This is a genomic window from Rhodopseudomonas parapalustris (assembly GCF_053772255.1).
In genome coordinates, this window is the sequence record NZ_JAMKBZ010000020.1 from 1 (window position 1) to 56760 (window position 56760).

At 65.5% G+C, this 56760-nt stretch carries 50 protein-coding genes (1 of these 50 only partly in view); 29 read left to right on the plus strand and 21 right to left on the minus strand.

Annotation, left to right across the window (positions count from 1 at the left end):
* Positions 1-258 precede the first annotated feature (258 nt).
* The 5 genes from M9H71_RS17095 to M9H71_RS17115 all read left to right on the plus strand — a co-directional run bounded on the left by M9H71_RS17095 (position 259) and on the right by M9H71_RS17115 (position 5820).
* Positions 259-843, plus strand: coding sequence for a hypothetical protein (locus tag M9H71_RS17095; protein ID WP_455406155.1), 585 nt, complete (start codon positions 259-261; stop codon positions 841-843).
* Positions 844-1089: 246 nt separating this feature from the next.
* On the plus strand, positions 1090-3420 hold the full coding sequence (locus M9H71_RS17100) for a TonB-dependent siderophore receptor (protein WP_455406156.1): 2331 nt from the start codon (positions 1090-1092) through the stop codon (positions 3418-3420).
* A gap of 3 nt (positions 3421-3423) precedes the next feature.
* A complete protein-coding gene (locus M9H71_RS17105; RefSeq protein WP_455406157.1) occupies positions 3424-4563 on the plus strand; it encodes a PepSY-associated TM helix domain-containing protein in 1140 nt (379 codons plus the stop codon).
* A 113-nt stretch (positions 4564-4676) separates the two neighbouring features.
* Positions 4677-5225 carry a glucosyltransferase gene (locus M9H71_RS17110; protein ID WP_455406158.1) on the plus strand — a complete coding sequence of 183 codons (549 nt, stop codon included), beginning with the start codon at positions 4677-4679 and terminating at the stop codon, positions 5223-5225.
* Between the two features lie 52 nt (positions 5226-5277).
* Positions 5278-5820: a methylated-DNA--[protein]-cysteine S-methyltransferase gene (locus tag M9H71_RS17115; RefSeq protein ID WP_455406159.1), complete on the plus strand. Its 543-nt coding sequence runs from the start codon at positions 5278-5280 to the stop codon at positions 5818-5820.
* A gap of 12 nt (positions 5821-5832) precedes the next feature.
* On the opposite strand, the gene M9H71_RS17120 is transcribed toward M9H71_RS17115, so the two are convergent.
* The 3 genes from M9H71_RS17120 to M9H71_RS17130 form a co-directional block, all read right to left on the minus strand.
* Entirely contained in the window at positions 5833-6450 is a 618-nt protein-coding gene (locus M9H71_RS17120) for a glutathione S-transferase family protein (RefSeq protein ID WP_455406160.1), read from the minus strand.
* Between the two features lie 180 nt (positions 6451-6630).
* The gene (locus M9H71_RS17125; protein ID WP_455406161.1) at positions 6631-7473 is read right to left on the minus strand and encodes a fumarylacetoacetate hydrolase family protein; all 843 of its coding nucleotides are present in this window, start codon (positions 7471-7473) and stop codon (positions 6631-6633) included.
* 109 nt (positions 7474-7582) lie between these two features.
* Positions 7583-8431 (minus strand): MBL fold metallo-hydrolase, encoded by an 849-nt coding sequence (locus M9H71_RS17130; protein ID WP_455406162.1) that lies wholly within the window; start codon positions 8429-8431, stop codon positions 7583-7585.
* A gap of 137 nt (positions 8432-8568) precedes the next feature.
* Between M9H71_RS17130 and M9H71_RS17135 the strand changes: the two genes are divergently transcribed.
* The 4 genes from M9H71_RS17135 to M9H71_RS17150 all read left to right on the plus strand — a co-directional run bounded on the left by M9H71_RS17135 (position 8569) and on the right by M9H71_RS17150 (position 12219).
* On the plus strand, positions 8569-8982 hold the full coding sequence (locus M9H71_RS17135; RefSeq protein ID WP_455406163.1) for a DUF3775 domain-containing protein: 414 nt from the start codon (positions 8569-8571) through the stop codon (positions 8980-8982).
* 164 nt (positions 8983-9146) lie between these two features.
* On the plus strand, positions 9147-9812 hold the full coding sequence (locus tag M9H71_RS17140) for a Crp/Fnr family transcriptional regulator (protein ID WP_455406164.1): 666 nt from the start codon (positions 9147-9149) through the stop codon (positions 9810-9812).
* Positions 9813-9960: 148 nt separating this feature from the next.
* Positions 9961-10569 carry a nuclear transport factor 2 family protein gene (locus tag M9H71_RS17145; RefSeq protein WP_455406165.1) on the plus strand — a complete coding sequence of 203 codons (609 nt, stop codon included), beginning with the start codon at positions 9961-9963 and terminating at the stop codon, positions 10567-10569.
* Positions 10570-10680: 111 nt separating this feature from the next.
* Positions 10681-12219 (plus strand): class I adenylate-forming enzyme family protein, encoded by a 1539-nt coding sequence (locus M9H71_RS17150; RefSeq protein WP_455406166.1) that lies wholly within the window; start codon positions 10681-10683, stop codon positions 12217-12219.
* A 90-nt stretch (positions 12220-12309) separates the two neighbouring features.
* Here the strand turns inward: M9H71_RS17150 and M9H71_RS17155 are convergent, their stop codons facing one another.
* Positions 12310-12525 carry a SlyX family protein gene (locus M9H71_RS17155; protein WP_455406167.1) on the minus strand — a complete coding sequence of 72 codons (216 nt, stop codon included), beginning with the start codon at positions 12523-12525 and terminating at the stop codon, positions 12310-12312.
* A 247-nt stretch (positions 12526-12772) separates the two neighbouring features.
* On the opposite strand from M9H71_RS17155, the gene ggt reads away from it, so the two are divergent.
* On the plus strand, positions 12773-14359 hold the full coding sequence (gene ggt, locus M9H71_RS17160) for a gamma-glutamyltransferase (protein ID WP_455406168.1): 1587 nt from the start codon (positions 12773-12775) through the stop codon (positions 14357-14359).
* Positions 14360-14462: 103 nt separating this feature from the next.
* Here ggt and M9H71_RS17165 read toward each other — a convergent pair whose 3' ends face one another.
* Positions 14463-14678 (minus strand): CsbD family protein, encoded by a 216-nt coding sequence (locus M9H71_RS17165; RefSeq protein ID WP_455406169.1) that lies wholly within the window; start codon positions 14676-14678, stop codon positions 14463-14465.
* A gap of 386 nt (positions 14679-15064) precedes the next feature.
* Between M9H71_RS17165 and M9H71_RS17170 the strand changes: the two genes are divergently transcribed.
* On the plus strand, positions 15065-17686 hold the full coding sequence (locus M9H71_RS17170; RefSeq protein WP_455406170.1) for an ATP-binding protein: 2622 nt from the start codon (positions 15065-15067) through the stop codon (positions 17684-17686).
* Here the strand turns inward: M9H71_RS17170 and M9H71_RS17175 are convergent.
* Entirely contained in the window at positions 17670-17897 is a 228-nt protein-coding gene (locus tag M9H71_RS17175; RefSeq protein WP_455406171.1) for a hypothetical protein, read from the minus strand. The two genes, M9H71_RS17170 and M9H71_RS17175, sit on opposite strands and share 17 nt — an antisense overlap.
* A gap of 42 nt (positions 17898-17939) precedes the next feature.
* On the opposite strand from M9H71_RS17175, the gene M9H71_RS17180 reads away from it, so the two are divergent.
* The 12 genes from M9H71_RS17180 to M9H71_RS17235 all read left to right on the plus strand — a co-directional run bounded on the left by M9H71_RS17180 (position 17940) and on the right by M9H71_RS17235 (position 32338).
* Entirely contained in the window at positions 17940-19046 is a 1107-nt protein-coding gene (locus M9H71_RS17180) for an efflux RND transporter periplasmic adaptor subunit (RefSeq protein ID WP_455406172.1), read from the plus strand.
* Between the two features lie 21 nt (positions 19047-19067).
* Positions 19068-22202, plus strand: a complete 3135-nt coding sequence (locus M9H71_RS17185) for an efflux RND transporter permease subunit (RefSeq protein WP_455406173.1) — start codon at positions 19068-19070, stop codon at positions 22200-22202.
* A gap of 17 nt (positions 22203-22219) precedes the next feature.
* Complete coding sequence (locus M9H71_RS17190) at positions 22220-22834, plus strand: TetR/AcrR family transcriptional regulator (protein ID WP_455406174.1); 615 nt, start codon at positions 22220-22222, stop codon at positions 22832-22834.
* Between the two features lie 16 nt (positions 22835-22850).
* Positions 22851-23468, plus strand: a complete 618-nt coding sequence (locus tag M9H71_RS17195) for a flavin reductase family protein (protein WP_455406175.1) — start codon at positions 22851-22853, stop codon at positions 23466-23468.
* A 246-nt stretch (positions 23469-23714) separates the two neighbouring features.
* Complete coding sequence (locus M9H71_RS17200; protein WP_455406176.1) at positions 23715-24512, plus strand: DeoR/GlpR family DNA-binding transcription regulator; 798 nt, start codon at positions 23715-23717, stop codon at positions 24510-24512.
* A 188-nt stretch (positions 24513-24700) separates the two neighbouring features.
* Positions 24701-26242 carry a glycerol-3-phosphate dehydrogenase gene (gene glpD, locus M9H71_RS17205; RefSeq protein ID WP_455406177.1) on the plus strand — a complete coding sequence of 514 codons (1542 nt, stop codon included), beginning with the start codon at positions 24701-24703 and terminating at the stop codon, positions 26240-26242.
* Positions 26239-27318, plus strand: a complete 1080-nt coding sequence (locus M9H71_RS17210) for an ABC transporter ATP-binding protein (protein WP_455406178.1) — start codon at positions 26239-26241, stop codon at positions 27316-27318. The genes glpD and M9H71_RS17210 overlap by 4 nt, the downstream gene beginning before the upstream one ends.
* Before the next feature lie 12 nt (positions 27319-27330).
* A complete protein-coding gene (locus tag M9H71_RS17215; protein ID WP_455406179.1) occupies positions 27331-28431 on the plus strand; it encodes an ABC transporter ATP-binding protein in 1101 nt (366 codons plus the stop codon).
* Positions 28431-29333: a carbohydrate ABC transporter permease gene (locus tag M9H71_RS17220; RefSeq protein ID WP_455406180.1), complete on the plus strand. Its 903-nt coding sequence runs from the start codon at positions 28431-28433 to the stop codon at positions 29331-29333. Before M9H71_RS17215 ends, M9H71_RS17220 begins: the two co-directional genes overlap by 1 nt.
* Positions 29333-30139: a carbohydrate ABC transporter permease gene (locus M9H71_RS17225; RefSeq protein WP_011159940.1), complete on the plus strand. Its 807-nt coding sequence runs from the start codon at positions 29333-29335 to the stop codon at positions 30137-30139. Before M9H71_RS17220 ends, M9H71_RS17225 begins: the two co-directional genes overlap by 1 nt.
* Positions 30140-30148: 9 nt before the next feature.
* Entirely contained in the window at positions 30149-30475 is a 327-nt protein-coding gene (locus M9H71_RS17230) for a DUF2160 domain-containing protein (RefSeq protein WP_455406181.1), read from the plus strand.
* Between the two features lie 117 nt (positions 30476-30592).
* Entirely contained in the window at positions 30593-32338 is a 1746-nt protein-coding gene (locus M9H71_RS17235; protein WP_455406238.1) for an ABC transporter substrate-binding protein, read from the plus strand.
* A 397-nt stretch (positions 32339-32735) separates the two neighbouring features.
* Here the strand turns inward: M9H71_RS17235 and M9H71_RS17240 are convergent, their stop codons facing one another.
* From M9H71_RS17240 to M9H71_RS17280, 9 genes are all read right to left on the minus strand, one after another.
* A complete protein-coding gene (locus tag M9H71_RS17240; protein ID WP_455406182.1) occupies positions 32736-33836 on the minus strand; it encodes an alkene reductase in 1101 nt (366 codons plus the stop codon).
* Between the two features lie 232 nt (positions 33837-34068).
* The gene (gene pufW / locus M9H71_RS17245; RefSeq protein ID WP_455406183.1) at positions 34069-34377 is read right to left on the minus strand and encodes a reaction-center light-harvesting complex 1 protein PufW; all 309 of its coding nucleotides are present in this window, start codon (positions 34375-34377) and stop codon (positions 34069-34071) included.
* A gap of 342 nt (positions 34378-34719) precedes the next feature.
* Positions 34720-35787, minus strand: coding sequence for a branched-chain amino acid ABC transporter permease (locus tag M9H71_RS17250; RefSeq protein WP_455406184.1), 1068 nt, complete (start codon positions 35785-35787; stop codon positions 34720-34722).
* Complete coding sequence (locus M9H71_RS17255; protein ID WP_455406185.1) at positions 35784-36803, minus strand: branched-chain amino acid ABC transporter permease; 1020 nt, start codon at positions 36801-36803, stop codon at positions 35784-35786. Before M9H71_RS17255 ends, M9H71_RS17250 begins: the two co-directional genes overlap by 4 nt.
* A 286-nt stretch (positions 36804-37089) precedes the next feature.
* Complete coding sequence (locus tag M9H71_RS17260; protein WP_455406186.1) at positions 37090-37812, minus strand: ABC transporter ATP-binding protein; 723 nt, start codon at positions 37810-37812, stop codon at positions 37090-37092.
* 211 nt (positions 37813-38023) lie between these two features.
* The gene (locus M9H71_RS17265) at positions 38024-38788 is read right to left on the minus strand and encodes an ABC transporter ATP-binding protein (RefSeq protein ID WP_455406187.1); all 765 of its coding nucleotides are present in this window, start codon (positions 38786-38788) and stop codon (positions 38024-38026) included.
* Positions 38789-38949: 161 nt separating this feature from the next.
* Complete coding sequence (locus tag M9H71_RS17270) at positions 38950-40116, minus strand: substrate-binding domain-containing protein (RefSeq protein WP_455406239.1); 1167 nt, start codon at positions 40114-40116, stop codon at positions 38950-38952.
* A 99-nt stretch (positions 40117-40215) separates the two neighbouring features.
* Positions 40216-41505 carry a lytic murein transglycosylase gene (locus M9H71_RS17275; RefSeq protein WP_455406240.1) on the minus strand — a complete coding sequence of 430 codons (1290 nt, stop codon included), beginning with the start codon at positions 41503-41505 and terminating at the stop codon, positions 40216-40218.
* A 318-nt stretch (positions 41506-41823) separates the two neighbouring features.
* On the minus strand, positions 41824-43266 hold the full coding sequence (locus tag M9H71_RS17280; protein ID WP_455406188.1) for a helix-turn-helix domain-containing protein: 1443 nt from the start codon (positions 43264-43266) through the stop codon (positions 41824-41826).
* Between the two features lie 214 nt (positions 43267-43480).
* Here M9H71_RS17280 and M9H71_RS17285 point away from each other — a divergent pair, with 214 nt between their 5' ends.
* The 3 genes from M9H71_RS17285 to M9H71_RS17295 all read left to right on the plus strand — a co-directional run bounded on the left by M9H71_RS17285 (position 43481) and on the right by M9H71_RS17295 (position 46203).
* Complete coding sequence (locus M9H71_RS17285) at positions 43481-45121, plus strand: isocitrate lyase (RefSeq protein WP_455406189.1); 1641 nt, start codon at positions 43481-43483, stop codon at positions 45119-45121.
* A 24-nt stretch (positions 45122-45145) separates the two neighbouring features.
* A complete protein-coding gene (locus M9H71_RS17290) occupies positions 45146-45361 on the plus strand; it encodes a DUF4170 domain-containing protein (protein WP_013504258.1) in 216 nt (71 codons plus the stop codon).
* A 290-nt stretch (positions 45362-45651) separates the two neighbouring features.
* A complete protein-coding gene (locus tag M9H71_RS17295; protein ID WP_455406190.1) occupies positions 45652-46203 on the plus strand; it encodes a hypothetical protein in 552 nt (183 codons plus the stop codon).
* A 115-nt stretch (positions 46204-46318) separates the two neighbouring features.
* Here M9H71_RS17295 and M9H71_RS17300 read toward each other — a convergent pair whose 3' ends face one another.
* Positions 46319-47200: a metallophosphoesterase family protein gene (locus M9H71_RS17300; protein WP_455406191.1), complete on the minus strand. Its 882-nt coding sequence runs from the start codon at positions 47198-47200 to the stop codon at positions 46319-46321.
* A gap of 131 nt (positions 47201-47331) precedes the next feature.
* Between M9H71_RS17300 and M9H71_RS17305 the strand changes: the two genes are divergently transcribed.
* From M9H71_RS17305 to M9H71_RS17315, 3 genes are all read left to right on the plus strand, one after another.
* Positions 47332-47820, plus strand: coding sequence for an NUDIX domain-containing protein (locus M9H71_RS17305; RefSeq protein ID WP_455406192.1), 489 nt, complete (start codon positions 47332-47334; stop codon positions 47818-47820).
* 228 nt (positions 47821-48048) lie between these two features.
* Positions 48049-49761, plus strand: a complete 1713-nt coding sequence (locus M9H71_RS17310; RefSeq protein WP_455406193.1) for a mechanosensitive ion channel family protein — start codon at positions 48049-48051, stop codon at positions 49759-49761.
* 49 nt (positions 49762-49810) lie between these two features.
* Complete coding sequence (locus M9H71_RS17315; protein WP_415216895.1) at positions 49811-50323, plus strand: GNAT family N-acetyltransferase; 513 nt, start codon at positions 49811-49813, stop codon at positions 50321-50323.
* Between the two features lie 26 nt (positions 50324-50349).
* Here the strand turns inward: M9H71_RS17315 and M9H71_RS17320 are convergent, their stop codons facing one another.
* From M9H71_RS17320 to M9H71_RS17340, 5 genes are all read right to left on the minus strand, one after another.
* Positions 50350-52623 (minus strand): TonB-dependent receptor, encoded by a 2274-nt coding sequence (locus M9H71_RS17320; protein ID WP_455406194.1) that lies wholly within the window; start codon positions 52621-52623, stop codon positions 50350-50352.
* A gap of 159 nt (positions 52624-52782) precedes the next feature.
* Complete coding sequence (locus M9H71_RS17325) at positions 52783-53136, minus strand: hypothetical protein (RefSeq protein WP_455406195.1); 354 nt, start codon at positions 53134-53136, stop codon at positions 52783-52785.
* Positions 53137-53298: 162 nt separating this feature from the next.
* Positions 53299-55650, minus strand: a complete 2352-nt coding sequence (locus tag M9H71_RS17330) for a TonB-dependent receptor domain-containing protein (RefSeq protein ID WP_455406196.1) — start codon at positions 55648-55650, stop codon at positions 53299-53301.
* A 116-nt stretch (positions 55651-55766) separates the two neighbouring features.
* On the minus strand, positions 55767-56159 hold the full coding sequence (locus M9H71_RS17335) for a DUF2946 family protein (RefSeq protein WP_455406197.1): 393 nt from the start codon (positions 56157-56159) through the stop codon (positions 55767-55769).
* A 123-nt stretch (positions 56160-56282) separates the two neighbouring features.
* Positions 56283-56760: the 3' portion of a DUF3617 domain-containing protein gene (locus tag M9H71_RS17340; RefSeq protein ID WP_455406198.1), read on the minus strand. 62 nt of this gene lie beyond the right edge of the window; the window shows 478 of its 540 coding nt (coding positions 63-540); its start codon lies beyond the right edge, outside the window; it ends in the stop codon at positions 56283-56285.

Below are 56760 nucleotides of genomic sequence, written 5' to 3' on the forward strand. Positions count from 1 at the left end.
GAGATCCTCAAATCATCACGATGACAAACACAGACACCACAAAACGCCGCTTCCCAAAAGGAAGCGGCGTTTTCGCGTTCGGGGCACCCTCCGCTTTTTCCGTTCATTCAGCGCGGCATTTTGCAGCGGTTCATCTCGATCACCCTAGGCTCGCCCCCGTTCCGACTCGATCTGTCGTCAGATTGAGCGGGAACCGCGGCGCTCGCGTTCCGTTCACAACGGCCGCCTGCGAACCAGGTCCACTCGAGGAGATCGTTCATGCCTTTTGCCCTTCGTCCCGTCGTCGTCGCTCTCGGCGCTGGTGTCATCGCCGTCGCGCTCGCGTCGGCCTCGACCACTGCAGTGTTCGCTCAGGCGAACAAAGCTGCGCCGTCGGCCCCGGCCGCTGCCGAGCCGGCAATGAAGGAAATCACGCTCACCGAGAAACAGATTCAGGGTGTGCTCAGCGCACACAAGGACGTCGATGCGATTGCCGCGAAGCTGCCGGATGATCAGGACACCAAGCCCGATCCGAAGGTGTTGAAGCAGCTCGATGACGCAGCCAAGAAGCACGGCTTCGCGTCCTACGACGAGTACAGCGATGTGATCGAAGCGATCGGCATGGTCCTGGCCGGCACCGATCCCAAGACGAAGACTTATGTCGGTCCCGCCGCGGCGCTGAAGGATCAGATTGCAGCGGTCGAGGCCGACACCAAGATGTCGGCCGAGGACAAGAAGCAGGCGCTCGCCGACCTCAATGAGGCCGCGAAGAATCCCGGGCCAGCCGTGACCAACAAGACCAACATCGATCTGGTTCTGAAGAACTACGACGCGTTGTCCCAGGCGCTCGAGGACGACGAATAGTCGATCGCCTTATCTAACTCAGCTCGTTCAACGCCGCCTCTTAGCCGAGAGGCGGCGTTGTCGTGTCAGGCGGCTGGCCAGCGTTGACCGATGCCGGAGATGTCGCGGTGCGCGGGATGCGTGTCGGCTCGTCGGTCTGAACGTCGAGGCCGTTGCTATTAGACTGATTCCAGGCTCGGTCGCATTCTCTCGGTTGATTGCGTCTGCTAGGCGGTCGCATCTATTGCGATGCAGCAGAAGAGCCAGATGTCACACCGATCCACTGCCTGCCGCCGAGTCCATCGGGCTCTGCTGACCAGTTGCGGCGCTGTGTTCGTTCGTGTCGCGGTCGGCTCCGCCGTGTGCTGGGTGGCGATGCTGCCGCGAATTGCCGATGCTCAGGCGCAGTCTCAGCAATTGCCGAGCGTCACCGTTGAGGCACCGAATCGCTCGGTCGCGTCGCGGCCAGCGCCAGCGTCACAGCGAAACACGCGAGCCCCGATCAGAAGGCAGGCGCGGCGCACGCCGGTTGCCGCCCCGCCGAGTCCGTCCGAGCGGGCCGCGGCCGCGGCTGCGCCGCTGAACGAAGCCAAACTCGGCTACCGCGCGATGCCGAGTCCGACGACGCTTCGGACCGGCGCGTCGGCGCTGGACACCTCGCAGGCCGTCGCGGTCGTCCCCGAGCAGGTGCTCAAGGACCAACTGCCGCGCAATCTCGATGACGCGCTCGCCAATGTCAGTGGTGTCACCCAGACCAATACGCTCGCCGGCTCGTTCGATGCCGTGATCCGACGCGGTTTCGGCGAGAACCGCGACGGCTCGATCATGCGCAACGGTATGCCGCTGGTGCAGGGACGGAGCCTCGGCCCGACCGTCGAAAGCGTCGAAGTGCTGAAAGGTCCGGCGTCGTTGCTGTATGGGATTCAGTCGCCGGGCGGCGTCGTCAACACCATCAGCAAGCGGCCGGAGCTCTATCAGCACGGCTCGCTCACCGTGATCGGCTCGACCTTCGGCGGCGGCCACAATGGTGCGAATGCGATCTTCGACCTCACAGGGCCGATCGGTAGCAGCGGCCTCGCCTATCGGGTGATCGGGTCGGGTCTTGACGAGGACTATTGGCGCAACTTCGGCGCCAACCGCGAGCGGCTGCTGGCGCCGTCACTGGCGTGGTACGGCGAGTCCACCACGGTGCAGTTTTCCTATGAGCACCGCGATTTCAGCTATCCGTTCGACCGCGGCACCGCTTTCGTCAACGGCGCACCGCTCGCGATCCCGGCGGCGCGCCGCCTCGACGAGCCGTTCAACCGCACCTGGGGCCAGTCGGATCTGCTGCAGGCCTCGGTCGAGCAGCGCCTCGACGATACCTGGAAGCTGACCGCAGCCTACAGCTACAATCGCGAGATCTACGAAGCCAACCAGCTTCGGATCACCGCCGTCGATCCGGTCACCGGGATCGAGAAGCGCAGCAACGACGGCACCCATGGCGCGCTCGCTTATGTCGGCTACGGCACGTCCTATCTGCGGGGCGACCTCTGGCTCGGCGGCCTACGCCACGAAGTGCTGATCGGCGGCGAGGCTCAGCGACGGCTGATCTACCGGCAGGACCTGATTCGCCAGGCGACGCCGACGTTCAATTTCTACGATCCGGTCTACGGCCGTGTTGGCCCGGGCACCACGGTGTCGGCATCGGACAGCGACCAGACCGATCGGCTGGAGACCCGCGCGGTGTTTGCCCAGGACACGCTGCACCTCACCGACCGGTTTTCGCTGGTCGGCGGCCTGCGCTGGATGGACTACGAGCAGCTCGCCGGTCGCGGCCGGCCGTTCACCGCCAACACCGACCTGAGCGGCAACAAGCTGCTGCCGCTCGGCGGCGCCGTCTTCAAGCTCAACGATCAAATCTCGCTCTACGCCAGCTACACCCAGTCGCTGCAGCCAACCTCGACGATCGCGCCTCTGAGCGGCGGTTACGTGATCGGATCCAGCGTTGCGCCGGAGGAGGGCACGCAATACGAGGCCGGGGTCAAGTTCGATCTCGACAAACGCCTGTCCGGCACGCTCGCGTTCTACGACATCGAGAAGAAGAACGTGCTGGTGTCGCAGTTCAACGCCGCGACCGGCCTCAACGAATATCGCGCCGCCGGCAAGGTCCGCTCGCGCGGAGCCGAGTTCGACGTCACCGGCCGGCTGAACGAGCATTGGAGCACGATCGCCAGCTATGGCTACACCGATGCCATCGTCACCGACGATCCGGTGCTCACTGGCAAGCGCCTGCAAAACGTCGCGATGAACACGGCGTCGCTGTTCCTGGTCTACGATTTCGGCACCTCGCTGCCGGGACGCCTCCGGCTCGGCGGCGGCGCGCGCTACGTCGGCGACCGGCCGGGCGACAGCACCAATTCCTTCGTGTTGCCGTCCTACACGGTGGCCGACCTGTTCGCGACCTACGAGGTGAAATACGGGCGGACGCCGGTGCTCTACCAGTTCAACGTCAAGAACCTGTTCGACAAGGTGTACTACCCGTCGGCGGTGAACACCCTGAACGTCGCACTCGGCGACGCGAGGCGCTTCTCGCTGGCTGCCACCGTCAAGTTCTAGCCGATGCGCCCGCCGGCACTCAGGGCGATCCTGCTGCAGATTCACTCGGTCGCGGGATTGGTGCTCGCGGCGGTGTTGGTCGTGGTGGCCCTGTCCGGCGCGGTGATGAGTTTCGAGGACGAGATCCGCGGCGCGCTGGATGCCGGACGCGTCCAGGTCGCGCCGCGTGCCGAGCCCCGCATGCCGCCCGACGCCCTGATTGCGAAGCTGCAAGTCGCCGGAGATCCGGTCGCGTCGATCACGATACCGCGCGTCGCGACGTCCGCCGTCGAGGTTCGGTTCGCCCGCCGGCCGGATCACACCCGGCCGGCGCCGCTCTATCTCGATCCCTACACCGGCGACAGTCTCGGTCATCCGGCCGCCGAGGCGTTCTTCGCCACGGTCCGCAAGCTGCACCGCTGGCTGCTGTTGCCGGGCGATGGCAATGGCTACGGTCGGCCGATCACCGCCGTTGCTGCGCTCGGATTGTTGACCATGCTGCTCACCGGCCTGGTGCTGCGCTGGCCGCACCGCCCCGGCAGCATCAAGGTGTGGTTGAAGCCGCACTGGCAATTGCGCGGGCGCGGGCTGCACCGCTCGCTGCATGCCGTCATCGGAACCTGGGTGTTGCTGGTCTATCTGGTCATGACGACGACCGGGCTGTGGTGGTCGTTCGACTGGTACAAGGCCGCCGCGACCTGGCTCCTGGCGCGATCACCGACCGCGGCGCAGCGTCTGACCCGGTCTGCCGCTGCCGAGGCCTCGTCCGCCCCGGTGTCGCTGGATCGCGTTTGGGCGGCGTTCGTTGCCGATCGCGGGGACCGTTTCGAGGCCGTGCGCCTGACGCTGCCGTCCGGCCGAGACAGCGTCGTGCGGGTCCGCTCCTGGTTGACCGACGCCCGAGACGGCGTGCACGACGACTTCCGGATCGACGGCCGGACCGGCCGGATCGTGTCCGCCGAACTGTATGCCGACAAGACCGTCGGCGAAAAGACGCTTGCGCGCCTGCTCGACATCCACCGCGGCAGCGTTCTCGGCTGGCCCGGCAAGTTGCTGTTCATGCTGGCGGCGCTGACGATGCCGTTGTTCGGCATTACCGGGGTGCTGCTGTATCTGTCGCGCCGGCGTCACAAGCGGATGCAGCTCGCCGCCCGCGGCGGCTGACAGACGCCTCAAGGCAGCAGTTCGGCCGGTCGCAATGTTGCGCCGCTCCGATCGCCCGCGCTATAAGCCATCGGTCAAATCACTCCGACCCGTCGCGAACCAACCGCCGCGTCATGAAAATCCTGCTGGCGGTCTTCCAACTCGAAAAGCAGAGCGGCAAAGAACGCGATTGCATCGCCATCGCGCGCCATCTCGCGGGTCGCGGCCACGACGTCACCATTGTCACCACGGTTCCGTCCCCCGAACCGCTCGACCGCATCGCCACCGTGACGGTGCGCACCCGCGGTCTGACCAATCACCGCCGGGCGCGTAATTTTGCCCGTGCCGTCCGCGAGCATCGCCGCAACCATCAGCCCGATGCGCTGCTGTCGTTCGAACTGGTGCCGGGCGCGGATTTTCATTACGTCGCCGACGATGCCGCGATCCTGCGCGACCGGCTGTGGGCGTGGCCGCCGCGGCAGCGGATCCGGCTGGCGCTGGAGCGAGGCGTGTTCGCCGCAGCCTCCCGCACCGAGCTGTGGTTCCTGACGCAGGACCAGCACGACGCCTATCATATTGCCTATGATTTCGATCCGGCCCGCGCCCTGGTGCTGCCGGCCGAGCCGACGAAGCTGTTGGCGACCGTTGCCGAGCGGCTGGAGCAGCACGTTCCGGCTTCGTGAAATCGGGTGGCCGGATCGGCCCGGCCGCCGTACTCTCGGCGCCATCATGCCGATGAGCGAGCACCATCACGCCCTGTTCGACACGACGATCGGCCGCTGCGGCATCGTCTGGGGCCGGCGCGGCATCGTCGCCGTGCAATTGCCGCAGCCGAGCGAAGCCCAGACCCTGGCCCGGATCGCGCAGCGTCACGCCGACAGCTTCGCGGCGCTGCCACCTGCGGATGTGCAGCGCGCGATCGACGGCATCGTCGCGCTGCTCGAAGGTGCGGCGATCGATTTTGCCGATGTTGACCTCGATCTTGCTGGCACGTCGGCATTTCAGCGTGGGGTCTACGACATCGCGCGCCGCATTCCGGCCGGCCAGACGCTGACCTATGGCGACATCGCCAGGCAGCTCGGCGGAATCGAGCTGTCACGGGAAGTCGGGCAGGCTCTGGGGCGCAATCCATGCCCGATCATCGTGCCGTGCCACCGCGTTCTCGCCGCCGGGAATAAACCCGGCGGCTTTTCGGCCAATGGCGGCGTCGTCACCAAGCTGAAGCTGCTGGCGATCGAAGGCGCCTCGGTCAACTACACGCCGAGCCTGTTCGACTGAACAGACCTCGTTTCAGGCCGCCGGCGGCACCGACACCTTCACCGACTCCCGCTGCTGCATGCGCTGGTAGAACGCGTCGAGATTGGGATAGGCCGCGCGCCAGCCGCAGTCGGCGAAGCGGAAGTCGGCGTAACCCAGCACGCACACCAGCGCGATTTGCGCGATCGTCAGCGGTCCGTTCAGCATCGCAGTGTCGCGATCGAACCGCGCCATGCCGGCCCAGGCGCGCGCCCAGTGATCGTCGTACCAGCCCTGCCAGAACAGTTCCTTGGGCCGCACCAGCTTCTCGTAGCGGCACAGCAGCATCGAATCCAGCATGCCCTGCAGCAGCGAGTGGTCGCTCTTTACCCGCCAGCGCTCTGCGCCCGAGGCCGGGATCAGCTTGCCGCCGCCCGCGAGCTCGTCGAGATATTCGGCGATCACGTAGGAGTCGACGATCACCTCGCCATTGTCGAGGATCAGCGCCGGCAACTTCTTCAGCGGATTGACCTCGCGCATGTACTGCTCGTTGGCCTGCGCCGGGATCACGGTCGCGGTCACGAATTCAATCCGGTCGATCAGTCCGAGTTCGATCGCTGCGATCCGCACCTTGCGGGCGAACGGCGAGGCTTGGGAGAAGGAGAGTTTCATGGGATGCTCCTTAGAGGAACGAATTGGTCGCGAGCCTGCTCAATCTATCTTCTGTCATTCCGGGGCGCGGACGAAGTGAGCGAGCCCGGAATCCATAACCACCGCCGGGAATATGGATTCCGGGCCTGCGCCCAAAAGGGCGCATCCCGGAATGACGAACGAGAGGAGTGTCTGAGAGGCTTACGCCGCCACGATGGTTTGCTTCTGCTCGCCGAGCCCCTCGATGCCGAGGGTGACGACGTCACCGACATTGAGGAATTGCGGCGGCTTCTTGCCCATGCCGACGCCGGGCGGCGTGCCCGTGGTGATGATGTCGCCGGGCATCAGCGTCATCAGCTCCGACAGATGCGACACGATCTTCGGCACGTTGAAGATCATGGTCGTGGTCGAGCCGGTCTGGCAGCGCTGGCCGTTGACGTCGAGCCACATCCCGAGCTTGTGGACGTCGGCGATCTCGTCCTTGGTGACGACCCACGGACCGAGCGGGCCGAACGTGTCGTGCGACTTGCCTTTGGTCCACTGCCCGGACCGCTCGATCTGGAAGTGACGCTCGGAGACGTCGTTGCACACCGCGTAGCCGGCGACGTAGTTCAGCGCATCGGCCTCGGTGACATATTTGGCGCGAGTGCCGATGATCACAGCGAGCTCGACTTCCCAGTCGAGCTTGGTCGAGCCGCGCGGCTTCTCGACGTCGTCATTCGGTCCGCACAGCGAGTTGTTGGCCTTCATGAACACGATCGGCTCGGCCGGAATCGGCATGTTGGCTTCGGCGGCGTGATCGGCGTAGTTCAGGCCGATCGCGATGAACTTCGGCGCCCCGCCGACCGGCGAGCCGAGCCGCGGCTGGCCGGGCACTGCGGGAAGCCCCGCGACATCGAGCGCCGCCAGCTTGGCGAGGCCGGCGGGCGAAAACGCCTCGCCCGCGAGGTCGGCGATCTGTCCGGACAGATCGCGAAGCTGGCCGGACTGATCGATCAGGCCGGGCTTCTCGTGGCCGACGACACCATAACGAACGAGCTTCATCCCGCGTTTCCTCCGCAGTTGTGCAGGTAGTCCAACTGATGGACCAGTGGTGAGTCGAGTTCAATACATGCTGGCGCCGCCGGGCTATGCACACCCATGCTGTGACCCGTCATGGCAGAGCCACAAGGCGGAAGGCGTCGCCGTCGCGGACGATCCGGCCCGGGCCGAAATGCCCGCCGAACAGCAAGGTCGGTGTATCGGCGAAGCGCGAGAACAACCGGCGCCGCGTCTCGATCGATTGCAGCGGGTCGGAGTCGAAGCTGGACGACCAGTCCAGCCGCGCCATCTGGCAGGGGTGATGCGCAACGTCGCCCGCCAGCACCGCTTCTTCGCCTTCCGAGCGAATATGCAGCGCGACATGCCCGGGGCTGTGGCCGGGCGTCGGGATCAGCGTGATCTCGTCGTCGATCGTCGCATCGCTGGAAACCAGATCGACGATACCGGCATCGATCACCGGTTGTACCGAGTCGGCGAACACCGCGGCGTGCGCCGCATCCGTCGAATGCGTCTTCCAGTAATCGTATTCGACGCGGCCGAACAGATAGCGTGCCTTGGCGAAGGTGGGCACCCATCGTCCGTCGACCAGCCTGGTATTCCATCCGACGTGGTCGACATGCAGATGCGTGCAGATCACGGTGTCGATGCTGTCCGCCGGATAGCCGGCGCGCTCCAGATCCCGCTGGAACGGTTTGTCCAATCCGTTCCAGTGCGGCACGCCGCGGCCCTGCTTGTCGTTGCCGATGCAGGTGTCGACCACGATCCGGCGGGTCGGCGTTTCCACCACCCAACTATGTACCGACATCGTCAGGCGCCCCTCGGCACTGGCGAATTGCGGCGTCAGCCACGGCATCGATTGGATTTGCTGAGGGGTGGCTTGCGGCAGGATGAACCGGGTGCCTCCGGTCATTTCCATCTCGACGATTTTTGTGATTTTGACCTTGCCGATCGACCACGCCATCCCACGTTTCTCCCTGGCTTTTGTTTTGCCCGAACATGCGGGTTTTGCGACGGTTGCGCAATGGATCGCGTCGCGCTGCGATGCGTTAGCTCGTTCGAGGACAGCGCCATAATCGGCGCGAAGACGGAGGACGGACGATGCCCGAGCTTGCGATTTCGACCGACAAGGTCGCGTTTCTGATCGAGAAGGCGCGCGAATTCGACGTCAAGGAAGGCGTCAGCGACGCCGATTCCGGATCGAACGGCGCCGACGACGATATGGTCGACGTGCTCGAGGATACCGGCGACGATCCTGTCGTCCAGGAGATCAGCAGCTTCATCAACGCGATGACCGAAGAAGAGCAGATCGACCTCGTCGCCTTGATGCGGCTCGGCCGCGGTGACGGCAGCATCGAAGAATGGGATGATCTGCGCCGCGAGGCCGCCGAGGGCCGCAACGGCCGCACCGCTCATTACCTTCTCGGCGAGCCGTTGCTCGGCGATTATCTCGCCGAAGGCCTTGAGGAGTTCGGCCTATCCTGGAACGACGAGCGCACCACACCGGTGGTTTGATCTCGAAGTTGCCGAATTGAACGCGCGTGCTGTGGCGGCGCACGAACAGCACGCTTCGTAGCATTCCGAGGAAATCAGATTTACCAGTGAATTCAGCGTCCTGCGGTCTATTCTAAGGCGACTTGATCACGCGATCCAACGCCTGTCGATCCGTGGAGGCGACGATGAAGCTGGATGTCGGTTTCGATCACCGCGAACTGCTGCGCAAGCTCGGCGCCGGCAGCGCGATTGCGAAATTCGCCAAGAATCAGACGGTTTTCGCGCAGGGCGACGACGCCGACAGTGTGTATTTGCTCCTGCAGGGGCGCATCAAAGTGGTGGTCTTGTCGGTGCAGGGCAAAGAGGCTGCGACCGGCATGGTGGCGCCTGGGCAGTTCTTCGGTGACGGTTGCCTCGTCGGCGAGCAGACGCGTAGTACCACCACCATCGCGATGCAGGACTGTCTGGTTGCGACTATCCCGAGTGCCCGGCTGCTGGAGACGCTGCGAGCGCAACCGGACTTCGCCGAATTGTTCGTCCGTCATTTGCTGCTGCGCAACCGCCGCATCGAAGAGGATCTGCTCGATCAGCTTCTCAATTGCAGCGAGAAACGGCTGGCGCGACTGTTGCTCCGCCTCGCCGAATTCGATCAGGGCAGCGAACCGCAGCCGATCGCGCCGCACATCAGCCAGGAAACGCTGGCGGAGATGATCGGCACCACCCGGTCGCGGGTGAGCTACTTCATGAACAAATTCCGCAAGCTCGGCCTGATCAGCTACGACCGCACCATCGAGGTGCATCCGGCCCGGCTCAGCGCCGTGCTGCACGACCGGGCCGAGGGCCTAGGCTAGCTGCGGCGCTGCTGCGTTTCTCCGGGCTCATCGGTCAAGAGACGAGCGCGGCTTCGCATCGCAAAACCGCCATCCACTTTTGCCGGATACGCGCGGTCGCGCCACCGGTATAGTGCGTCCCGCGCGCAAGACGCGGGGTGGAAACGGCATGGACGACGAGGAACGGCGCGATCGGTTCGCGATCCGCGAGCTGATCGAGAATTGGGTGGTGTGGCGGGACGCCGGCGACTGGGACCGCTTTCGCACCGTCTGGTTCGACGACGGCCGGATGATGGCGACCTGGACGCAAGGCACCGCCGACGAATTCATCGCGATGAGCAAGGCCGGATGGGCCAAGGGCGTGTCGATCCTGCACTTCCTCGGCGGGCAGTCGATCGACCTCGCCGGCCCCCGCGCGATCTCGCAAACCAAGATGACGATCTCGCAGCGCGCCAGCGTGGACGACGTCGTGGTCGATGTCGTCTGCACCGGCCGCTTCTATGATTTCCTTGAAAAGCGCGACGACCGCTGGGGGCTGGTGCTACGCCAGCCGATCTATGAGAAAGACCGCATGGACCCGGTCGATCCGGCCGCGAAGCTCGCGCTCGATCCCGCGCTGCTGGCGCAGTTCCCAGAGGGCTACCGCCATCTCGCTTACTTGCAGAGCGGCCTCGGCTACCCGATCAAGCGCGACATGCCGGGATTGAAGGGGGAGGCGGTCGAACGGCTGTACGCGAGCGGCGCGAAGTGGTTGAAAGGCGGCGCGCTGGATCGCTGACGCGAACTGACTTTTCCCGCAACGTCATGGCGAGCGATTGCGTCGTCGCTTCGCTCCTCGCAATGGCGAAGCACTTTCCGACCTCGATAACCAAGAAACGTGGAGACCGAAATGCCCGACTTCATCACTCTTCCCGCCTTGGTCCGCGACACCGCGCAGGCGCGGCCGGACCGGATCGCGGTGATCGACGGGGAACGGCAATTGCGCTACGCGGAATTCGATGCGCTGATCGATCGCATCGCCGCGACCTTCCAGCGCGACGGTCTGAAGCCGACCGACACCATTTCGATCTGCGCGCTGTCGTCGATCGAATATGCGGCGACCTTCCTCGGCGCGCTGCGTGCGGGCATCGCGGTAGCGCCGCTGGCGCCGTCCTCGACCGCCAAGGACTTCTCCGCGATGGTGCGGGACTCCGGCGCCAAGATTCTGTTCACCGACGACTTCGCCGCCAACGCGATGAAGGATGCCGAAATCGACCCCGCGGTGAAGCGCGTCGCGTTCGACGACGGCGCCAGCGGCGAGGCGTTCACGCGTTGGTTGGCGCCGGAAGGCACCCAGCCCGCGCCGGTGACGATCGATCCGGAGTGGGTGTTCAACATCATCTATTCGTCCGGCACCACCGGCACGCCGAAGGGCATCGTCCACAGCCATCAGATGCGCTGGCTGCAATATGGCCAGCTCGATCCGATGGGCTACGGCCCCGACGCGGTCACGCTGCTATCGACGCCGCTTTATTCCAACACCACGCTGGTCTGCTTCAATCCGACGCTCGCCGGCGGCGGCACCGTCGTGCTGATGAAGAAGTTCGACGCCCGCGGCTTCCTCGAACTGGCGCAGAAGCTGAGCGTCACTCACGCGATGCTGGTGCCGGTGCAATATCGCCGGATCATGGCGCTGCCCGAGTTCGATCAGTTCGACTTGTCGTCCTTCCAGATGAAGTTCTGCACCTCGGCGCCGTTCGCGCCGGAGCTGAAGGCCGATATCCTGAAGCGCTGGCCGGGCGGTCTGACCGAGTACTACGGCATGACCGAGGGCGGCGGCTCCTGCACGCTGCTCGCCCACGAGCATCCGGACAAGCTGCACACTGTCGGCGTGCCGCGGCCCGGCCATGAGATTCGAATGATCGACGAGGACGGCAACTTCCTGCCCTATGGCGAGGTCGGCGAGATCGTCGGCCGCTCCGGAGCGATCATGAAGGGCTATCTCAATCAGCCGCAGAAGACCGCCGAAGTGTTCTGGACTGACAAAGACGGCAATCTCTGGGTGCGCAGCGGCGACGTCGGCAAGTTCGACGCCGACGGCTTCATCACGCTGATGGACCGCAAGAAAGACATGATCATCTCGGGCGGGTTCAACATCTACCCGAGCGACATCGAGGCCGTCGTCGCCAAGCATCCCAACGTGCTCGAAGTCGCGGTCGTCGGCATGCCGTCGGAAGAGTGGGGCGAAACTCCGGTCGCTTTCGTGGCGGCGCGGCCCGGCCGCAGCATCGATCCGGCCGAGCTGAAGAGCTGGACCAACGGTCAGGTCGGCAAGACTCAGCGCCTCGCCGAAGTCGTCCTGGTCGAGTCGCTGCCGCGCAGCGCCATCGGCAAGGTGCTGAAACGCGAACTCCGCGACCAGCGCCTGAGCATGAAGGCGGCGTCGTAGGCCAAGCAAGGGCTCAGCCACACGGACGTCATTCCGGGTTCGCGCTTTGCGCGCCCCGGAATGACCAAGCTGAGAAACCGGCTGCCGCCCTCAATAATGCGGCGGCCGTTCGTTGATCGGAGCGGCGACGCTGCTCTCGGCCTGGTCGAGCCGTTCGGTGAGCGCGGCGATCTGGCGGGTCAGCGCGTCGATCTGCTTCCACTGCGCGGTGACGGTCTGGTTCAGCGTCTCGATGGTCTCCTCCTGGTAGCTCAGGCGGACCTCCAGCGCTTCGATGCGTTGGTCCAGATCCGGTTCGCCGCTCATCGTTCACTCCATTTGCTGCCGTGCCTCGCCGTGCCGCTCGTCGCAGCGTTGGGGCGAGGCCGCCGGGTTACGTGCCGGAGCGCAGCGATGCGTGTCCTGGTTTAGCAGTGCGGTCCGCAGTGCGAAACCGGCGCCATGCGATCGCGGTCGCGCGCGCCCACGCGGCGAGGATTGCTCGCGCCGTGCGGAATATGTCAATTAGGCTCGCGCCGGAGCGCGGCGTATCCAACCCCAAGAGCTTGTGCCTATGAGGAATTTCCATCTCGCCGGCCGGTCCACCGTCCATGCCCGTAACGGCATGGTCGCGACCTCGCACCCGCAAGCGGCGCTGGCCGCGATCGAAATCCTGAAGGCCGGCGGCACCGCAGCCGACGCCGCGATCGCCGCCTCGGCGCTGCTGGCGGTGATCGAACCCCAATCCACCGGCATCGGCGGCGATTGCTTCGCGCTGATCCAGCCAAAGGGCACCGGCAAGATCACGGCGTATAACGGCTCGGGCCGGGCTCCGGCAGCCGCCAAGGCCGAATGGTTTCTGGAAAAGGGCATTGATGCGATCCCGCTGACCAGCCCGCATTCGGTGACGATTCCCGGCGCGATCGACGCCTGGGCGACGATCCTGCGCGATCACGGGCGGTTCGGGCTCGACAAAGTGCTGCAGCCGGCGATCAAGGCGGCGGCGGAAGGCTACGTGGTGGCGCCGCGCATCGCGTTCGACTGGGCCAACGGCTTTGCCAAGCTGAAGAAGGGCGCCAACACCGAGCGCTATCTGCTGCCGCATGGTGAGGCTGCCACGACCGGCGACGTCATTACCCAGCCGGAACTCGCGAACACGCTGAAGCTGATTGCCGACAACGGCCCGGACGGCTTCTACAAGGGCGCCGTCGCCGAAGACATGGTCGAGACGCTGCGCGGGCTCGGCGGTTTGCACACCCTGGAAGACTTCGCCGAGCATTGCACCGAAACGACTTCGCCGATCGGCACGATCTACAAGGGGCTCGACGTCTGGCAGTGCCCGCCGAACGGCCCGGGCATCACCATGCTGGTGATGCTGAACATCCTCAGCCGGTTCGACCTCACCAAGTTCGGCCCGCTCAGCGTCGAGCGCTTCCATCTCGAAGCCGAGGCGACCCGCATCGCCTATATGATCCGCGAGCAGCACATCGGCGATCCGCAGCACGTCGACGTCGACGTGCTGCGGATTCTGGCGAAGGAATTCGCCGAGGAGCATTACAGCCAGATCGCGCTCGACAAGCTACTGGATCTGCCGGTGGTTTCTCCGCCGATGAATCCGTCGACGGTGTACATCACCGTGGTCGATGCGGAGCGTAACGTCTGTTCGTTCATCAATTCGATCGCGCATTCCTTCGGCTCTGCGATCGTGTCGAACAAGACCGGCGTGCTGTTGCAAAACCGCGGCGCCGGCTTCCGGATTCAGCCCGGTCACCCGAACTGCATCGCGCCGAAGAAGCGCCCGCTGCACACCATCATTCCGGCTCTTGCGACCGAGAACGGCCGGGCCCGGATGTCGTGGGGAGTCATGGGCGGTCAATATCAGCCTGTCGGTCAGGTGCATGTTCTGACCAACGTGCTCGACTACGGGCTGGATATGCAGGAAGCGATCGATCTGCCCCGCGGCCTGCACTACGAGGACGTCTATCAGCTCGAGGATGGTGTGCCAGCGGCGACCGTCGAGGGGCTCAAGGCGCTTGGTCACAAGGTCGTGCCGATCGGCACGCCGCACGGCGGCGGTCAGGGAATCTGGATCGATTGGGACAAGGGCACGCTCACCGGCGGCTCCGACCCGCGCAAGGATGGCTGCGCGCTCGGCTACTGATACAGGCCCTGATACCGGGGCTCTTCCAGACATGCGAAGACCGGCCCGAGGGCCGGTCTTGCACCTACTGACGTCCGCCTCAGCGGCTATCAGTAAAGGTAGATCAGAGATTCTTGTGCGCTGCGCCGGCGACCTTGTCGGCCGTATCCTTGACCGCTTCCTTGGCCTTGCCGAGCGCCTGCTGACCGTGGCCCTTGGCCTCCTGCACCGCGCCTTCGCCCTGCAGCTTTTCCGAACCGGTGGCTTCACCGACGCCCTGCTTGGCCTTGCCGGCGAGCTCGTTGGCCTGACCCTTGATCTTGTCCATTGTGCTACCCATCGAATTTCTCCTTCACCTTGTGAGTTTCGTGGGGTCAACGGACAGAACCCTCGGACGTTCCCTGGGGATGTCGGTTGTAGTGCGGCTAAATGCGCTTTTTGACCGATTTAATAGCTACTTTGTTACCGTTAGTAAGTCGACTTCGCGGATTATTAACCGATGCGGCCTTTGAGCCGGAGGTTCGGTGATCGAGTTAACGGTCGTGAAGCACGCCCGCCCCATGGTCGAACCAATCATCTGGCCGGTGGACGACGCATCGATCGTCGCGCTGGCGCGGTCGTGCGGAAGGAAGACATGTTTCTTTCGGACGGCTACACTGTTCCTTGTGAGGCCGCGCATGGGGCAGTGACGATTCTGATCTGAGGACGGCCGAGAGAGCTTTCGAGATGTCCGGCCTGTGGCAATCAATGACGACGGCCTGGGCATCCCGAACCGATCGGGCGGCGTTGCTCGACTTCTGGCTCGGCGGGCGTGGTGGCGGCACCCTGGTTCGGCAGACCGACGTCGACGAGCACGAGATGCGGCAGATCCGAGCCGCGCAGATCGACAGCGTCACCCGACTGACCCCCGTGACGATGACCATCAACGTCGCCAATGCGGCGTTGATCCTGTTCACTTTCTGGGACGGCAGCGCGCGGCCGCAATTGCTGGTTTGGATGGGGCTGATCGTCTTCGCGGCCGCATCGGCCGTGAAGTCCTGGCTGGACAACAGGCGCGAACCTCGATTCGAAGCATCCGAGAATGCGATCCGGCGGATGACGCTGCACGCCCTGATCCTCGGATCGATCTGGGGCGTGATGCCGGTGCTGGTGTTCGCCACCGCGAAACCCAGCGATCAGTTGATCGTCGCCTGCGTCGCGGCCGGCATGATCTCGGGCGGCGCGTTCACGCTGTCGACGGTGCCGCGCGCCGGCCTCGCTTACACCTGGGCGCTGGCGGCCGGCTCGGCGCTGTCGCTGGCGATGAGCGAAGGCACCGCCTATCGCATCACCGCGGCGTTTCTGTTGCTGTACGCGGTGTTCATGTCGCGCAGCCTGATCTCGCACGGCGAGATGTTCTTCGAGAATCTGCGTGCGAAGTTCGAGCTCGAACGACAGACTGAGATCATCTCGCTGCTGCTGAAGGATTTCCAGGCCAACGCCAGCGACTGGCTGTGGCAGACTGACGCCGAAGGCCGGCTGGTGCATGTGCCGGAGAGGTTCGTCGAAGTCGCCAAATTGCCCGCCACGCTGCTGGCCGGCACGCCGCTGTCGGACGTGATCGGAATGCTGTGCCCGGAGGATGGGCGCTGCGCGATGAGCGTGGCGGCGAAGATGGCGCAGCGGGAGGCGATGAACGATTTTGTCGTGCATGTTGTGATCAGCGGCTCGCCGCGGCTGTGGTCGCTCACCGCCAAGCCGATGGTCGATGCGGCCGGCGAGTTCGCCGGCTATCGCGGCGTAGGCCGTGACGTCACCGAGCGCTGGCGCGCCGAGCAGGCCGAGGCCGAGAACCGCGCCAAGTCCAGCTTCCTGGCGATGATGAGCCACGAGATCCGCACCCCGATGAACGGCGTGCTCGGTCTCGCCAACTCGCTGCTGGAGACCAAGCTCGATCCCGAACAGCATCAGGCCGTCACCACGATCCGCGATTCCGGCGACGATCTGCTGCGCATCCTCAACGACGTGCTCGATCTGTCCAAGCTCGAAGCCGGCCGGCTGGAATTCGAGCAGGCCGATTTCTCGCCGGCGACGCTGGTCGAATCGGTGCGCGCGATCATCGAGCCGGAGGTCAGGGGCAAGGGCGTCGAACTGAAGATCGACATCGACCCGCGGTTGCCGCCGTCGCTCAACGGCGACGCGGCACGGATCCGCCAGGTGTTGCTCAACCTCGCTTCCAACGCCGTGAAGTTCACCGAGCGCGGCTCGATCGCGATCGTGCTGACCTGCGTCAAGCGCAACGACAGCCACGCCACCGTCGAGTGGCAGGTCACCGATACCGGCATCGGCATTTCGCCCGACCGTGTCGGCAGCCTGTTCACCGATTTCGCCCAGGCCGACGTCTCGATCAATCGGCGATTCGGCGGCACCGGACTCGGCCTGGCGATCAGCCGGCGGATCGTCGAGCAGATGGGCGGCGACATCGCGGTGACCTCGCGCGAGGGCGAAGGCTCGACCTTCCGCTTCAGCCTCGATCTGCCGTGGAGCAACGCCTGGGTCGCCGATCATCGCCTCGACCGGCTCGGGAGCGACGATCTGCGCACCCGGATCGCGCTGCTCGGCCGGCCGCTGCGCGTGCTGATCGCCGAGGACGACACCACCAACCAGATGGTGGTGATGAAGATGCTGGCGGAGTTCGCCGCAGAGATCACCATCGTCTCCGACGGCGGCGACGCGGTCCGGGCTGCCGCCGAGGGCGAGTTCGATGTCGTGCTGATGGATGTGCGGATGCCCAATATCGACGGGCTGGCCGCCACGCGCGCGATCCGGGGCAAGGGCGGAGTGCTCGCCAAGCTGCCGATCATCGCGCTCACCGCCAATGCGTTCCCGGACGACGTCAAAGTGTGCCGCGAGGCCGGGATGAACGACTTCCTGGCCAAGCCGCTGCGCAAGCCGGCGCTGGTCGCCGCTGTGCTGCGGGCGCTGCGCGGCGCGCCGGTGCCGGCCGCGGCGCCGGTGGCGCTTTCGCAGAACGATCTCGATACGCTGGCCGAACTCACCGAGGAGATCGGCCGTGATCAGGTCGCCGAGATGGTGTCGCTGTTCTTCGCCGAGACCGAGCGCCGGATCGCGCTGTTCCGGCGCGGCGTCGATCTGGTCGGCCGCAAGGCGATCGAGGTCGAAGCGCATTCGCTGAAGGGCGGTGCGCGCACGCTCGGGTTCCACGCGATTGCCGAGATCGCATACGCCGTGGAGCGGGATGCGCAGTCGGTCTCCGCCGAGTCGCTCGATCTGCTGGCGGGCCAATTGTCCAACGAACTCGTCGAGCTGCGCCGACATTACGAAGGCGCCTTCAAGCTGGCGAGCTGAAGCTGCACCATTCGTCATTCTCAAATTCGGCGGCATCTGTGGGCAGGCGGCGGATCGATGCGTCCTGCTGCGGTGCAGATGTTTTGTTGCTGGCGATGGCGCGGTCGGTGGCCGCAACCCTGAGCGCTGGCTCCGGAGTGGCGATCGATCCCGCGGAGGCGCCCGGCAGCTCACGAATTCCTGATCTATGACGATTATTGACATTCGTCATTAATCAATCGACAGTCGCCTTCGGCTTAGAGGGAGGCTGTCGATGCGGGCGATTTCACATTTTGACGGGTTTTTCAGGCTGTTAGCAGGCGCGCTGCTGGCCGTTGCGATGATCGGCCTCGCCGGCTGCGATGGGAAAGACGCCAAGCAGGAGCTGCCGAAGCGTCCTGTTCTCGTGACCGCAATCCACTATGCGCCGCAGGCGCCCGAGCGCAGTTTCGTCGGCACGATCAAGCCGCGCACCGAAACCGAGCTTGGCTTCCGGGTCGGCGGCAAGGTCGCCAAGCGCCTGGTCGAAGTCGGCCAGCGGGTCGAGGCCGGCCAGACGCTGGCGGTGCTCGACCAGACCGATCTCAAGCTGCAGGCCGAGCAGGCCGAGGCCGAGCACGGCGCCGCCAAGGGTGTGCTGGCGCAGGCGATCGCCTCCGAGCATCGCGCCAGCGACCTGCGGGCCAAGGGCTGGGCGACCGACGCGCAGATGGATCAGGCCCGCGCCGCCGCGGACGAGGCCCGTTCCCGCTTCGCCCGCGCCGAGCGATCGGTCGAACTGACGCGCAATGCGTTGTCCTATGCCACGCTGGAGGCCGACGGCGCCGGCGTCGTCGCGGCGAGCCTGGTCGAACCTGGGCAGGTCGTCGCAGCCGGTCAGGCGGCATTCCGCCTCGCTCGGATCGGCGAGAAGGAGGCGGTGGTGGCGATCCCCGAGACGCTGATCACGCGCGCCACCAAGGGGCTGGCCGATGTCACGCTGTGGTCGGAGCCGGGCCGGCACTACGCCGCCAAGCTCCGCGAGGTGGCGCCGCTCGCCGATCCTGCGACCCGCACCTTCCTCGCCAAATTCTCGCTCCCTGACGCCGATGACCGCGTCGCGCTCGGCATGACCGCAACTCTGACCCTGACCGATCCGGACAAGGTCCGTGTCGCGCGGGTGCCGCTGTCGGCGCTGTTCAACCAGGGCGGCCAGTCATCGCTGTACGTCGTCGATACGGCTGGCGAGGTGAAGCTGAAGCCGGTCGCGGTGATGGCCTATGAGAGCGAAGACGTGCTGATCGCCGACGGCGTCGCCGAAGGCGAGCAGGTCGTCACGCTCGGTGTGCAGAAACTCGATCCCGCCGAAAAGGTGCGAGTGGTGTCGGCTCTGACGTTCTGATCTGCGCTGGGGAGTGCGGCGATGCGTTTCAATCTGTCGGCCTGGGCGGTCCGACATCCGGCGCTGATCCTGTTTCTGATCTGCGCGCTCGGTTTCACCGGGATCTATTCGTATCAGCGGCTCGGCCGCGGCGAGGATCCGTCGTTCACCGTCAAGGTTGCGGTAGTGTCGGCAATCTGGCCCGGAGCCACCGCCAAGGAGATGCAGGAACAGGTCGCCGACCCGATCGAGAAGAAGCTGCAGGAACTGCCGTATTTCGAGAAGGTGCAGACCTATTCGAAGGCGTCGTTCACCGCGATGCAGCTGACGTTCCGCGATTCGACGCCTCCGTCCGAAGTGCCGCACCTGTTCTATCTGCTGCGCAAGAAGCTGTGGGACGTCGCGCCGCAACTGCCGAGCAATCTGATCGGCCCGTCGATCAACGACGAGTACGGCGACGTCGACTCGATCCTCTACATGATGACCGGCGACGGCGCGAGCTACGCGCAGCTCAAGAAGGCCGCCGAAGGCCTTCGCCAGCGGCTGCTCAAAGTCGCGGGCGTTACCAAGGTGAACATCTACGGCACGCAGGACGAGAAGATCTATGTCGAGTTCTCGCATGCCAAGCTGGCGACGCTCGGGCTGACGCCGCAGGCGATCTTCGACTCGCTCGCCAAGCAGAACGCGGTGGTGCCGGCCGGTACGGTCGAGACCTCGTCGCAGCGCGTGCCGCTGCGTGTCACCGGGGCGCTCGACGGTGCGCAGGCGGTGGCGGAAACCCCGGTCGAAAGCGGCGGCCGGGTGTTTCGGCTCGGCGATGTCGCCGACATCCACCACGGCTATGTCGACCCGACCGATTATCAGGTGCGTCAGAAGGGCAAGCCGGCGATCGGCATCGGCGTCGTCACCGCCAAGGGCGCCAATATCCTGCAGCTCGGCGAGCAGGTCGGTGCGGCGACCACATCGTTCATGGCCGACGTGCCGCAGGGCATCGACATTGAACAGATCGCCGATCAGCCCGAAGTGGTGAAGCACGCGGTCGGCGAGTTCATGCGCTCGTTCGTCGAGGCGCTGGTGATCGTGCTGTTCGTGTCGTTCCTGGCGCTCGGCTGGCGCACCGGCATCGTGGTGGCGCTGTCGGTGCCGCTGGTGCTGGCCATCGTGTTCATCGTCATGAACGCGATGTCGATCGATCTGCACCGGATCACGCTCGGTGCGCTCATCATCGCGCTCGGTCTTCTGGTCGACGACGCCATCATCGCGGTGGAGATGATGGTGGTGAAGATGGAGCAGGGCTGGGACCGCGCCAAGGCGGCGTCGTTCGCCTGGGAGTCGACGGCGTTTCCGATGCTCACCGGCACGCTGGTGACCGCCGCCGGTTTTCTGCCGATCGGCTTTGCGAATTCGGGCGTCGGCGAATATGCCGGCGGCATCTTCTGGATCGTGGCGATCGCGCTGATCGCCTCATGGTTCGTGGCGGTGATCTTCACGCCCTATATCGGCGTTAAGCTGCTGCCGGACTTCGCCGGCAAGAAGGGCCATAATCCGGACGAGGTGTATCACAGCCGGATCTATCGGGCGCTGCGCGCCGCGGTCGGCTGGTGCGTGCGCTGGCGCGGCACAGTGGTGATGGCGACGGTTGCGATCTTCGTTGCGGCGGTGGTCGGCTTCGGCCACGTTCAGCAGCAGTTCTTCCCGCTCTCGGAACGGCCCGAACTCTTCCTGCAACTGCGTCTGCCCGAAGGCACCGCCTTCGACGTCACCATGAAGTCGGTGAAGGAAGCCGAGACGCTGCTCAAGGACGACGGAGACATTGCGACCTACACGGCTTACGTCGGCAAGGGCTCGCCGCGGTTCTGGCTCGGTCTCAACCCGCAGCTTCCGACCGAGTCCTTCGCCGAGATCGTGATCGTCGCCAAGGATGTCGCGGCGCGGGAGCGGATCAAGACGCGGATCGAGCAGGCGGCGCATGGCGGCCGGCTCGCGGCGGCGCGGGTGCGTGTCGACCGCTTCAACTTCGGCCCGCCGGTCGGCTTCCCGGTGCAGTTCCGGGTGATCGGGCCGGACACCGCCAAGGTCCGCGAGATCGCCTATCAGGTCCGGGATGTCGTGAAGACGAATCCGAACGTGGTCGATCCGCATCTCGACTGGAATGAGCAATCGCCGTACCTGAAGCTGGTGGTCGATCAGTCGCGGGCCCGCGCGCTCGGACTGACGCCGCAGGATGTGTCGCAGGCGCTGGCGATGCTGATCTCCGGCGCTCAGGTCACCACGGTACGTGACGGCGTCGAGAAGATCGGCGTGGTCGCACGCGCGGTGCCGAACGAGCGGCTCGATCTTGCCAAGATCGGCGAACTCACCATCACGGCCCGAAACGGCACGGCCGTGCCGCTGTCACAGGTCGCCAAGGTCGAATACGCGCACGAGGAGCCGATCCTGTGGCGGCGCAATCGCGACATGGCGATCACGGTGCGCGCCGATGTCGTCGACGGCGTTCAGGCGCCGGACGTCACCAACGCGATCTGGCCGCAGCTCGAGTCCATCCGCGCCAATCTGCAGCCGGCCTATCGCATCGAGACCGGCGGCGCGATCGAGGAGTCGGCCAAGGGCAATGCGTCGATCTTCATCCTGTTCCCGGTGATGGTGATCGTCATGCTGGCGCTGCTGATGATCCAGTTGCAGAGCTTTTCGCGGCTGCTCCTGGTGTTCCTCACTGCGCCGCTCGGCATCGTTGGCGCCTCGTTCGGCCTCAACGTCGCGTCGGCACCGTTCGGCTTCGTCGCGCTGCTCGGGCTGATCGCGCTCGCCGGCATGATCATGCGGAACGCGGTGATCCTGGTCGACCAGATCGAAAGCGACGTCGCGCACGGCTCGACACGGCGCGAGGCGATCGTCGAGGCAACGGTGCGGCGGGCCCGGCCGGTGGTGTTGACGGCGCTGGCGGCGATCCTGGCGATGATCCCGCTGTCGCGCTCGGCGTTCTGGGGACCGATGGCGATCACCATCATGGGTGGCCTGTTCGTCGCCACATTCCTGACGCTGTTCTATCTGCCGGGCCTGTACGCCCTGTGGTTCCGAAACAGTCTTGATGAACGCGGCACTGGCGATGCCGATCTTGCGCCGCAGCATGGCGCCGATCGCCAGCGGAGCTTTCCGCTTGCCGCTGCAGCGGAATAATTGAATATCTGTGCGTGATGACTCTCGTGACTGAAAACACCGAAGCCGACATGCGCCGCCGTATCCTGGTGGTGGCCGAGCGGCTGTTCCGCGAAATCGGCTATCAGAAGACCACGGTGGCCGATATCGCCAAGCTGCTGCAGATGAGCCCGGCTAATGTCTATCGCTTCTTCGATTCGAAGAAGGCGATCCACAAGGGCGTGGCGCGGCACCTGATGGGCGAGGTCGAGCAGGCCGCCGAGGCGATCGCGCGGTCACCCGGCTCGGCCCAGCAGCGGCTGTGCGATCTGCTCACGACCGTGCACCGGATGAATTGCGAGCGCTACATCGGCGATGCCAAGCTGCACGAAATGGTGGCGATCGCGATGGAGGAGAACTGGGACGTCTGCATCGCCCATATGGAGCTGGTCACCGGCACCATCGGCGAGGTGATCGCCCAGGGCGTGGCGGCCGGCGAATTCGACGTCGCGGATGTGCCGCAGGCGGCGAGCTGCACCTGCGCCGCCATGGTCAGGTTCTTTCACCCACAGATGATCGCGCAGAGCTTCGCCAAGGATCGCCCGACCCTGGACCAGATGATCGATTTTGTGCTGACTGCGCTCGGCGCCGGTCGGCGCGTCGAGACGACATAACCACAGGGACACCCGCGTGACCGATCTTCATTCCTATCAGCCGGCCAAGGGCCATGGCCTGAAGCACGATCCGTTCAACGCCATCATCGCGCCGCGACCGATCGGCTGGATTTCGTCCTGCGATGCCGAGGGGCGGGTCAATCTCGCGCCCTACAGCTTCTTCAACGCGTTCAACTACACCCCGCCGCTGATCGGCTTCTCCTCGACCACCTGGAAGGACACCGTCGCCAACATCCAGCGCACCGGCGAGTTCGTCTGGAATCTCGTTACCATGGACCTGGCGCATGCGATGAACGCGACCTCGGCGACCGTCCCCCACGAGGTCGATGAATTCGCGCTCGGCAATCTCACCAAGCTCGACAGCGATCTGGTCAAGCCGCCGCGCGTTGCCGAGAGCCCGGTGTCGTTCGAATGCAAGCTGTCCGAGATCGTCCGGCTCAAGGGTGCCGACGGCGTCGAAGTCGACGCCTGGCTGACGATCGGCGAAGTGGTGATGGTGCACATCGACAAGCGCTTGATCGAGGACGGCGTCTATCAGACCGCGGCGGCGCGACCGATCGTGCGGGCCGGCCGGCGCGGCGACTATTTCGAAATCCGCCCCGACGCGATGTTCGAGATGCCGCGTCCGGCCTGAACGGCTTTCCGAACTCCAGCAAAGGACTTCGCTTACGTCATGCCCGGGCTTGTCCCGGCTATCCACGCCTATTCTGCATTTCTGTCAGCAAGACGTGGATGCCCGGGGCGAGCCCGGGCATGACCCGCGGAGGGGTCGTGTGCTGCATCGAAGCTGCAGCTAACGGACCGCAGCCGTCTCCCGCCGCGCGTTGACCTGACGCGCGAACAGCCGCACCATGGCGCATCAACGTTGCAAGGTGCGTGCGTGACGGCTCTGACCCATCGCCAGTCTGAAATCCTCAATATCGCCCGTGCCTCGGGCCGGGTGATGGTCGAGGATCTGGTGCGGCGCTTCGAAGTGTCGGCGCAGACCATCCGCAAGGATCTCAACGATCTGTGCGACCAGCGCTCGCTGACGCGGATCCACGGCGGTGCGATCATCGCTTCGGGCGTCGCCAATCTCGCCTACGAAGCGCGCCGCTTCGTGGCCGCCGAAGAAAAGAAGGCGATCGGCGCCGCCGCTGCGGCGCGAATTCCCAACGGCTGCTCGCTGTTCATCAACATCGGCACCACCACCGAAGAGGTCGCCAGCGCGCTCAGTGCGCACCAGGACCTGCTGGTGATCACCAACAACCTCAACGTCGCGATGCTGCTGTATCGGCATCCGCGGATCGAGGTGATCGTCGCCGGCGGCACCGTGCGGCGGGCCGATGGTGCGGTGATCGGCTCCACCGCCACCAGCCTGATCGGCCAGTTCAAGGTCGATTACGCCATCATCGGCGCCTCGGCGATCGACGAGGAAGGCGCGCTGCTCGACTTCGACTATCGCGAGGTGCAGGCCTCGCAGGCGATCATCGCCAACGCCCGCAGCGTGATGCTGGTGGCGGATTCCACCAAGCTGGAGCGTAACGCGCCGGTGCGGATCGCCGATCTCAGCCAGATCCAGACCTTCGTCACCGACCGGGCGTTGCCGCCCTCGCTGCAGACCATCTGCGATGCGAATGGCATCGAGGTCATCGAAGCCGGTCCTGCGAAACCGGATCTCGACGAATCCGCGGCTTAAACCGCCCGTCCACATTCAAGTTCTGCCTGTCTCCCAGCAACCGGGTGCAATTCCGCGTCGGGAAACGCGATGCTTTTGCAGATCGCAGTTGCTTTCGTTTTGGTTTGTGCTTTATTCGCTTTCCAGCACAAAGCGACAGAAGCGAAAGTGCATTGCAGCAAAATGCTGCGGTGCGGTGAGGAGCGTCGGTGGGGATGGTTTACGACCTCGCGATCATTGGGGGCGGGATCAACGGCTGCGGCATCGCGCGCGATGCAGCGGGCCGGGGCAATTCCGTGTTCCTGTGCGAGATGAACGACCTCGCCAGCGGCACCTCGTCGTGGTCGACCAAGCTGATCCATGGCGGGCTGCGCTATCTCGAATATTTCGAGTTTCGCCTGGTGCGCGAAGCGCTGATCGAGCGCGAGCGGCTGTGGCAGATCGCGCCGCATATCATCGGGCCGCTGCGTTTCGTGCTGCCGCATCACGACGGGCTGCGGCCCGCCTGGCGGCTGCGGCTCGGGCTGTTTCTGTACGACTATCTCGGCGGCCGGAAGCTGCTGCCGCCAACCCGCTCGGTCGATCTGGCACATGACGAGGTCGGCAAGCCGCTGATCCCCGGCCGCTACACCAAAGGCTTCGAGTATTCCGATTGCTTCGTCGACGACGCCCGGCTGGTGGTGCTCACCGCGCGCGATGCCGCCGAGCGCGGCGCCGAGATCCGCACCCGGACCCGCGCCGTGCAGGTCAGCCAGCAGGGCGGTATTTGGCAGGTGACGCTGGAGCACGAGGGCGGCGGCGCGCGTACCACCATCCAGGCCCGCGCGCTGGTCAATGCCGCCGGCCCATGGGTCGAGGGCGTGCTCGGCTCCGGCGCCGGGGTCGATGCGCGCTACAAGGTGCGGCTGGTGCAGGGCTCGCACATCGTCACCCGCAAGCTCTACGACCACGACCGGGCCTACATCTTCCAGAATGCCGACGGCCGTATCGTGTTCGCAATTCCCTATCAGGGCGAATTCACCCTGATCGGCACCACCGACCGCGACTATCACGGCGATCCATCGCAGGTGAAGGCGACGCCGGAAGAGATCGACTATCTGTGCAAGGCTGTCAGTGGCTATTTCGCCAAGCCGGTGACGCCGGCCGATGTGGTGTGGACGTTCTCCGGGGTGCGGCCGCTGTATGACGACGGCGCCAGCGAAGCCAAGGCCGCGACCCGCGACTACGTGTTCGAACTCGACACGCCCGGCGGCGCGCCGCTGCTGTCGATCTACGGCGGCAAGATCACCACCTATCGCCGGCTTGCCGAAGAGGCGCTGGAGAAGCTGTCGCCGTATTTGAAGGGCGGTGCCGCCGAGCAAGGCTGGACTGCGCATCAACCGCTGCCGGGCGGTGATTTTTCGATCGACGGCGCGCCGGAACTGATCGCCGGCCTGCTGCGGGACTACCCGTTCCTGGCATCCGCGCACGCCTCCCGCCTGGTACACGCCTACGGCACCAGGGCGCGTGAGATACTCGGGGCGGCCAAATCGGCCGCCGATCTCGGCCGTGACTTCGGTGCCACATTGACGGAGGCCGAGGTCCGCTATCTGATGAGCCACGAGTGGGCCTGCAGCGCCGACGACATCGTCTGGCGGCGATCCAAGCTCGGGTTGCGGCTGACACCGGCTGCTGTCGCCGCGCTCGACGAGTGGGTCATCGTCCATCGCGCCGCCCAGAAGCCCCAGCAACAGGCGGGAGCATCGGCATGAGCGTCAGCCTGGAGAATGTCACCCGGGTGCTGGATGGGGTGCCGGCGATCCGTGACGTGTCGCTGACGCTGGAGCGCGGCACGCTCAGCGTGCTGCTCGGACCGACACTGTCGGGCAAGACTTCGATCATGCGGCTGCTCGCCGGCCTCGACAAGCCGACCACCGGGCGCGTGCTGGTCGACGGCAAGGACGTCACCGGTGCCGATGTGCGGACCCGCTCGGTCGCCATGGTGTATCAGCAGTTCATCAACTACCCGTCGCTGACGGTGTACGAGAACATCGCCTCGCCGCTGCGGGTGCAGCGCAAGTCGCGCGCCGAAATCGAGCAGCGGGTTCAGGAGGCGGCCAAGCTCTTGAAGCTCGAGCCGTATTTGCAGCGCACCCCGCTGCAGCTTTCCGGCGGCCAGCAGCAGCGCACCGCGATCGCCCGCGCGCTGGTCAAGGGTGCCGATCTGGTGCTGCTCGACGAGCCGCTCGCCAATCTCGATTACAAACTGCGCGAAGAACTGCGCACCGAACTACCGAAGATCTTCGAGGCCTCCGGCGCGATCTTCGTCTATGCCACCACCGAGCCTTCCGAAGCGCTGCTGCTCGGCGGCCGCACCATCTGCATGTGGGAAGGCCAGGCGCTGCAGGTCGGGCCGACCCCGCAGGTGTATCGCAAGCCCGACACGATGCGGGTGGCGCAGGTGTTCTCCGATCCGCCGCTCAACATCGTCGGCGCCGAGAAGAAGGCCGGCACCGTGCATTACTCCGGCGGCGTCACCGCGCCCGCGACCGGCGTGTTCACGGGGCTGTCCGATGGCGCTTACCGGGTCGGTTTCCGCGCTCATCAGATCGCGGTGAAAGGCGTCGATCCGGATCGCCACGCGTTCCGGGCCACCGTCGCGGTGACCGAGATCACCGGCTCTGAGAGCTTCGTGCATCTGAAGCGCGGCGACGACTATTGGGTCGCGGTGCTGCACGGCATCCACGAGTACGAGCCGGGCCAGACCCTCGACGCCATCCTCGACCCCGCCAATCTGTTCGTGTTCGACGCGGCTGATCGCCTCGTCGCCGCGCCGAAGCCGATCTGAGGGGACAGCCCGATGGCGCGCATCGATCTCGTCGATCTTGCTCACTCCTATCTGGTCGGTGACGACCTGCCGCCGGCCGCCTATGCGCTGAAGCCGGTGTCGATGACCTGGCGGCAGGGCGGCGCCTATGCGCTGCTCGGCCCGTCCGGCTGCGGCAAGACCACGCTGCTCAACATCATCTCGGGGATCGTCACGCCGTCGCGCGGCAAGATCCTGTTCGACGGCCAGGACGTCACCGAGCTGTCCACCCGCGAGCGCAACATCGCGCAGGTGTTCCAGTTTCCGGTGATCTACGACACCATGACGGTGCGCGAGAATCTGGCGTTTCCGCTGAAAAATCGCGGCGTGCCGAAGGCGGACATCGCCAAGCGCGTCGCCGAGATCGCCGATCTTCTGGACCTGACGCCGAACCTGAACCGCAAGGCGACGCGGCTGACCGCCGACGCCAAGCAGAAGATCTCGCTCGGCCGGGGGCTCGTCCGCAACGACGTCGCCGCGATCCTGTTCGACGAGCCGCTGACGGTGATCGATCCGCATCTGAAGTGGGAGCTGCGCTCCAAGCTCAAGGCGCTGCATCGCGCGCTCGACCTGACGATGATCTACGTCACTCACGACCAGACCGAAGCGCTGACCTTCGCCGACACCGTGGTGGTGATGCACGACGGCCGCGTGGTGCAGAGCGGTACGCCGGAAGAACTGTTCGAGCGTCCCGCCCACACCTTCGTCGGCTATTTCATCGGCTCGCCCGGCATGAACATTGTGCCGGCCGAGGTGAAGGGCCGCGAGGCGCTGGTCGCCGGCCACCGCGTGCCGCTCGCCCGCAGCTACGACAAGCTCCCCGCCGGCAAGATCGAGATCGGGGTCCGTCCGGAATTCGTCCACGTCGCTGCGAGCGCCCCTGGCCTGATGACCGGCCGCATCGAGCGGATCGACGATCTCGGCCGCATTCGCTTTGCCTCGGTGCGGGTCGGTGACGTCAAATTCGCCGCGCGTGTGCCGGATGGCTTCTCGCCGAGCGGGGACGAAGCCGCGCTGCGGTTCGAGCCGTCGCGCATCCACGTTTATGCCGACAGCGAAATCGTCGAAGGCAGCTCACTGGAGCAAGTCGCCTGATGGACAAGGTCGTCAACCAGAAAGCCTGGTTCCTGGTGCTGCCGGTGTTCGCCATCGTGGCGTTCTCGGCGATCCTGCCGCTGATGACGGTGGTGAACTATTCGGTGCAGGACACTTTCGGCAACAACCAGTTCTTCTGGAACGGGGTCGGCTGGTTCAAGGAGCTGCTCGATCCGTCGTCCGATCTCGGCGGCCGGTTCTTCGCCTCGCTGTGGCGCAATCTGGCGTTCTCGGCGATCATCCTGGCGATCGAGGTGCCGCTCGGCATCGTGGTGGCGCTGGCGATGCCGCGCCACGGTTGGTCGGTGGCATTCTGTCTGGTGACCATGGCGTTGCCGCTGCTGATTCCGTGGAACGTGGTCGGCACCATCTGGCAGATCTTCGGCCGTCCCGACATCGGCCTGCTCGGCTACACGCTGAACAGCCTTGGCATCGATTACAATTACGTCTCCAACGAGTTCGACGCCTGGGCCACGGTGGTGGTGATGGACGTCTGGCACTGGACCAGTCTGGTGGCGCTGCTCTGCTACGCCGGGCTGAAATCGATCCCGGATGCGTATTATCAGGCGGCGCAGATCGACGGCGCCTCGCGCTGGGCGGTGTTCAAGGCGATCCAATTGCCGAAGATGCACCGGGTGCTGCTGATCGCCGTGCTGCTGCGCTTCATGGACAGCTTCATGATCTACACCGAGCCGTTCGTCGTCACCGGCGGCGGGCCGGGCAATTCGACCACCTTCATCTCGATCGAGCTGGTCAAGATCGCGCTCGGCCAGTTCGACCTCGGCAAGGCCGCGGCGCTGTCGATCGTCTACAACCTGATCATCATCATCGTCTGCTGGGTGTTCTACACCGTGATGACCAATGCCGGCACCGAGCGACGGCCGGCCGAAGGGAGCGTGTGATGCATTCGATCCCCGGCCGCCGCATCGTCATGGCGCTGTATCTGCTGTTTTTGATGTTGCCGATCTACTGGCTCGTCAACATGAGCTTCAAGACCAACGGCGAGATCGTCTCGACCATGACGCTGTGGCCACACCAGCCGACGCTGGAGAACTACCGGACGATCTTCACCGATCCGAGCTGGTATTCGGGCTACATCAACTCGCTGCAATACGTCGTCATCAACACCGTGCTGTCGATCTCTTTCGCGCTGCCGGCCGCTTATGCGTTCTCGCGCTATCGCTTCCTCGGCGACAAGCACCTGTTCTTCTGGCTGCTGTCGAACCGGATGGCGCCCGCCGCGGTCTATGCGCTGCCGTTCTTCAATCTGTATTCGGCGCTCAACCTGTTCGATACGCCGTGGGCGGTGGCGCTGGCGCATTGTCTGTTCAACGTGCCGCTTGCGGTGTGGATCCTCGAGGGATTCGTCTCCGGCGTGCCGAAGGAGATCGACGAGACCGCGTTCCTCGACGGCTACTCGTTCCCGCGGTTCTTCGTGAAGATCCTGATGCCGCTGATCGCCTCGGGCATCGGCGTTGCGGCGTTCTTCTGCTTCATGTTCTCCTGGGTCGAGCTGCTGCTGGCCCGCACCCTGACGTCGGTCAACGCCAAGCCGATTTCGGCGGTGATGACACGAACTGTGTCGGCCGCCGGGATGGATTGGGGGCTGCTCGCCGCCGCCGGCGTGCTCACCATCATCCCCGGTGCCTTGGTGATCTGGTTCGTCCGCAACTACATCGCGCGCGGCTTCGCGCTCGGCCGGGTCTAGGAGGCGACGATGGACTCCTTCGCCTGGATGGCGTGGACCTGGCCGACCGCGATCTTCTTCATCGCGCTCGCCGGCACGCTCGCGATCATGACCTGGCTGGCGGTGGTCGATCCCGAGGTCGAGCGCGTCGGAATCCTGCGGATCCCGACGACGCGCGGCGACCGGCTGTTCATTTCGCTGATCCTGGCCGCGGTGATCCATCTGGTCTGGATCGCGGTGGTCGGGAGTGATCCGATCGCCACGTTGCCGATCGGAGAGGGAGTCGAAGTGTCGAGCCTCTGGCTCGCCACGGGGCTGTCGCTGGTTTCTGCCGCTGCGATCTTCCGCACCGTCTGACCCCGGCGAACGAGGACCAGATCCGGGATCAACCCGGGCCTGAATGATGTGGTGCAACGGAGGAAACCAACGATGATCGGACGAAATCCCCACCCGAGCAGAAGGCGCCTGATGGCGATGGCGAGCGTTGCCGCGCTCGTCGCGGCGTCGGTGACGCTGGCGGCGCCAGCGCGTGCCGCGGACGATGCGGTCCTGAAGAAGTGGATCGACGAGGAATTCCAGCCTTCGACGCTGTCGAAGGAAGAACAGCTCAAGGAGCTGCAGTGGTTCGCCAAGGCGGCCGAGCCGTTCAAGGGCATGGAGATCAACGTCGTCTCCGAAACCCTGACGACGCACGAATACGAAGCCAAGACGCTGGCCAAGGCGTTCAGCGAGATCACCGGCATCAAGCTGAAGCACGACCTGATCCAGGAGGGCGACGTCGTCGAAAAGCTGCAGACCCAGATGCAGTCCGGCAAGAACGTCTATGACGGCTGGATCAACGACTCGGACCTGATCGGCACCCACTTCCGCTACAATCAGACGGTGGCGTTGTCCGACTACATGAAGGGCGAGGGCAAGGACGTCACCGATCCGATGCTCGACGTCGACGACTTCATCGGCACGTCGTTCACCACTGCGCCCGACAAGAAGATGTACCAGTTGCCGGACCAGCAGTTCGCCAACCTGTACTGGTTCCGCTACGACTGGTTCACCAACCCGGACTACAAGGCCAAGTTCAAGGCGAAGTACGGCTACGAGCTGGGCGTGCCGGTGAACTGGTCGGCCTATGAGGATATCGCCGACTTCTTCACCAACGACATCAAGGAAATCAACGGCGTCAAAGTCTATGGCCACATGGACTACGGCAAGAAGGACCCCTCGCTCGGCTGGCGCTTCACCGACGCCTGGCTGTCGATGGCCGGCAGCGGCGATCGCGGCCTGCCGAACGGCCTGCCGGTCGACGAATGGGGCATCCGCATGGAAGGCTGCCGTCCGGTCGGCTCGTCGATCGAGCGCGGCGGCGACACCAACGGCCCCGCGGCGGTCTATTCGATCGTCAAATATCTCGACTGGATGAAGAAGTACGCGCCGCCGCAGGCGCAGGGCATGACCTTCTCGGAGTCGGGCCCGGTGCCGGCGCAGGGCAACGTCGCCCAGCAGATCTTCTGGTATACCGCCTTCACCGCCGACATGGTGAAGCCCGGCCTGCCGGTGATGAATGCCGACGGCACGCCGAAGTGGCGGATGGCTCCTTCGCCGCACGGCGCGTACTGGAAGGAAGGCATGAAGCTCGGCTATCAGGACGTCGGCTCGGCGACGCTGTTGAAGTCGACCCCGCCGGACCGCCGCAAGGCCGCCTGGCTGTATCTGCAGTTCATCACTTCCAAGACGGTCAGCCTGAAGAAGAGCCATGTCGGTCTCACCTTCATCCGCGAGAGCGACATCTGGGACAAGTCGTTCACCGAACGTGCGCCGAAGCTCGGCGGCCTGATCGAGTTCTATCGCTCGCCGGCCCGCGTGCAGTGGTCGCCGACCGGCAACAACATCCCGGACTATCCGAAGCTGGCGCAACTGTGGTGGCAGAACATTGGCGACGCCGCGTCGGGCTCCAAGACGCCGCAGCAGGCGATGGACTCGCTCGCTGCTGCGCAGGACTCGGTGCTGGAGCGGCTCGAACGCTCGAAGGTGCAGGGCGACTGCGGTCCGAAGCTGAACAAGAAGGAGACCGCGGAGTACTGGTACGCCCGCGCCGCGAAGGACGGCAATCTCGCGCCGCAGCGCAAGCTGGCGAACGAGAAGCCGAAGGGTGAAACCGTCGACTACGACACCCTGATCAAGTCGTGGCCGGCGACCCCGCCGAAGCGCGCGGAAGCGAAGTAAGCTTCGCCGAACAAGCAACAAGAACGCGAAAGGCCGGGAGCGATCCCGGCCTTTTTTATTGCGTCCGTGGACTGTCGCCTTCGTCATTCCGGGGCGCGCGCAGCGCGAGCCCGGAATCCATACCCCCTGTATTCACTTTTTTTGGCCGCACTGTCGTGCCCAGTAACGAGCACAGGGCTTATGGATTCCGGGCCTGCGCCGCTGCGCGGCGCATCCCGGAATGACGAGTGGACAGGTGGTCAGTAAGCCTCTCCCCGAGTCATTCCGGGGCGCTCGCGGAGCGAGCGAACCCGGAATCTCGACATTATGGAAATGTCGGAAGGTGCAGAACATCTCGGGATTCCGGGTTCACGCGCGTTGCGCGTGCCCCGGAATGACCGTGCGTGGGGCTGGGCGCTTACTGCGCCGCCTGTGCCGATTCCAGCGTCGGGTAGTCGGTGTAACCCTTGGCGCCGCCGCCGTAGAACGTCGACTTGTCGGGCTCGTTCAGCGGCGCATTCCGCTTCAGGCGCTCGACGAGGTCGGGGTTCGAGATGAACGGCTTGCCGAACGCGATCAGGTCGGCCGCGTTGGCATCGATCTGCTTGTTGGCGAGCGCGAGGTCGTAGGCATTGTTGCCGATGTAGCTGCCGCTGAAGCGCTTGCGCAAAGACGCGTAGTCGAACGGCGCGATATCGCGCGGGCCGCCGGTGGCGCCTTCGATGACGTGGATATAGACCAGCTTGAGCTTGTTCAGTTCGTCGACGATGTAGTCGAACAGCGCCTGCGGGTTGGAGTCAGAGACGTCGTTGGCCGGCGTCACCGGCGAAATCCGGATGCCGGTGCGTTCCGGGCCGATCTCCTTGGCCACCGCTGCGGCGACTTCGAGCATCAGGCGGGCGCGGTTCTGGATCGAGCCGCCATACTCGTCGGTGCGCTTGTTGGAGCTGTCGCGCGCGAACTGGTCGAGCAGATAGCCGTTGGCACCGTGGATTTCGACGCCGTCGAAGCCGGCCTTGACGGCATTCGCCGCTGCTTTCCGGAAGCCCTCGATGATGCCGGGAATTTCAGACAGCTCCAGCGCCCGCGGCTCGGAGACGTCGGCGAACTTGCCGCCGACAAAGGTCTTGGTATTGGCGCGGATCGCGGACGGCGCCACCGGTGCGCCGTGGTTCGGCTGCAGATCGACATGCGAAATTCGGCCGACGTGCCAGAGCTGGATGAAGATCTTGCCGCCGCGCTTGTGCACCTCGTCGGTGACCGTCTTCCAGCCCGCGACCTGCGCGTCCGAGTAGATGCCGGGCGTGTCCTGATAGCCCTGGCCCTGCTGCGACACCTGGCTCGCCTCGGTGATCAGCAGCCCGGCGCTGGCGCGCTGGCCGTAATACTCCGCAGCGAGCGGGCTGGGAACGAGCCCATCCGGCACGGCCCGATTGCGGGTCAGCGGTGCCATCACGATGCGGTTGGCGAGCGTGATCGCACCGAGCTTGTAGGGCTCGAACAGCTTGGAATTCGACATGAGGCGGTCCTGGACAGTTGCGGATGCCAGGAACTTGGGGCGCGGAACCGGAAACACAATGGCCGGACCGGAAAATAGATGCGTCCGCATGAATTGAAAAATGCGGCGCTGAAATCCGTTTCGATACGGAAGAATTCTGCCGGAAATACCGTTCCGGGAGGACAAAAATGATGCTGGTCGATGTTCGGCGGCGTCGGATCGCCGCCGAACCGGTTTTGCGGGTGCGTAACGCTTACGCGGCCACCGCCGGGCGGCGCTGGCGGCGGAAGAACCAGAACGCGATCGGGCCGACGAACAGCGTTCCGAAGGCCGGCAGGGCAGCGGCCCGCAGGGTGGCGGCGGCGTCGAGGACTTCGCCACCGATCCCGGCCTTGCCGAGGACGAAGGCGGCGATCAGTGTGATGAACGGCCCGACCACCATCGAAGCAGCGCCGGCTGCCTGACAATACAATTTGCCTTCCGGCGCAGAGGCGGCCAGCACGCGCGCAACCACTGCGGTGGCGACAAAGGCGATCGCTGTGAGGACCAAGAGCAACATCATTCCAACTTCCTGTTCAGTCGGACGATCTTCGCCATATGCAGGCGCGGGGAGCGCCCGAATAGGGAGGATGTCCTAGGTCGATAAAGGCGCGGACTATGGGAGCGCGCCCGTTGAGCGGCAACAGGATACTTTGTGCGCTGCACACGATGTTGATCGGGCGCAGACATTGCGTCTGAGTTGAATGTCGCGTGCACCGGCGGCCGGAGGTATCTGTGGGTGCCAAATGGCATCTAGATACCGAAATGATGCAATCACGCGCTGAGTGCCCTCGCGCGGTCAACCTCGGGTCGGCGGAAGTGGGCTTACAACGAGTGGAGCGCGCCGCCTAAGACTTTCGTCGGGTTACTCGGCCGGTTTCGGCGATCCGCGCAGCCGGCCGACGATTCCGGTCGGGAAGAAATACACGCTGGCGACGAACAACAGCCCGAGCCACAGCAGCCAGCGGTCCGGGTGCAGCAGGTTCGGCAGCAGCGGCAGGCCGAGCGATGCGGTCGCCTCGGATGCGGCGCCCATCAGCGCCTGCAGATAATTCTGCGCCAGGATGAAGATGGTGGCGCCGATAATCGCGCCGTAGATCGTGCCCATGCCGCCGATCACCACCATCAGCAGGATATCGAGCATGATCGAGAAGCTCAGCGAGGTATCCGGCCCGGCATAGCGCAGCCACATCGCGTTGAGCACGCCGGCGCCGGCCGCGACCAGGGCGGCGAGCACGTTGGCGTAGGTGAGGTGGAAGACGGTGCGATAGCCGAGCGCCTCGGCGCGGAAGCGGTTCTCCCGCACGGCCTGCAGCACCCGGCCGAACGGCGAGTTCACCACCCGCAGCAAGGCCAGGATCATGCCGGCGCAGCCGACCAGGACGATGTAATAGGTCAGGGTCCGGCCGGTGACCCGCACCCCGAACAGATCCTTGATGAACACAGTGCCGGGACGCAGCAGATCCGGCAGGCTGAAGCTGCGGCCGTCCTCGCCGCCGGTCAGCCACGACAATTGCGACGCCAGCACCAGGAAGGCGGAGGCGACCGCGAGCGTGATCATCGCAAAGAAGATCGCTTCGACCCGCAGCGAGAACAGCCCGATGCCGAGCGCCAGCAGCGCGGCGAGCGGCAGGCCGATGACGATGCCGGCGCCGACCGCAGCCCAGCTCGGCCCCATGCCGTACAGCGCGATCGCCACCGCGTAGGAGCCGATGCCGTAGAACATGGTGTGGGCGAACGACACTGTGCCGGTGTAGCCCAGCAAGAGGTCGTAGGACGCCACCAGCGCCGCGAAGATGCAGATCTTGGCGGCGACGTTGAGCGGCTTGGCGCCGGGAAACAGGAACGGCGTGACTGCCAGCACCACCACGATCGTGATCAGGATCAGCGACAGCACCCGGCTGCGCGGCGGATCGCCCGACAGGATCATCATCGACTTGTCACCGCATAAAGCCCGCGCGGCCGCCACATCAGGATCGCGACCATCAGCAGGATGTTGGAGACCAGCGCCAGCTTCGGCACCAGGAAGCCGCCATAATTGGCGACCATTGCGACCAGCAGCGCGCCGATGAAGCAGCCGCCGACCGAGCCAAGCCCGCCGATGATCACCACGATGAAGATCAGCACGGTGAGCTCGTTGCCCATCGAGGCGTGCACCTGCTCGCGGTACAGCGCCCACATCACGCCGCCGAGCCCGGCGAGCGCCGAGCCGACCATGAACACGCCGAGGAACAGCCGCTTGACGTGATAGCCGAGCGCTTCGACCATCTCGCGGTTCTCGACGCCGGCGCGGATCAAAAGGCCGATCTTGGTGCGGTTCAGCGTGAGCTGGATGCCGACGAACACGATCAGGCCGACCAGCATCACCAGCAGGCGATATTTGGCGATGGCGATGTCGCCGATGATGAACGAGCCGCGCAGCGCGGTCGGCAGCGGCAGCGGGATGATCTGCGGCCCCCACAGCGCGTACAGCGCCTGCTCGGCGACAATGAGCCCGCCGGTGGTCATCAGGATCTGCTTCAGATGCTGGCCGTAGACCGGCAGGATCAGCAACCGTTCGACGACCACGCCCAGAGCGCCCGACACCGCCATCGCGGCCAGCACCGCAGGCACCAGCACGGCGAGATTGGTCAGCAGCGAGTCCGCCCCCGACATCGCGGCGAGCGGCAGCAACACCAGCGTCGCCACATAGGCGCCGACCGCGATGAAGGCGCCGTGCCCGAAATTCAGCACGTCCATCAGTCCGAACACCAGCGTCAGGCCGGAGGCCATGATGAAGATCATCATGCCCATCGCCAGGCTGGCGACGGTCAGCGTCACCCAGGACGAGAACGAGCCGACCAGCGGCAGCATCACCAGCGCCAGGATCAGCGGCAGCAGTACCGGCACGAGGTCTCGCCTGGCCTGCGGCAGCGGATCGGACGCGGAGGGGGCGGGGATGTCGGTCATGAGGTCACGCCGCCGTTGTTGTTGTGGTCGCCATCGTCACACACGCCGTCATTGCGAGGAGGCGTAGCCGACGAAGCAATCCAGCGCCGAGCACGGCGCTCTGGATTGCTTCGCTGCGCTCGCAATGACGGGGAGAGGGCGGCGTTCAAAGTCACTGAGGCGCCTGCTCGATTGCTGACGTCTCCGTCATTGCGAGGAGCGCAGCGACGAAGCAATCCAGCATCGTGCACGACGCTGGATTGCTTCGCTTCGCTCGCAATGACGTTGAGAGGTTTTACGTGCGACATCACTGATGCGCCTCCAGGCTGAGGCCGAGCAGCTTTTCCTGTAGCGGCACGTCGGCGGCGAGGTCGGCCATGACGCCGCGATGCACGATGCCGCCATTGTCCATCACCACGACGCTGTCGCCGATCTGCTGGGCGACGTGGAAATTCTGCTCGACCAGCAGAATAGTCGCGCCGGTGCGCTTGAGCTCGGCGAAGCACTCGATCAGCGCGCCGATGATCGCCGGCGCCAGCCCCTTGGTCGGCTCGTCGATCAGCAGCAGCTTGCGCGGCTCGATCACGGCGCGGGCGATCGACAGCATCTGCTTCTGCCCGCCGGACAGCGAGCCGGCGCGCGACAGCCAGAATTTGCGCAGCGCCGGGAAGAAGCCAAAGATCCAGTCGAGCCGCGCGGTGTCGATGTCGCCGTCGCGCGCCGCGAGGATCAGGTTTTCCTTCACGGTGAGATCGGAGAACACCGCCATCGTCTCCGGCACGTAGCCGACCCCGAGCCGGGCGATGTCCGGCGTCGCCATCGCGTCGATCCGTCGGCCGGCCAGCGTGATCTCGCCGCGCGAGGCCGGCCACAGCCCCATGATGGTGCGCAGCGTGGTGGTCTTGCCGGCGCCGTTGCGGCCGAGCAGCATCGTGGTCTGCGCTTCCGGCACTACGAAGTCGACGCCCTGCAGAATGTGATAGCGCCCGATATTGGTGTGGACGCCTTCGAGCCTGAGGAGGTCGGTCATGCGGCGTCCGCCGACGAGTAGGAGTGAGCCTTCGCCGAAGCGAGGCCTGCTCCCCTCCCCCTTGCGGGGAGGGGTCGGGGGTGGGGGTGCCCCAAGGATGGCGTTCCGTTGCGGACCCCCACCCCAGCCCTCCCCGCAAGGGGGAGGGGGCGCGCTGACGCAAGGGGAGAGGTCGCGAGCAACATCCGCGCTAAATCCATCATCATCACTCTCATGCCGCGCTCTTCCCCGGGGCGATGCCGAGGTATGCTTCCTGCACGATCGGCGAGGCGATCACCTCGGCGGGCTTGCCGTCGGCGACGAGCTTGCCGTGGTGGAGCACGATGATGCGGTCGGCGAGCGAGCGGACGACGTCCATCTTGTGCTCGACCAACAGGATGATCTTGGACGGATCGGTCTTCAGCCGCGCGATCAGGTCGAGCACCACCGGCACCTCGTCGACGCTCATGCCGGCGGTCGGCTCGTCGAACATGTACACCTTCGGCTCCAGCGCCATCATCAGCGCGACCTCGAGCTTGCGCTGGTCGCCGTGCGACAGCGCGGTGGCGGCGACGCTGCGGCGGGCACCCAGCGTAACGCTGTCGAGAATTGCGTCGGCGCGTTCGATCAGGTCGCGCCGGGTCCGCCACGGCCGCAGCATGTCGTAATGCGTGCCGCTGTGCGCCTGCACGGCGAGGCGGACGTTCTCTTCGACGGACAGATTTGGAAACAGATTGGTGAGCTGGAACGCGCGGCCGAGCCCGGCGCGGGTGCGCAGCGGCGCGGTCATCCTGGTGATGTCCGCGCCGTCGAACAGGATGCGGCCGGCGCTCGGACGAAGCTGGCCAGAGATCAGATTGAAATACGTCGTCTTGCCGGCCCCGTTCGGCCCGACGATCGCGGTCAGCTCCCCGGGGCGAAACGCACAACTCACCGCATCGACCGCCACATGGCCGCCGAACCGGATGGTGAGGGATTGGGTCTCGAGGGTGGTCATGGGGTCTCGGTTGGCCTACGCGCCGCAGCCTGAGAGTTCGTCATTCCGGGATGCGCCCTTGGGGCGCAGGCCCGGAATCCATACTCCCGGCGGTGGTTATGGATTCCGGGCTCGCGCTGACGCGCACCCCGGAATGACAATGGTGACCGCTGTGAGCCCGATTACTTCTTGTTCTTGATCGGGATCGTCATGTCCTCGATCTTGAGTTCGCGCACCGGCTCGAGCACCGCCCAGGCGACGTTCGGATCGACCTTGACCTTGAAGGCGTACATGCTCTGCAGCGCCTGATGGTCTTCCTTGCGGAACACCATCTTGCCCTTCGGGGTGTCGAACTCCATCCCCTCCATCGCGGCGATCAGCTTCTCGGTGTCGGTCGACTTCGCCTTCTGCACGGCGGTGACCACCGCCATCGCGGCCGAGAACCCGCCGGCGGTGAAGAAGTCCGGCGGCGCGTTGAAGCGCTTCTGATGCTCCTTCACCAGCCAGTCGTTGATCGGGTTCTTCGGGATGTCGTAGTAGTAATAGGTCGCGCCTTCCATGCCCGGCAGGCGCTTGTAGGCGGCCAGCGCGGGGAGGATGTTGCCGCCGGTCGACAGCTCGATGTTGTAACGCTTCGGGTCCATGTCCTGCAGCTTGGTCAAGGGATCGCCGCCGCCGGCCCAAATCACCCAAATGATCTTTTTGCCGGGCTTGTCCTTCAGCGCGTCGAACAGCCGCTGGCCGACCGCGGTGAAGTCGGTGGTGGTGGTCGGCACGTATTCCTCAGCCGCCAGCGTCGCGCCGGTCTTGGCGAGCGCCTCCTTGAACGCGGCGACGCCGTCGCGGCCGAACGCATAGTCCTGCGCCAGGGTGGCGATGGTCACGCCCGGCTTGCCGATTGCGACCGCGTTGGAGATCGCGTCTTGCGAGGAGTTGCGGCCGGTGCGGAAGATGTAGCGATTCCATTTTTCGCCGGTGATCTGGTCGGCCACCGCCGGTTCGACGATCAGGATCTTCTTGTTCTCTTCGGCGACCGGAAGGTCGGCCAGCGCTGCGGCCGAGGAGGTGGTGCCGATCGCGATGTCGGCGCCGTCGTCCTGATAGGCTTCCGCCAGCGCTGCTTTCGAGAGGTCCGGCTTGCTCTGATCGTCCTTGGTAATCACCACGATCTTGCGGCCGTCGAGCATCATGGTGCCCTTGGTGGCGTATTCCAGCCCCATCATCAGGCCGGTCTCGGTTTGCTTGGCGTAGGCTTCGAGCGGGCCGGTCTTGCCGGCGATCAGCGCGATCTTGAGGTCGTCGGCGGCATGGACCGCGGTGGTGGCCAGCGCGACAGCCGTGGCTGTCATAATCAACAGATGACGCACGTCGTTTCCTCCAGGGTGTTATTGCGACGCACCCTAGAGCAACTCGGCGGAATTTGAAAAGCCGCGGGACGGACTTTTTCGCTATTGCGGCGGCGCGGCGGGCCGGGCGCGTCTGACGCGCCGTGGTTCGGTGGCTGGCTCGGCGGCGGCCGACGGAGCCGCTGCGGTGCCGCCCATCCGGGCGAGCAGTTCGGCGGTCGGCCAGGAATCCGCCGGCAGGCCGTATTTGATTTGCATTGCCTTCACGGCGCTGCGGGTGTTCTGCCCGAGGACGCCGTCGACCTTGCCGACGTCGAAGCCGGCACGCACCAGCAACTGCTGCAACTGCTTCATCTCGTTGAACGACAACTGCGCGACCGCGGCGCGCGGCTTCTGCATCGGCGCCGCGCCGGCGATCCGGGTCGCGAGGTAAGCGGCTGTGGTCGCGTAGATCAGCGAATTGTTCCACTCGGTGTAGGCGTCGAAGTTCGCGTAGGCCAGGAAGGCTGGGCCGTGGCGCCCCATCGGCAATAGCAGCGATGCCGGCAGTGCGTCGCTTTGCAGCGGCCGGCCGTCAGCCGCGGTCACGCCCCACTGCGCCCATTGCGTGCGCGGATGCTTCACGGTGAGATCCGCCTGATCCCACGGCAGGTTTTCCGGTACCCGCACCTCCTGCAGCCACGGCTCGCCGCGCCGCCACTTCAGCCCGGTGGCGATGTAGTGCGCAGTCGAGCCGATCACGTCGGGCGCGCTGTGCAGCAGGTCGCGGTGGCCGTCGCCGTCGTAGTCGACCGCGTAGTCGAAATAATGCCGCGGCAGGAACTGGGTCTGGCCGAGCTCGCCGGCCCACGAGCCGATCATCTCGCCCGGCGTCAGGTCGCCGCGGTCGATGATCTTCAGCGCCGCAATGGTCTCGTCCTGGAACATCTCGGAGCGCCGGCAGTCATAGGCCAGCGACACCAGCGAGCGCAGCGTGGAGAGATTGCCCTGCACTGCGCCAAAATCGCTCTCCAGCGCCCAGAACGCGGCGATCACCGCCGGCGGCACGCCATATTCCTTTTCGGCCCGCGCGAACGCGCCCGCGTATTTCTTGATCAGTTGCTGGCCTTTGACGCGGCGGCCTTCGGAGGCCATCCGTCCGGCGAACACCGTGAAGATCTGCCCGAACACCCGCTGCCCGCGGTCGCGATTGACGATGCCCTGGTCGTACACGAGATACGGCGACGCCTCGGCGATCGCGCCTTGCGACACCCCGGCTGCAACGGCTTTCTGTTTCAGGCCCGCGAGGAACTGCGGAAAGCTCTGCCCGCCATGACACGAGGCGCCGCGCTGGGCGAGGGCGGGGGAGGCGCTGAGAGAGGCGGCCGCCGCGATAGCTACGACCGTGGCCATCGCGCCAACGGAAGTCCGCAAGTGTCTCGCCGTCGCCTTGAGCCGCCGCATTTCCGTCTCCCAAACGTCATCGCCGGGCTTCGACCCGGCGATCCATCAAATCAGAGGAGGAGTCTTGGCGGGATGGGTTGCCGGGTCAAGCCCGGCAACGGCGACGTTCCATGGTCGGGCGGCCACGTCCAAACGTTATCTTCCGTCATTGCGAGGAGCGAAGCGACGAAGCAATCCAGAGCCGTGCGCTGGGCCTGGATTGCTTCGCTTCGCTCGCAATGACGTGGAGAGTGTCGTGTGCGGAGCTGGCGATGGCTGTGCGGCGACTCACAGCTCCCGCGCGTTGCTAAACGCGAAGCTACTCGCCCTTCTCGTGTTCTCATCGAGGATCAGCGTTCTTGTGATCGGCGGCTCGGCACGTTGGCTGCAGTGTTCGCGCTCGCACAGGCGGCAGTTGACGCCGATCGGGGTGCCTTCGGCTTTCTCCAGGTCCATACCGGCGGCGTAGATCAGTTTCGAGGCGTGGCGGATTTCGCAGCCCAGGCCGATCGCGAAACGCGGTTGTGGCTGCGGGTGTGGGGCGATCGGGCGGCGGACCATTTGGGCGATCGAGAAGTAGCGGCTGCCGTCGGGCAGTTCGATCACCTGTCTCAGCAGCCGGTCCGGCGTATCGAAGGTCGAGTGCACGTTCCACAGCGGGCAGGTGCCGCCGAACTTCGAGAACGGGAAGGTGCCTGACGAGAACCGCTTGGAGACGTTGCCGGCGTTGTCGACCCGCAGCAGGAAGAACGGCACGCCGCGCGCGTTCGGCCGCTGCAGTGTGGTGAGGCGGTGGCAGACCTGTTCGAAGCCCGCGTTGAAGCGCTGCGCCAGCACATTGACGTCGTAAGAGAGCTGTTCGGCGGCGGCGTGGAATACCGCGTAGGGCATCATCACGGCGGCGGCGAAGTAATTGCCGAGCGTGATGCGGTACAGCCGCCGCGCCTGGTCCTCGAGTCCGCCGGCGCGATGCACGATCGCATCGATCACCCCGCCGTGTTCGGTCAGGCCGGTTTGGAACGCGACCTGGAAGGCCCGGCCGGGGCCGTCGATCAGTTCGGAGATCAAGAGTTGCCGGCGGTGACGGTCGAACCGGCGCAGCGTCTCGCGCATCACGTCGACCGGCATGATCCGGGTGGTAATCGAGTGGCGCTCGCGCAGCCGGTCGGTCAGCGCGCCGTACATCTCCTGCGAGCCGATGTTCAGCTCGTCGCGGACCGCCTCGGCGGCCTGCTCCAGCTCGGGGAAGTAATTGCGGTTGGCCTCGATCAGGTCGCGGATGCGCTCGATCGGGTTGGCCTCGTAGCGGATCGCCTCGCGGTCGGCCATCTGCGCCGCCACCATGGTCTCGCCGCGGCGCGCCTCGGTATAGGCGGCGTACAGCCGCTGCAGCGAATGGGTGACGCCGGGGCACAGCTCGGCGAGGTCGCGCAGCTCCTGCTTCGGCAGGTCGATCTGGCGGAACAGCGGATCCGAGAAGATCTCGTTCAGCTCGGCGAAGAACCGGTCTTCGTCGGCGGTGGCGAGGTCGCGCAGGTCGAGATCGTAGGTCTCGGCCAGTCGGAGCAGAATCTGAGCCGTCACCGGGCGCTGGTTGCGCTCGATCAGGTTGACGTAGCTCGGAGAAATGCCCAAACCTTCGGCGATCTGGGTCTGTGACAACCCGAGCTGCTGCCGGATTCGGCGGAATCGGGGGCCAACGAACAGTTTCTTGCCGGAATCGGCCGCCATTTCAGGGTCCTTTCAGATTCCGCCCCAGCTACCCGGTTTTTACAAAATTTACAAAGTGACAATTGTTACATGTACTGATGTTACATGACATCACCATTCGTTCGCAAGACCACTGTACGTCTTCTGCAATCTCGCGTTTATCTCCCGGCACGTTTCGCAGCGCGATGTCACGAATGTTGCGTTGAGAATTGTTCGTACCGAAGGGATCATCGACATGAACTTCCAGCCCCGTGGGATCAGCGACTTGGCCATCCAAGGACCCGCCACTTACAAGAGCGAAATCGAAGCGGCCGAAGCCTTGCTCAAGGACAAGACCACCTGGACCGGCGTCACCGCCGAGGCCGTGGCCCGCATGCGGCTGCAGAATCGTTTCAAGACCGGCCTGGACATCGCGCGTTACACCGCGGCGGTGATGCGCGCCGACATGGCGGCCTATGATGCCGACCCGACCAAGTTCACCCAGTCGCTCGGCTGCTGGCACGGTTTCGTCGCCCAGCAGAAGCTGATCTCGATCAAGAAGCACGGCGGCGGCAAGACCGATCGGCGCTACATCTACCTGTCGGGCTGGATGGTCGCGGCGCTGCGCTCCGAGTTCGGCCCGCTGCCGGACCAGTCGATGCACGAGAAGACCTCGGTGCCGGCGCTGATCGAAGAGATCTACACCTTCCTGCGCCAGGCGGATTCCCGCGAGCTCAACGACATCTTCCGTCAGCTCGATGCCGCCCGCAAGGACGGCGACAAGGCCAAGGAAGCGGCGCTGATCGAGAAGATCGACAACTTCCAGACCCACGTCGTGCCGATCATCGCCGACATCGACGCCGGTTTCGGTAACGCCGAAGCGACCTATCTGCTCGCCAAGAAGATGATCGAGGCTGGCGCCTGCGCGCTGCAGATCGAGAATCAGGTCTCGGACGAGAAGCAGTGCGGCCACCAGGACGGCAAGGTCACCGTTCCGCACGACGTCTTCATCGCCAAGGTCCGTGCGATCCGTCACGCCTTCCTCGAGATGGGCGTGGAAGACGGCATCATCGTCACCCGCACCGACTCGCTCGGCGCCGGCCTGACCCAGCAGATCGCCGTCAGCCACCAGCCGGGCGACATCGGCGACCAGTACAACAGCTTCCTGGATTGCGAGGAAGTCGATGCCAGCAAGGTCGGCAACGGCGACGTGATCATCAGCCGCAACGGCAAGCTGCTGCGGCCGAAGCGCCTGCCCAGCAACCTGTACCAGTTCCGTCCGGGCACCGGCGCGGACCGCTGCGTGCTCGACTGCATCACCTCGCTGCAGAACGGCGCCGACCTGCTGTGGATCGAGACCGAAAAGCCGCACATCGAGCAGATCGCCTCGATGGTCGACCGCATCCGTGAGGTCGTGCCGAACGCCAAGCTCGCCTACAACAACTCGCCGTCGTTCAACTGGACGCTCAACTTCCGCTGGCAGGTTTACGATGCCTGGAAGGACGAGGGGAAGGACGTCAGCAAGTACAACCGTGCCGAGCTGATGAAGGCGGAATACGACGAAACCCCGCTGGCGATCGAAGCCGATGCGCGGATCCGCACCTTCCAGGCGGATGCGGCCAAGCGCGCCGGCATCTTCCATCATCTGATCACGTTGCCGACCTACCATACGGCGGCGCTGTCGACCGACAATCTCGCGAGGGAGTATTTCGGCGACCAGGGCATGCTGGGTTATGTTAAGAACGTGCAGCGCCAGGAGATCCGTCAGGGCATCGCCTGCGTGAAGCACCAGAACATGGCCGGTTCGGACATCGGCGACGACCACAAGGAATACTTCGCTGGCGAGGCCGCTCTGAAGGCCGGCGGAGCCCACAACACGATGAACCAGTTCAGCTAACGGAACAGCAGTAGGAGAAGGACCATGACAGCGGGCAGCAACTTCTGGGTGATTGGTGGCGAGTTCGGCTCGATGAACTTCCACAAGCTCGTCGAAGGGTCGGCCCAGGTGAAGGGTCCCTTCAAGACGCGCAAGGAGGCCGAAGAGGCCTGGAAGGTCCTTTCCGAGGAGAATCGCCATCGCGCAGGCGTTCGGTTCTCGATCGTGGAAGAGCCGAACCGGGCCGTCACTCCGGCGTGATCCGTTCCAGAGCCGCAGCGGCGCACGCGCCGCTCGGCGAGCTGACGATCGACTTCTGACGAAATAGAAGACGTCCAAGGACTTTGGCGGTCTTGTCGGGGCAACCCGGCAGGGCCGCCATCGTCGTTTTGGCGGCCCGATTCGGGGGAGGTAAAAGGCGACTCTCGCGGGCGGCTCGCTGCGCCGCGGTGGACGGGCAACTGATTGATCGGCAACCGGCTTTCGCGACGATAGGGTTACTGGTAAGTTAACGGCCGGCGGGGTCAGGCAGCACAAGGCTGAAGTCGGGAATGGCGGACGCTCAGATCTCCGGAAGCACGGCAGCGCGATCGATGCGGCTGAAGGATGCGTTGCGGCAGGCCCGGATCGAGGCCGCCGACCGTACCGGCGTAGTGGTCGACCTGCGCGATGCCGAGCTCGCGCGGCTCGAAATCCTCAATGAAGCGCTCGATCCGCTGTTTTCCGAGATCCCGCCCGGCGTCGACTTGTTCGACCGCGGCATCAGCCAGGGCGACACGCCTCGGCTGTGGATCGACGTCGTTGCGCATGTGGTGATGGGTCGCGACAAGCGGATCTACCGCTTCGTCCAGGACACCGCCTATGGCCGAATCGTGCAGGCCGAATCCCACGACCCGGCGAAGATCGTCGATGCCGTGACCGGCTATGTCGCCCGCCGGCTGGTCGAGCGCGAGCGGGCGCTGTCATTGCCGCCGGCCCAGGTCACTCCGCTGCCACCGGCGCCGCCGCGACGCAGCAGGCTGTTGACCTTCGTGCTCGGCTTTGTCGCCGGCGCGTTGGCGCTGTTTGCGCTCGCGCTGTTCGCAGCGTTGCGGATATCCTGACCCTGCGCGGCGTCATTGGCACCGCATCTCCCGGTCATGACGAACTCCCGCCTCCCCCCGCTCATTGCGAGGAGCGAAGCGACGAAGCAATGACGTGGAGAGCGGGGTGACGTGGCTACAGCCACTCGGGCGATCGCAACTCGACGATCTCTTCGCTGTCGTGGAAACCGCGGACCCGGTGTTCGCAGCGCCAGCCGTTGTTGCCTTCGCTGATCGCGAACAGGTTGTAGGCCGCGGATGGGCGGTGGCTGTCGTTCATCGCCGAGGCTGACGGCACGCCGACCACCGGGATCGCGCCGGACGGCGTCTCGATCCGGATCGTGGCGTGGACGTGGTCGTGGCCGTGCAGCACCAGATCGACCGGGTGGCGCTGCAGCAGGGCGATCAGCTCGGCCGAATCGGTCAGCCGCTTGTGCCGTGCGCGCGACAGCAGCGGGTGATGAATCAGCAGCACCTTGAACGCGCGCTCGCCGGACAAGCTCTGCAGCAATGTTTCCAGCGCCGCGCGCTGCGTGGCGCCGAGCCGCCCGGTCGCCCGGAGCGGCGCGGTCGGCACCGCGCTCGACACCCCGATGATGGCGATTCCCTCGCGCCGGCGCAGATAGGGAAAGCCGGGCAGGCCGTCGTCCCCGCTGATGTAGTCCGGAAAGGTCTCGGCGAAGCGGTGCGCGGTGGAGCGGACGTAGGCGTCGTGATTGCCAGGCACCAGGCTGACCCGGTCGGCCGATCCGACGCTCTCCAGCCATTGCCGCGCCGGGGCGAATTCGTTCGCCAGTGCGATATTCATCAGGTCACCGGTGACGGCGATGTGGTCGGGCTGCCGCGCCTGCAGGTCGGCCACCAGCGCGTCGAGCGTGTCGCGGCGATGGATCAGATGGCGGTTGCGCCGCCAGTTCAGGTAGCCGAACGCGCGTTTGGAGGCGAGATGCCGCAGGCCGGTCTTCGGCGGCAGCGGCAAATGCGGGTCGGAGAGATGCGCCAGGGTGAACACGGTCATCGCACGATCCGGTCGCGAGGGGCATGCCGGCCGGTCGCGAACTCCCGGCTGTGAAAACGCCTGTGGTTTTGGCAAGTTGGCCGGACCGGCGCAACCCTCGGGCTGCGCCTTTGCGCGAGGGGCGTCCGGCGGTGACTGCTGTTCAGAAGCTGCGGCTGAAGTTCGAGCCGGTCCTGACCCGGATGTTTCATCTGTATTGGCGATTCGCCCGCGGCATGACGCTGGGCGCGCGCGGCGTGGTGCTGGACGCTCAGAACCGGGTGTTCCTGATCCAGCATTCCTATGTGGTCGGCTGGCATCTGCCGGGCGGTGGGGTCGAAGTCGGCGAGAGCTTCGTCGATGCGCTGGCCCGCGAGCTGATGGAGGAGGGGCGGATCGCGCTGACGGGGGCCCCGGTGCTGCACGGCGTCTTCTTCAACAGCCATGCGTCGCCCCGCGATCACGTCGCGGTCTATGTGGTTCGAAAATACCAGCAGGACAGGCCGCCGGAGCCGAACCGCGAGATCATCGCCTCCGGCTTTTTTGCCGCCGACGCACTGCCGGCCGAGACCTCGCCCGGCACCCGGCAGCGGATCGCCGAAGTGCTGGAGGGGCGGCCTCCGAGTGCCACCTGGCGGTAAATTTCGCCAAAGCGGTTGGCGCCTTCCCGAACTTGACCACTCTGTTCCCGCGTGATGCTGGTGGCGCAACCGCAGCACAACGTGCGCGAGACCATAGAGATGGCCCATTTCGTCGCTATCGGCGGGGCCGAAGCACTTTTGCGCCGGGATCATGAGCGCCGCCGGAGACGGCGGAGCCCAGGGACGATTCGTTCCGATTCCGCGCCTGTCCGTTCAAGAGGAGCGATTTTGACGTCATCTGTCCGCGCGCTGTTTCGAAGCCTGATCGTCGTCGCGACGATGCTGGTCGCGAGTTCCGCCTTTGCTCAGATCCCCGGCACCAATGGCAACGGTGCGGCTCCCGCGCAGCCGGCGCCGCCGACCGATCCGCTCGGCCGCGAGACGCCGGCCGGCATGGTCGCAGGCTTCATCGGGGCGGCGGCCGAGCAGAACTATGACAAGGCCGCGCAATATCTCGATCTGACGCAGGAGAAGAACGCCTGGGGGCCGAGCGTCGCGCAGCAACTGCAGCGCATCCTTGATCGCGGCGGTGTGGTGTTTTCCCGGCTGCGGCTGAGCGACGATCCGGCCGGCGACCAGGACGATGGCCTGGCGCTCGACCAGGAGAAGTTCGGCCTGGTCCGGACCGATCACGGCAGCGTCGATCTGCTCGCGCATCGGGTGACAAACAAGGACGGGGTCAAGATCTGGCTGGTGTCGCCGCGCACCGTCGCCGACCTGCCGGACCTGTCGCGCACCGTGGTGTCGAGCTGGGTCGACAAGCTGCTGCCCTACGCGCTGCGTGACGAATATCGCTTCGCCGGCGTCCCGATCGGACACTGGGTTGCGGTGGTCGTGCTGGCGTTCCTGTCCTACGCCGTGGTCTGGTTGATCACCGGGGCGCTGTGGTGGGTGCTGTTCCGCTTCCGGGACAGCAGGGATTCCCGCATTCGCCGTGTGCTCGAAGCTTCCGCGATGCCGATCCGGCTGTTCCTGGCCGCCTGGATGCTTCGCGTCGCGATGGTGCTGGCCGGTGTCGCGATCGTGGCGCGGCAGCACATGAACAGCGTCACCGAGGTGCTCGGCTGGATGGCGCTGTCGTGGATCGTCTGGCGGATCGTCGACGCGCTCGCGGCGTTCGCGATCGACCGCATGACCCTGCGCGGCCGGCTGTCGATGCTGTCGGCGGTGAACTTCATCCGTCGCGCCGTCAAATTCGCGCTGATCGCTTTCGCGTTGATCGCCGGCCTCAACTCGCTGGGCTACAACGTCACCGCGGGCCTCGCCGCTCTCGGTATCGGCGGTATCGCGATCGCTCTCGGTGCGCAGAAGACCATCGAGCATCTGGTCGGCAGCCTGACGCTGGTCACCGACCAGCCGATGCGGGTCGGGGATTTCTGCAAATTCGGCGAGACGATGGGCACCATCGAAGACATCGGGATGCGCTCGACTCGGATTCGCACCCTCGACCGTACCGTCGTCACGGTGCCGAACGGCCAACTCGCCGCGGTGCAGATCGAAAACTACAGCCGCCGCGACAAGTTCTGGTTTCACCCGGTTCTCGACCTGCGCTACGAGACCACGCCGGCTCAGATCCGCGCGCTGACGGCTTCGATCCGGCAATTGCTGCTCGATCATCCCAAGGTCGACAACGATCCGGCGCGGGTTCGGTTTATCGCGCTCGGCGCGATCTCGCTCAGGGTCGAGATCTTCTCCTACGTCCACGCCGTAAACATGGACGAATTCCTGGAAGTGCAGGAGGAGCTGTTCCTGCGCATCATGGAACTGGTCGATGAGGCCGGCAGCGGCTTCGCCTTCCCGTCGCAGACGGTCTATGTCGCCCGCGACAAGGGGGTGGTGGTGCCGAAGTCGGCGGATGCGGTCGAGGTCGCGCAGGCGCCCGAGAGCGACAACGGGTCCTCGTACAGTGCGGCCGCGGCCGCAGCGGCCGATCGGGTCTAACCCGGCGGCGATGGACCTGGTGCGGACGCGATGCTATTGCGCGTCCGCCATGACTGATCTCGATCTCACCATCCTGCCCGAGTCTCCGAACCACGCGCACGCCATCGAGCGGTTGCACGAGCGTACCTTCGGGCCCGGTCGCTTCGTGCTCAGCGCCTATCGGCTGCGCGAGCACGTCGACCACCTCGCCGAATTGTCGTTCACCGCCTGGATCGGCACCTTGCTGGTCGGCTCCGTCCGGCAGTTGCCGATCATGATCGGCGAGACGCCGGCTTTGCTGCTCGGCCCGCTGACGGTGGAGCCGCCGTTCCGCTCGCGCGGCGTCGGACGGCTGCTGCTCGACCGTGCGATTTCGGATGCCCGTGCCCAAGGCCACAAGCTGATCATGCTGGTGGGCGACGAGCCGTATTATGGCCGGGTCGGCTTCAAGAAGATTCCGAAGGGCCGGGTCACGATGCCCGGTCCGGTCGATGCCGCCCGCCTGTTGGTGCTCGAACTGGCCGACGGTGCCTTCGAAGGCGTCGGCGGTGCGATCCGTCCGGATTGGAGCAAGGCGCGCTGACGCGCCTTGCTGTTTCGGCTGCAGCTTCAGAACTTCTGCGCGACACCGACATAGAAGCCGCGGCGCGGCCCGTATTGCGGCGCGAACACGCCGATCCCCGAACCGTCGCGGATTTCGTACACGCTGTCGAACAGGTTGACGACGTCGAACCGCACCGTGGTCGGCTTGGTCGCACTCGCCAGATAGAAGTCGTGCGACAGGCCGAGATTGACCTGGGTGTAGGCCGGCAGCGCTCCGATATTGGCAAAGCCCGAGCGCAGGCCGCTGCCGTAGATCATCGATGCGCTGAAATTGGTGTCGTGCCAGCGATACGATGCGCCGGCTGACGCCGTCACCAACTGAGCGTGGTCGGTGTAGATGTAGTGGTTCGCGATGTAGGCGAGCTCGTCCGGATCGAACAGATACTGGTTCGACACCACGGTCGTGGCGATCTGCCGCGCCAGCGCGAGATTGCCGTAGATGCGGAAATTGCCGTTGGTGTAGGACCCCTTGAATTCGACGCCGGCATTCTCCGCGCGGTCGTAGTTGAACGCCGACAGCACATAGGCGGCACCGAACTGGCCGTCGTCGAGCAGGTCGCGGGCGGTTTTGTAGTAGGTATCGATCCCGACTTCGAGGCCGGGGAGCAGTCGCTGCGTGACGCCGACGTCGAACACGTTCGACCGCTCCGGCAGTACCGGGCTGTTGGCGTTGACGGCGGGCTGCAGCGTCGTATTCCCGACCAGCGCCAGATTGGTCGGCGCCGCCAGCACCTGCGCGGGCGGCGTGAAGTTGCGCGAGTAGCCGGCGTGGAAGGTGGTGCCCTCGAACGGCTTCCAGGTGAGGCTGATGCGCGGACTGAGCTGGTTGGCGCTGGTGTATTCGGCCATCTGGTCGAACCGCAGGCCGGAATTCAGCGTCACGGTGTTGGTGACCCGCCATTCGTCCTGCAGATAGGTGCTGAACAGCCAGCCGAGCTTGCTGCTGGAATCGACGATACCGAACGGGGCGTCGACCGGGTTGCCGCCGGCGTCGAGCGGCAGCACGACCGATGAGTTCGTCACCCGGCTCTGTTCGGCCGTCACCTGGAAGCCGCCGCGCAGCGTGTGGGCGTCGCTGAGGCGGTAGGAGCCGTCGGCCTGGATGCCGCTGGCGACGCTGCGTCGATAGACGTCGGAGGCGACGCCGTTGAACACCAGATCGCCGACCGTGTCGGGGGTGAAGTGCAATGCGCTGTAGCGCGAGAACGCCGAGAGCTGCAGGTCGAGCCCGTTGACCGATTTCTGCAGGGCCAGAACACCGAAGCCGTTTCGCTCGCGCTGATTTTCGTTGAGCAGCGCCGAGTCGAAATTCGACACGCCGAATGCGGTGAAGCCGGGTGTCTGGCCCGGATTGTTGGGGATCTGGTAGTTGTTGGCCGAGGCGCCGCCGATGAAGGTCAGCCGCGTCGTGTCGTCGATCACGGTGGACAGATAAGCGAAGCCTTTGCCCTGCTGGGAGTCGTCGTGGATCGCGCTCGGCGAAGACGTCGGGTTCTCGAGACCGAGCCCCGTCCCGAAGTAGCGGCCGGAGACGAAATACTGCGTGTTGCCAGCCGTGCCACCATATTCGATGCTCGGCGTGATGGTCTGGCGGCTGCCGCCATAGACGCTGACGGTGCCGCTGTTGTTGAACGCGTCGGTGCGCGTGGTGATATCGACGACGCCGGCGGTGCGCAGTCCGTATTGTGCCGGCAGCGCGCCGGTCAGCAGCGTCAAGCGTCCGACCAGCGACGTATCCAGCATCTGGCCGAAGCCGCTGACGCCGTCCGGCAAAGCGATGCCGTTGATCCGGTACTGCACATTGGCGTGCTCGTTGCGGACGTGCAGATCGCCGCTGGCGGCTGAATCTTGCGACACGCCAGGCGCTTGTAGCAGCACCTTGTCCAGCGTGGCGTTAGCGCCCTGCGGCAGCGCCAAGATCGCCTCGTGGTTGACGTCGAAGGCACTGGCGCCGTTCGGCTTGAAGATCGCCTGCCGCGCGGCATCGAAGCCGGCATGTTTGGCCGCGACGGCCTGGGCTGCCATCTGCGCGGCGGTCTGGGCGTTCTGTTTCGGTGGTCGCGTCGCTGCGCCCCGGCGTGCACGCGCTGCGGTCCGGGTCTTCGGGCGCCGCGCCGGATGAGGCGCGCGCTGCGGCTGGATGACGTCGATTTCGGGAAGCGGCGTCGTGCCCCGCGCGGCCGGCGCGGTGCTCTGCGCGAGGCCGGGCGAACTGAGTGCGAGCAACAGCAGCGACGCTGCGCTCGAAGCCAACAGGCTTCGCTTGATGTGGGACAGCATGGGACTCTCCTCGAAGCCATGCGCGCGCTCATCCGGCGACGCTGATCGTCGCCCGTGGATGTCGGGAACGCTGGCTTGCCGCCGGTGGCCGGCGGGCTTGGCTGATATCGGTCGAGCTCGTTCCGCGAAGGGCGAGCTCTGGTTTCGGGGATAGCGATCTCAGCCGGCGGGAGGCGCGCGGGGATTGAAGGCGGTGCGGATGCTGGCCGAGCGGATCAGGGCCAGATCCGGCACGCTGTGCGCGAACGCGACGGCCTGGCGCTGCGGCAACGACGGCGGCGAGGCGCCGAGCATTGCGTCGGCCATCGCCATGACGGCGCAGATCGTGCAGGCGTCGGGATCGTCGGAGTGAGGATCGGTGTCCGGCGTCGCCGGATCGGGCGCGGTGAGCGCGAGCACCGCCGACTGGGTGACGATCCGGTGGAAGTGCCCGAATGCCAAGACGAAGTGCAGCGCCAGCGCGATCAGCGCCAGCCGCGTTCCGAGACGAATATGCGTCCGCACCCAGTTCATGGTTCATCCGAGCCCGGCGGCGTGTTTTCGCTCGCGTGCCGGCTTTTCTCTTCGTCATTCCGGGGCGCGAGCGAAGCTCGCGAACCCGGAATCTCTCTTTGCCAGAACTTCTGGATTCCGGGTTCGCTCACTACGTGAGCGGCCCGGAATGACGTCGCTAGATCAGAACTTCACGTTCGCAAACGCCCGGACGCCGATGCCGGGCATCAGCACGTTGTCCTTGCTGTAAGAGGTCGCGATACGGATGTCCTCGTTGAGCAGGTTGTTGCCGATCAGGCCGACCAGCATTTCGCGCGCGCCCCAGACATTGGGGTCGAGCTTGGTGCGATAGCTGACTTCGGCTTTCAGAAGGTTGTAGCCCGGCGTCGTGGTCTCGGCGATCGGGGCGACGTCGTTCTGCGCGAAGGCGTGCAGCAGGTTGACCTTCATCAGCCAATTGGCGTCGCGCCAGTACAGGCCGCCGCCGACGCGCATCGGCGGAATCCGCGGCACGTTGGTGCCGTCCGCGAAGGTCGCCCGCACGATGTCGAACTGGTTCTCGATACCGAAGGTGCCGCCATAGATCTGAGCGACGTCGAGCTGGCTCTGGAATTCGCCGCCCTTGAAGGTGGCGTCACGCTGCGAGTAGATCGCCTGGTTCAATTCCAGTCCGGCGCCGGCGCCGCACTCCACCTCCTCGCAGGTATTGCCGGTCAGGCGGCGATAGATGAAGCCGCTGAACTGGGTGTAGTAGGCGGTGATCTCGAACCGGAACGGACCTTCGGCGCGGCGCAGCCCGACCTCGACCGATTTGGCGGTCTCGATCTTCAGGTTCGGATTGCCGATGTCGAAGGTCGCGGTGGCGTCGTGGCCGCCGCGCGAGAACAGCTCGGCCGGCTTCGGGGCGCGCTCGGTGTACTGCCCGGTGATGCTGGCGGACAGGCCCCACGGCAGTGCCTGAATCAGGCCGAGGCTCAGGCTCTTCGGGGTGAACGACAGATTACGCTGCGTTGCCGGACCGATCGCGTTCGGGTCGGCATTGAGGTCGAAGATCTCGGGCACGAACGCCGGCGTGGAGCCGGACAGTTCGACGTGCTCGATGCGGCCGGCGACCTGCGCCTTGGTGGTGTTGGTGAACTGCAGCTCGTTGAACACGTAGCCGGCCACTTTGGTGTTCTTGTTCGGATCGAACAGGCCGTTCAGCGGGCTGCCCGGATCGTCGGGGCTCGGTGCGGTCAGTTCCTGATGTCCGGCCTGCACGCCGACCGCGGTGGTGACCGCCGCGAAGCCGGCATTGAACGGCGCCAGTTGCACCTCGAGCCGACCTTCCTGCTCGCGATTGGTGAAGGTCTGGCGGACGCCATCGGTGGTCGGATCGCCGGCCGTCGCCTGACCGACCTCGTTGTGCTTGTAGTCGGTGGCGCCGACCCAGAACCGGATCGCGTCGATCGCCGCCGCATCCGGGCGATATTCGCCCTTGGCGCTGAACTTGGTCTGCTTGGCGTCGATCCGGGTGCCGACCTGCGACCCCTCGACACCGGGAATGCGATAGATCGAGTTGTTCTGGGTGATCGACGCGCCGATGAAGCCGCCGTCGAACAGATACGAACCGCCGACCGAAGCGCCCGCCGCAGTCGCGGCCGAGTTGGGCTGGCGGCCGTTGAACGGCATGCCCGGTGCCGCATAGGGATAGCTCGGCACGTTGTAGTCGCCGGCGTTGCGGCCATAGACGTCGGCATGGACCGCGACGTTGTTGCCGCCGGCATCGAGCAGCACCGCGCCTTCGACGCCGCGATCGACCGAGCTCACGGCGCTGCGCACTTCGCCGTTCATGCAGCCGGCGCCGCCGATCAGGGTCGGCGCCTTGGCCGGCAGGCCGTAGCTCTGGAACGGCTGCGCGCAGGGCGGCAGTGCGTCGGGAATCCGGTTGTTGGTGGCGCTGACCACGCCGCCGATCGCGGTCGAGCCGTAGCGCAGCGTCGCCGGGCCGCGGATCACTTCGATCTGATTGGTGGACAGCGGATCGACCGGCACGAAGTGGTCTTCGCCGAGGTCGGAGGCGCCGTTGCTGCCGATGCCGTTCTCGACGATGCTGACGCGGTTGACATCGAGGCCGCGGATGATCGGCCGGCTGGCGCCGCCGGGCGCGTATTGAGACGCGCTGATGCCGGGCTTGTTGCCGAGCAGGTCGCCGAGCGTGCCGCCGCCGCTGCGGCGGATCTCCTCGTTCGGCACCACCGTGACGGTGGCGAACTGGTCGGTGACGATCGGCAGGGTGCCGGGCAGCGGTGCCGGGGCGACTTGCGCCACCGGGGGCGTCTCCACCGGGGCAGCGCCGCGCTGACGGGTCGTGGTGGCGACGCGAGGCGCCGGGCGCGGCTTGGCCTCGGTGTGATGGCGGCGCTGAATCGGGCTCGGCGCGGTGACGGTGACTTCGGGCAAAGCGGTTTGCGCGCGTGCGCTTGGGGCGCCGGCGCTGCACGCGGCGAGCGTTGCGGTGCCGAGCAGCAGCCCGGTCTTGAGGCGAGATGACATGGTTCTGTCCTGACTGCCGGCTCGCAGCGGAGCCGGGATCTGCGGCGATGCAGATCGATCACGTTGGTCCACGCGCCGCAGATCGGCTCGGCGCGATGTTCACAGGAGATCGGCGGTCAGGACAAAGGGGGCGCGCGCGGCTGAAACGCGCCGGGCGGCGGCGACGGCTCGGCATCGTCGAGCACGGCGAGGCGGAAGTGGAAGGTATGGGCCTGTTGCGGCGGCAGCGCCGGGGGCGTTGCGGCCAGCGCGGTGCTCGCCATCGATACCACCGCGCAGATCGCGCAGAGGTCGGCGGCGCCGGGATGATGATCGGAATCCGGCTCGGCCGGGCCGTTGGCGACGGCGATCTCGGTTGCGGCGAGCTCGGTGAGCGCCGCTGCCGTCCGCTCCAGGCTGTGGACATGGCCGAACGACAGGGCGAATTGCAGAGCCAGCGCGATCAGCGCCAGCCGTGCTCCCCATCGGATGTTCGCCCGCACCCAGTCCATGCCGCCCCAGCCTCTCACGGTGCCGGCGTCGTCCCCTGCCGTGCAACGTTACAATGTAACATTGCGGCAACGGCCTCCGCTGTCAACGGAGGTACCGACGAAGGTCGTCGGGTGTGACTTTTGCGCCAGCGTTGGCGGCCGTCACTTCGACTTCGGCAACAGCGCCTTCAGCTTGTCCATGTCGTCGACGTTCATCTTGATGCCGCCGGGCATCACGATGTCGCCCGGCTTCTGGCCGTCCTTGCAGGGGCCAAGCCATTTCGCTTGCAGCGTCGTGGCGGTCTCCTTGGGAACGCCGGGCAGCGGGTTCTCGTTGTGCGAGGTCACCTTGACGGTGTAGGCCGAATTGAAGTCGCCGGTGATCTCGGCGTGCGAGGTCGTCGTCATCCCGGCGATCTTGCACACCGTATCGTTGACGTAGCCGGTCGCGGTCTTCTGGATCGCCGGCTTCGAGCAGGCATCGGTCGCCATCGGCTGCACCGCGGCGGTCATCTTCTTGTCGGTGGTCTCGTCGGTGCAGTGCTGCATCGCGACGCTTTGCCCGGCGGAGCCCGAGCCCTGCATCTTCAGTTCCCACAGTCCCGGCTTGCGGGTCGGCAGGTCGATCGCCTGCGCCGCC

Coding starts and splice junctions, on each gene's coding strand:
- M9H71_RS17325 (WP_455406195.1), bottom strand. CDS start 53,136: ATGAACTGGGTGCGGACGCATATTCGTCTCGGAACGCGGCTGGCGCTG.
- M9H71_RS17250 (WP_455406184.1), bottom strand. CDS start 35,787: ATGATGATCCTGTCGGGCGATCCGCCGCGCAGCCGGGTGCTGTCGCTG.
- M9H71_RS17110 (WP_455406158.1), top strand. CDS start 4,677: ATGAAAATCCTGCTGGCGGTCTTCCAACTCGAAAAGCAGAGCGGCAAA.
- M9H71_RS17230 (WP_455406181.1), top strand. CDS start 30,149: ATGGACTCCTTCGCCTGGATGGCGTGGACCTGGCCGACCGCGATCTTC.
- M9H71_RS17095 (WP_455406155.1), top strand. CDS start 259: ATGCCTTTTGCCCTTCGTCCCGTCGTCGTCGCTCTCGGCGCTGGTGTC.
- M9H71_RS17265 (WP_455406187.1), bottom strand. CDS start 38,788: ATGACCACCCTCGAGACCCAATCCCTCACCATCCGGTTCGGCGGCCAT.
- M9H71_RS17155 (WP_455406167.1), bottom strand. CDS start 12,525: ATGAGCGGCGAACCGGATCTGGACCAACGCATCGAAGCGCTGGAGGTC.
- M9H71_RS17295 (WP_455406190.1), top strand. CDS start 45,652: ATGGCGGACGCTCAGATCTCCGGAAGCACGGCAGCGCGATCGATGCGG.
- M9H71_RS17180 (WP_455406172.1), top strand. CDS start 17,940: ATGCGGGCGATTTCACATTTTGACGGGTTTTTCAGGCTGTTAGCAGGC.
- M9H71_RS17240 (WP_455406182.1), bottom strand. CDS start 33,836: ATGTCGAATTCCAAGCTGTTCGAGCCCTACAAGCTCGGTGCGATCACG.
- M9H71_RS17170 (WP_455406170.1), top strand. CDS start 15,065: ATGTCCGGCCTGTGGCAATCAATGACGACGGCCTGGGCATCCCGAACC.
- M9H71_RS17100 (WP_455406156.1), top strand. CDS start 1,090: ATGTCACACCGATCCACTGCCTGCCGCCGAGTCCATCGGGCTCTGCTG.
- M9H71_RS17300 (WP_455406191.1), bottom strand. CDS start 47,200: ATGACCGTGTTCACCCTGGCGCATCTCTCCGACCCGCATTTGCCGCTG.
- M9H71_RS17115 (WP_455406159.1), top strand. CDS start 5,278: ATGAGCGAGCACCATCACGCCCTGTTCGACACGACGATCGGCCGCTGC.
- pufW (WP_455406183.1), bottom strand. CDS start 34,377: ATGATGTTGCTCTTGGTCCTCACAGCGATCGCCTTTGTCGCCACCGCA.
- M9H71_RS17190 (WP_455406174.1), top strand. CDS start 22,220: ATGACTCTCGTGACTGAAAACACCGAAGCCGACATGCGCCGCCGTATC.
- M9H71_RS17315 (WP_415216895.1), top strand. CDS start 49,811: ATGACTGATCTCGATCTCACCATCCTGCCCGAGTCTCCGAACCACGCG.
- M9H71_RS17175 (WP_455406171.1), bottom strand. CDS start 17,897: ATGACGAATGTCAATAATCGTCATAGATCAGGAATTCGTGAGCTGCCG.
- M9H71_RS17285 (WP_455406189.1), top strand. CDS start 43,481: ATGAACTTCCAGCCCCGTGGGATCAGCGACTTGGCCATCCAAGGACCC.
- M9H71_RS17150 (WP_455406166.1), top strand. CDS start 10,681: ATGCCCGACTTCATCACTCTTCCCGCCTTGGTCCGCGACACCGCGCAG.
- M9H71_RS17135 (WP_455406163.1), top strand. CDS start 8,569: ATGCCCGAGCTTGCGATTTCGACCGACAAGGTCGCGTTTCTGATCGAG.
- M9H71_RS17165 (WP_455406169.1), bottom strand. CDS start 14,678: ATGGGTAGCACAATGGACAAGATCAAGGGTCAGGCCAACGAGCTCGCC.
- M9H71_RS17275 (WP_455406240.1), bottom strand. CDS start 41,505: ATGGCCACGGTCGTAGCTATCGCGGCGGCCGCCTCTCTCAGCGCCTCC.
- M9H71_RS17130 (WP_455406162.1), bottom strand. CDS start 8,431: ATGGCGTGGTCGATCGGCAAGGTCAAAATCACAAAAATCGTCGAGATG.
- M9H71_RS17210 (WP_455406178.1), top strand. CDS start 26,239: ATGAGCGTCAGCCTGGAGAATGTCACCCGGGTGCTGGATGGGGTGCCG.
- ggt (WP_455406168.1), top strand. CDS start 12,773: ATGAGGAATTTCCATCTCGCCGGCCGGTCCACCGTCCATGCCCGTAAC.
- M9H71_RS17290 (WP_013504258.1), top strand. CDS start 45,146: ATGACAGCGGGCAGCAACTTCTGGGTGATTGGTGGCGAGTTCGGCTCG.
- M9H71_RS17260 (WP_455406186.1), bottom strand. CDS start 37,812: ATGACCGACCTCCTCAGGCTCGAAGGCGTCCACACCAATATCGGGCGC.
- M9H71_RS17140 (WP_455406164.1), top strand. CDS start 9,147: ATGAAGCTGGATGTCGGTTTCGATCACCGCGAACTGCTGCGCAAGCTC.
- M9H71_RS17255 (WP_455406185.1), bottom strand. CDS start 36,803: ATGACCGACATCCCCGCCCCCTCCGCGTCCGATCCGCTGCCGCAGGCC.
- M9H71_RS17185 (WP_455406173.1), top strand. CDS start 19,068: ATGCGTTTCAATCTGTCGGCCTGGGCGGTCCGACATCCGGCGCTGATC.
- M9H71_RS17270 (WP_455406239.1), bottom strand. CDS start 40,116: ATGACAGCCACGGCTGTCGCGCTGGCCACCACCGCGGTCCATGCCGCC.
- M9H71_RS17215 (WP_455406179.1), top strand. CDS start 27,331: ATGGCGCGCATCGATCTCGTCGATCTTGCTCACTCCTATCTGGTCGGT.
- M9H71_RS17330 (WP_455406196.1), bottom strand. CDS start 55,650: ATGTCATCTCGCCTCAAGACCGGGCTGCTGCTCGGCACCGCAACGCTC.
- M9H71_RS17105 (WP_455406157.1), top strand. CDS start 3,424: ATGCGCCCGCCGGCACTCAGGGCGATCCTGCTGCAGATTCACTCGGTC.
- M9H71_RS17120 (WP_455406160.1), bottom strand. CDS start 6,450: ATGAAACTCTCCTTCTCCCAAGCCTCGCCGTTCGCCCGCAAGGTGCGG.
- M9H71_RS17235 (WP_455406238.1), top strand. CDS start 30,593: ATGGCGAGCGTTGCCGCGCTCGTCGCGGCGTCGGTGACGCTGGCGGCG.
- M9H71_RS17280 (WP_455406188.1), bottom strand. CDS start 43,266: ATGGCGGCCGATTCCGGCAAGAAACTGTTCGTTGGCCCCCGATTCCGC.
- M9H71_RS17225 (WP_011159940.1), top strand. CDS start 29,333: ATGCATTCGATCCCCGGCCGCCGCATCGTCATGGCGCTGTATCTGCTG.
- M9H71_RS17320 (WP_455406194.1), bottom strand. CDS start 52,623: ATGCTGTCCCACATCAAGCGAAGCCTGTTGGCTTCGAGCGCAGCGTCG.
- M9H71_RS17145 (WP_455406165.1), top strand. CDS start 9,961: ATGGACGACGAGGAACGGCGCGATCGGTTCGCGATCCGCGAGCTGATC.
- M9H71_RS17220 (WP_455406180.1), top strand. CDS start 28,431: ATGGACAAGGTCGTCAACCAGAAAGCCTGGTTCCTGGTGCTGCCGGTG.
- M9H71_RS17125 (WP_455406161.1), bottom strand. CDS start 7,473: ATGAAGCTCGTTCGTTATGGTGTCGTCGGCCACGAGAAGCCCGGCCTG.